At 67.6% G+C, this 56,919-nt stretch carries 52 protein-coding genes, 1 tRNA gene and 1 riboswitch (2 of these 54 running past the window's edge); of the genes, 12 read left to right on the plus strand and 41 right to left on the minus strand.

Features of this window, described 5'->3' with window-relative positions:
• On the plus strand, positions 1-179 hold the 3' portion of the coding sequence (locus G539_RS0119045) for a DUF3572 domain-containing protein (protein ID WP_029076607.1). 115 nt of this gene lie to the left of the window's left edge; only the last 179 of its 294 coding nucleotides appear in the window; its start codon lies beyond the left edge, outside the window; the stop codon is at positions 177-179.
• Complete coding sequence (locus G539_RS0119050) at positions 176-799, plus strand: GNAT family N-acetyltransferase (RefSeq protein ID WP_029076608.1); 624 nt, start codon at positions 176-178, stop codon at positions 797-799. Before G539_RS0119045 ends, G539_RS0119050 begins: the two co-directional genes overlap by 4 nt.
• Positions 800-834: 35 nt before the next feature.
• On the opposite strand, the gene G539_RS0119055 is transcribed toward G539_RS0119050, so the two are convergent.
• Positions 835-1,263 (minus strand): flagellar export protein FliJ, encoded by a 429-nt coding sequence (locus G539_RS0119055; RefSeq protein WP_029076609.1) that lies wholly within the window; start codon positions 1,261-1,263, stop codon positions 835-837.
• A 463-nt stretch (positions 1,264-1,726) separates the two neighbouring features.
• Here G539_RS0119055 and ctrA point away from each other — a divergent pair, with 463 nt between their 5' ends.
• Positions 1,727-2,428, plus strand: coding sequence for a response regulator transcription factor CtrA (ctrA, locus tag G539_RS0119060; protein WP_018181265.1), 702 nt, complete (start codon positions 1,727-1,729; stop codon positions 2,426-2,428).
• A gap of 158 nt (positions 2,429-2,586) precedes the next feature.
• Here ctrA and chpT read toward each other — a convergent pair whose 3' ends face one another.
• Positions 2,587-3,330 carry a histidine phosphotransferase ChpT gene (gene chpT / locus G539_RS25495; protein ID WP_051231677.1) on the minus strand — a complete coding sequence of 248 codons (744 nt, stop codon included), beginning with the start codon at positions 3,328-3,330 and terminating at the stop codon, positions 2,587-2,589.
• A gap of 251 nt (positions 3,331-3,581) precedes the next feature.
• On the opposite strand from chpT, the gene G539_RS0119070 reads away from it, so the two are divergent.
• Both G539_RS0119070 and G539_RS0119075 read left to right on the plus strand, forming a co-directional pair.
• Positions 3,582-4,157: a DUF1134 domain-containing protein gene (locus G539_RS0119070; protein WP_051231679.1), complete on the plus strand. Its 576-nt coding sequence runs from the start codon at positions 3,582-3,584 to the stop codon at positions 4,155-4,157.
• 228 nt (positions 4,158-4,385) lie between these two features.
• Positions 4,386-5,501 (plus strand): coiled-coil domain-containing protein, encoded by a 1,116-nt coding sequence (locus G539_RS0119075; protein ID WP_156912044.1) that lies wholly within the window; start codon positions 4,386-4,388, stop codon positions 5,499-5,501.
• On the opposite strand, the gene G539_RS0119080 is transcribed toward G539_RS0119075, so the two are convergent.
• Positions 5,502-6,512 (minus strand): NAD-dependent epimerase/dehydratase family protein, encoded by a 1,011-nt coding sequence (locus tag G539_RS0119080; RefSeq protein WP_029076612.1) that lies wholly within the window; start codon positions 6,510-6,512, stop codon positions 5,502-5,504.
• A 98-nt stretch (positions 6,513-6,610) separates the two neighbouring features.
• On the opposite strand from G539_RS0119080, the gene G539_RS0119085 reads away from it, so the two are divergent.
• Complete coding sequence (locus G539_RS0119085) at positions 6,611-7,516, plus strand: LysR family transcriptional regulator (RefSeq protein ID WP_035831599.1); 906 nt, start codon at positions 6,611-6,613, stop codon at positions 7,514-7,516.
• 68 nt (positions 7,517-7,584) lie between these two features.
• On the opposite strand, the gene G539_RS0119090 is transcribed toward G539_RS0119085, so the two are convergent.
• The 11 genes from G539_RS0119090 to G539_RS0119140 form a co-directional block, all read right to left on the minus strand.
• Positions 7,585-8,940: an esterase-like activity of phytase family protein gene (locus G539_RS0119090; RefSeq protein WP_029076614.1), complete on the minus strand. Its 1,356-nt coding sequence runs from the start codon at positions 8,938-8,940 to the stop codon at positions 7,585-7,587.
• 123 nt (positions 8,941-9,063) lie between these two features.
• A complete protein-coding gene (hydA, locus tag G539_RS0119095) occupies positions 9,064-10,488 on the minus strand; it encodes a dihydropyrimidinase (protein ID WP_029076615.1) in 1,425 nt (474 codons plus the stop codon).
• A 21-nt stretch (positions 10,489-10,509) separates the two neighbouring features.
• Entirely contained in the window at positions 10,510-11,244 is a 735-nt protein-coding gene (locus G539_RS0119100) for a maleate cis-trans isomerase family protein (protein ID WP_029076616.1), read from the minus strand.
• Between the two features lie 53 nt (positions 11,245-11,297).
• Positions 11,298-12,056 (minus strand): enoyl-CoA hydratase-related protein, encoded by a 759-nt coding sequence (locus G539_RS0119105; protein WP_029076617.1) that lies wholly within the window; start codon positions 12,054-12,056, stop codon positions 11,298-11,300.
• A 48-nt stretch (positions 12,057-12,104) separates the two neighbouring features.
• Positions 12,105-12,482: a DUF2237 family protein gene (locus tag G539_RS0119110; RefSeq protein WP_029076618.1), complete on the minus strand. Its 378-nt coding sequence runs from the start codon at positions 12,480-12,482 to the stop codon at positions 12,105-12,107.
• A 22-nt stretch (positions 12,483-12,504) separates the two neighbouring features.
• The gene (locus G539_RS25500; RefSeq protein ID WP_051231681.1) at positions 12,505-14,055 is read right to left on the minus strand and encodes an amidase family protein; all 1,551 of its coding nucleotides are present in this window, start codon (positions 14,053-14,055) and stop codon (positions 12,505-12,507) included.
• Positions 14,052-15,317: a YlbE family protein gene (locus G539_RS25505; protein WP_051231683.1), complete on the minus strand. Its 1,266-nt coding sequence runs from the start codon at positions 15,315-15,317 to the stop codon at positions 14,052-14,054. Before G539_RS25505 ends, G539_RS25500 begins: the two co-directional genes overlap by 4 nt.
• Positions 15,318-15,488: 171 nt before the next feature.
• Entirely contained in the window at positions 15,489-16,544 is a 1,056-nt protein-coding gene (locus G539_RS0119125) for a BMP family ABC transporter substrate-binding protein (RefSeq protein WP_245576906.1), read from the minus strand.
• A gap of 73 nt (positions 16,545-16,617) precedes the next feature.
• Positions 16,618-17,538: an ABC transporter permease gene (locus G539_RS0119130; RefSeq protein WP_029076620.1), complete on the minus strand. Its 921-nt coding sequence runs from the start codon at positions 17,536-17,538 to the stop codon at positions 16,618-16,620.
• Positions 17,538-18,635 (minus strand): ABC transporter permease, encoded by a 1,098-nt coding sequence (locus G539_RS0119135; protein WP_029076621.1) that lies wholly within the window; start codon positions 18,633-18,635, stop codon positions 17,538-17,540. Before G539_RS0119135 ends, G539_RS0119130 begins: the two co-directional genes overlap by 1 nt.
• The gene (locus G539_RS0119140; RefSeq protein WP_051231684.1) at positions 18,632-20,206 is read right to left on the minus strand and encodes an ABC transporter ATP-binding protein; all 1,575 of its coding nucleotides are present in this window, start codon (positions 20,204-20,206) and stop codon (positions 18,632-18,634) included. The genes G539_RS0119135 and G539_RS0119140 overlap by 4 nt, the downstream gene beginning before the upstream one ends.
• A 351-nt stretch (positions 20,207-20,557) precedes the next feature.
• On the opposite strand from G539_RS0119140, the gene G539_RS0119145 reads away from it, so the two are divergent.
• Positions 20,558-21,505 (plus strand): LysR family transcriptional regulator, encoded by a 948-nt coding sequence (locus G539_RS0119145; RefSeq protein ID WP_084640080.1) that lies wholly within the window; start codon positions 20,558-20,560, stop codon positions 21,503-21,505.
• 96 nt (positions 21,506-21,601) lie between these two features.
• Here the strand turns inward: G539_RS0119145 and G539_RS0119150 are convergent, their stop codons facing one another.
• From G539_RS0119150 to G539_RS25520, 6 genes are all read right to left on the minus strand, one after another.
• A complete protein-coding gene (locus G539_RS0119150; RefSeq protein WP_029076624.1) occupies positions 21,602-22,057 on the minus strand; it encodes a hypothetical protein in 456 nt (151 codons plus the stop codon).
• Between the two features lie 65 nt (positions 22,058-22,122).
• Complete coding sequence (locus G539_RS25510) at positions 22,123-23,343, minus strand: NAD(P)/FAD-dependent oxidoreductase (RefSeq protein ID WP_051231686.1); 1,221 nt, start codon at positions 23,341-23,343, stop codon at positions 22,123-22,125.
• Positions 23,344-23,468: 125 nt separating this feature from the next.
• A complete protein-coding gene (locus tag G539_RS0119160; protein WP_029076625.1) occupies positions 23,469-23,666 on the minus strand; it encodes a ferredoxin in 198 nt (65 codons plus the stop codon).
• A gap of 61 nt (positions 23,667-23,727) precedes the next feature.
• Positions 23,728-24,984, minus strand: coding sequence for an aromatic ring-hydroxylating oxygenase subunit alpha (locus G539_RS25515; protein WP_169516667.1), 1,257 nt, complete (start codon positions 24,982-24,984; stop codon positions 23,728-23,730).
• 638 nt (positions 24,985-25,622) lie between these two features.
• Positions 25,623-25,697: transfer RNA gene (locus G539_RS0119170), tRNA-Glu, on the minus strand.
• A 137-nt stretch (positions 25,698-25,834) separates the two neighbouring features.
• Positions 25,835-26,224, minus strand: a complete 390-nt coding sequence (locus G539_RS25520) for a hypothetical protein (protein ID WP_156912045.1) — start codon at positions 26,222-26,224, stop codon at positions 25,835-25,837.
• Here G539_RS25520 and G539_RS0119180 point away from each other — a divergent pair.
• The 3 genes from G539_RS0119180 (at position 26,223) to G539_RS25525 (ending at position 30,312) form a co-directional block, all read left to right on the plus strand.
• Positions 26,223-27,233 carry an RluA family pseudouridine synthase gene (locus G539_RS0119180; RefSeq protein WP_029076626.1) on the plus strand — a complete coding sequence of 337 codons (1,011 nt, stop codon included), beginning with the start codon at positions 26,223-26,225 and terminating at the stop codon, positions 27,231-27,233. The genes G539_RS25520 and G539_RS0119180 overlap by 2 nt on opposite strands.
• Positions 27,234-27,356: 123 nt before the next feature.
• On the plus strand, positions 27,357-28,274 hold the full coding sequence (gene rpoH / locus G539_RS0119185; protein WP_029076627.1) for an RNA polymerase sigma factor RpoH: 918 nt from the start codon (positions 27,357-27,359) through the stop codon (positions 28,272-28,274).
• A 181-nt stretch (positions 28,275-28,455) separates the two neighbouring features.
• Positions 28,456-30,312, plus strand: coding sequence for an adenylate/guanylate cyclase domain-containing protein (locus G539_RS25525; protein WP_156912046.1), 1,857 nt, complete (start codon positions 28,456-28,458; stop codon positions 30,310-30,312).
• Between the two features lie 43 nt (positions 30,313-30,355).
• On the opposite strand, the gene G539_RS0119195 is transcribed toward G539_RS25525, so the two are convergent.
• From G539_RS0119195 to G539_RS0119225, 7 genes are all read right to left on the minus strand, one after another.
• Entirely contained in the window at positions 30,356-31,300 is a 945-nt protein-coding gene (locus G539_RS0119195) for an ABC transporter substrate-binding protein (protein ID WP_029076628.1), read from the minus strand.
• A gap of 28 nt (positions 31,301-31,328) precedes the next feature.
• A complete protein-coding gene (locus tag G539_RS0119200) occupies positions 31,329-32,126 on the minus strand; it encodes an ABC transporter permease (RefSeq protein WP_245576907.1) in 798 nt (265 codons plus the stop codon).
• A 61-nt stretch (positions 32,127-32,187) separates the two neighbouring features.
• A riboswitch (TPP riboswitch) is annotated at positions 32,188-32,293 on the minus strand.
• A gap of 51 nt (positions 32,294-32,344) precedes the next feature.
• Complete coding sequence (yegS, locus tag G539_RS0119205) at positions 32,345-33,262, minus strand: lipid kinase YegS (RefSeq protein WP_029076630.1); 918 nt, start codon at positions 33,260-33,262, stop codon at positions 32,345-32,347.
• 28 nt (positions 33,263-33,290) lie between these two features.
• On the minus strand, positions 33,291-35,075 hold the full coding sequence (locus tag G539_RS0119210; RefSeq protein ID WP_029076631.1) for a hypothetical protein: 1,785 nt from the start codon (positions 35,073-35,075) through the stop codon (positions 33,291-33,293).
• Between the two features lie 52 nt (positions 35,076-35,127).
• Positions 35,128-36,420, minus strand: a complete 1,293-nt coding sequence (locus G539_RS0119215; RefSeq protein WP_029076632.1) for an adenylosuccinate synthase — start codon at positions 36,418-36,420, stop codon at positions 35,128-35,130.
• Between the two features lie 152 nt (positions 36,421-36,572).
• On the minus strand, positions 36,573-38,228 hold the full coding sequence (locus G539_RS0119220; protein WP_169516668.1) for a mucoidy inhibitor MuiA family protein: 1,656 nt from the start codon (positions 38,226-38,228) through the stop codon (positions 36,573-36,575).
• A 120-nt stretch (positions 38,229-38,348) separates the two neighbouring features.
• On the minus strand, positions 38,349-38,861 hold the full coding sequence (locus G539_RS0119225; RefSeq protein WP_029076634.1) for a ClbS/DfsB family four-helix bundle protein: 513 nt from the start codon (positions 38,859-38,861) through the stop codon (positions 38,349-38,351).
• A 240-nt stretch (positions 38,862-39,101) separates the two neighbouring features.
• Between G539_RS0119225 and G539_RS0119230 the strand changes: the two genes are divergently transcribed.
• Entirely contained in the window at positions 39,102-40,031 is a 930-nt protein-coding gene (locus G539_RS0119230) for a DMT family transporter (RefSeq protein ID WP_029076635.1), read from the plus strand.
• Positions 40,032-40,501: 470 nt separating this feature from the next.
• On the opposite strand, the gene serA is transcribed toward G539_RS0119230, so the two are convergent.
• The 4 genes from serA to glmM form a co-directional block, all read right to left on the minus strand.
• Positions 40,502-42,088, minus strand: coding sequence for a phosphoglycerate dehydrogenase (gene serA / locus G539_RS0119235; protein WP_029076636.1), 1,587 nt, complete (start codon positions 42,086-42,088; stop codon positions 40,502-40,504).
• Positions 42,089-42,285: 197 nt separating this feature from the next.
• Positions 42,286-43,458, minus strand: a complete 1,173-nt coding sequence (locus G539_RS0119240) for a phosphoserine transaminase (protein WP_029076637.1) — start codon at positions 43,456-43,458, stop codon at positions 42,286-42,288.
• A 154-nt stretch (positions 43,459-43,612) separates the two neighbouring features.
• Positions 43,613-44,404, minus strand: a complete 792-nt coding sequence (locus G539_RS0119245) for an outer membrane protein (protein WP_029076638.1) — start codon at positions 44,402-44,404, stop codon at positions 43,613-43,615.
• 266 nt (positions 44,405-44,670) lie between these two features.
• A complete protein-coding gene (glmM, locus tag G539_RS0119250) occupies positions 44,671-46,014 on the minus strand; it encodes a phosphoglucosamine mutase (RefSeq protein WP_029076639.1) in 1,344 nt (447 codons plus the stop codon).
• A 394-nt stretch (positions 46,015-46,408) separates the two neighbouring features.
• Between glmM and G539_RS0119255 the strand changes: the two genes are divergently transcribed.
• Positions 46,409-46,969 (plus strand): cysteine hydrolase family protein, encoded by a 561-nt coding sequence (locus G539_RS0119255; protein WP_029076640.1) that lies wholly within the window; start codon positions 46,409-46,411, stop codon positions 46,967-46,969.
• Between the two features lie 81 nt (positions 46,970-47,050).
• On the opposite strand, the gene ftsH is transcribed toward G539_RS0119255, so the two are convergent.
• From ftsH to ruvB, 10 genes are all read right to left on the minus strand, one after another.
• Positions 47,051-48,973, minus strand: a complete 1,923-nt coding sequence (ftsH, locus tag G539_RS0119260) for an ATP-dependent zinc metalloprotease FtsH (protein WP_029076641.1) — start codon at positions 48,971-48,973, stop codon at positions 47,051-47,053.
• A gap of 126 nt (positions 48,974-49,099) precedes the next feature.
• Positions 49,100-50,425, minus strand: coding sequence for a tRNA lysidine(34) synthetase TilS (tilS, locus tag G539_RS25530; RefSeq protein WP_156912047.1), 1,326 nt, complete (start codon positions 50,423-50,425; stop codon positions 49,100-49,102).
• Positions 50,412-51,380, minus strand: coding sequence for a tol-pal system protein YbgF (ybgF, locus tag G539_RS0119270; protein WP_169516669.1), 969 nt, complete (start codon positions 51,378-51,380; stop codon positions 50,412-50,414). Before ybgF ends, tilS begins: the two co-directional genes overlap by 14 nt.
• 252 nt (positions 51,381-51,632) lie before the next feature.
• Positions 51,633-52,142, minus strand: coding sequence for a peptidoglycan-associated lipoprotein Pal (gene pal / locus G539_RS0119275; RefSeq protein WP_029076643.1), 510 nt, complete (start codon positions 52,140-52,142; stop codon positions 51,633-51,635).
• Positions 52,143-52,398: 256 nt separating this feature from the next.
• Positions 52,399-53,778, minus strand: a complete 1,380-nt coding sequence (gene tolB / locus G539_RS0119280; protein ID WP_029076644.1) for a Tol-Pal system beta propeller repeat protein TolB — start codon at positions 53,776-53,778, stop codon at positions 52,399-52,401.
• A 76-nt stretch (positions 53,779-53,854) separates the two neighbouring features.
• Positions 53,855-54,838: a cell envelope integrity protein TolA gene (locus tag G539_RS0119285; RefSeq protein WP_029076645.1), complete on the minus strand. Its 984-nt coding sequence runs from the start codon at positions 54,836-54,838 to the stop codon at positions 53,855-53,857.
• Between the two features lie 3 nt (positions 54,839-54,841).
• Positions 54,842-55,294 (minus strand): protein TolR, encoded by a 453-nt coding sequence (gene tolR / locus G539_RS0119290; protein ID WP_029076646.1) that lies wholly within the window; start codon positions 55,292-55,294, stop codon positions 54,842-54,844.
• A 2-nt stretch (positions 55,295-55,296) separates the two neighbouring features.
• Positions 55,297-55,992, minus strand: a complete 696-nt coding sequence (gene tolQ / locus G539_RS0119295; protein ID WP_156912073.1) for a protein TolQ — start codon at positions 55,990-55,992, stop codon at positions 55,297-55,299.
• Positions 55,993-56,232: 240 nt separating this feature from the next.
• Positions 56,233-56,685, minus strand: coding sequence for a tol-pal system-associated acyl-CoA thioesterase (gene ybgC / locus G539_RS0119300; RefSeq protein WP_029076648.1), 453 nt, complete (start codon positions 56,683-56,685; stop codon positions 56,233-56,235).
• A gap of 17 nt (positions 56,686-56,702) precedes the next feature.
• Positions 56,703-56,919 carry the 3' portion of a Holliday junction branch migration DNA helicase RuvB gene (gene ruvB, locus G539_RS0119305; protein ID WP_029076649.1) on the minus strand. 821 nt of this gene lie beyond the right edge of the window, so only the last 217 of its 1,038 coding nucleotides appear in the window; its start codon lies beyond the right edge, outside the window — the gene reads right to left on this strand; it ends in the stop codon at positions 56,703-56,705.

Consider the following 56,919-nt stretch of genomic DNA (forward strand, 5'->3'; position numbering starts at 1 on the left):
TCGGCCTCGGGCCGGAAACGCTGCGGGACGCTGCCGCCGATCCCGGCTTCCTGGCCGGGGTGCTCGAATATTTCATGGAGAACGAGGCGCTGCTGCTGGTCTTCGCCGCGCGGGCGAACATCCGCCCGACGATGTTCGCCGCCGCCCGCTACCTGCTCGACCGGGAAATCACGGAATGACCGAGACCATCGCCCTCGACCTCGACGGCTACACCGACCTGCCGCCCGGCCGGATCGCCAATGTCGTCACCTATCTCGAAATGCCGGCGCGGCCGGAGACGGCCCCTGCCCCGGCCGCCTCGGGGCGCACCGTGCGCCATGTCGCGGAACCGGAGCTCGGCGCCTATCGCGGCCTCTATTCCCGCATCGGCATGGAGTGGCTCTGGTTCTCGCGCGCGGTGATGTCGGACGGGGAGCTGGCGGCGCTGCTGGCGAAGCCGACGACGGAGATCCACTTCCTGGAGCAGGACGGCGAGCCGATCGGCCTGGCCGAGCTGCATCGCGGCGAAGGCGGTCCGGACAATGTCGAGATCGCGATGTTCGGCGTGGTGCCGGAGGCGACCGGCACGGGCGCGGCGCGGCAGCTGATGGAGGCGGCGCTGGCGGCGGCCTGGAGCGGCGGCACGAAGCGCGTCTGGCTCCACACCTGCTCGTTCGATCATCCGGCGGCCCTGCGCTTCTACAAGCGCTCCGGCTTCACGCCGTTCAAGCTGGCGATCGAGGTCTCGACCGACCCGCGCCTCGACGGCCACCTGCCGCGCACGGCGGGGCCGCATGTGCCGCTGATCGACCCCGCCTGAGGCCGGCAGGGTTAACGAAAGGCTAACAGCCGACGCTACCAGGAACGACGATCGGCACCCGCCGAGCGGGCCGGCCGGCGGGCGGCGAGATCGGGCGCGTGGGCGCGCTGGCCGGTGCCCGCGGTGCCTCGGTCCTGGTCGCGCGTCGCCATCAGCTCCGCCTTCTTCAGTTCGTCGAGGGCGAGGTTGAGCCCTTCCTGGGCGGCAGCGAGCTGGCTCTCGAGGTCCTGCGCCGAGGCGCGGAGATTGTCGCGCCGCTGCATCGCCGCCTTGGCGAAGGTCGGATAGGCGAAATGGGAGGTATCGCGGATGCCGGCGCGTTCCTGCTCGACGTTGATCTGATCCTCGAGATCGCGCGCCATGCGCTCGAACTCGGCGACCATCGTCTGGATCTGATTGACCTGGCGACGCTTTTCGTCGGCCTGGAACCGCTTCAGCCGAATGATGCTCTCACGCGACTTCATACTCGTTACTCCCTGAACACAGAGACGCAAAGCTGCGGGATTGGCGGCGGCGACGGACCGTTTTCCACATTGTCGCTGCCAAAAGGCCATCAGGCTTGTCAAAACCTTAAGCCACCCACCTCGCGCTAACCTTTCATTTACGTCTCGCGTTAATCATGGCGCAGGAGGGCTTAAGGGCGGGTAAACCCCGTCCTGCGGTACCTTCATCCTAATTCCGTGAGTCCGACCAATTGGTTACCGGATTTCGTGCAATTGAATGATGCGGTGCTTTCCACACCAAATCGTTCGGAATCTCAAAGACGTCAGGCGATTCTCGAATAAATCGCATGAGGCCCTTGTGAGCACGAATCAGAATTTGTTAACCATTACGCGTTAGCCTTCGAATCGGGGTGAGCCGTTTTCCAAGCACCGGTCTGCAAGGCCCGGAGCGCCAAGCCCAGGATAGGCAATTGAGGGGATTGGTATGCGAGTTCTGCTGATCGAGGACGACAGCGCCACTGCGCAGAGCATCGAGCTGATGCTCAAGTCCGAGAATTTTAACGTCTACACGACGGATCTCGGCGAAGAGGGTGTCGATCTCGGCAAGCTCTACGACTACGATATCATTCTGCTCGACCTGAACCTGCCGGACATGTCCGGCTACGAGGTCCTGCGGTCGTTGCGCGTCGCCAAGGTCAAGACGCCGATCCTGATCCTCTCCGGCCTCGCCGGCATTGAGGACAAGGTGCGCGGCCTCGGCTTCGGCGCCGACGACTACATGACCAAGCCGTTCCACAAGGACGAGCTGGTCGCCCGCATCCACGCCATCGTCCGCCGCTCGAAGGGCCATGCCCAGTCGGTGATCATCACCGGCGAGCTGACCGTCAACCTCGACACCAAGACCGTCGAAGTTCATGGCAGCCGCGTGCACCTGACCGGCAAGGAATACCAGATGCTGGAGCTGCTCTCGCTCCGCAAGGGCACGACGCTGACCAAGGAAATGTTCCTGAACCACCTTTATGGCGGCATGGACGAGCCCGAACTGAAGATCATCGACGTCTTCATCTGCAAGCTGCGCAAGAAGCTGGCGACCGCCACCAACGGCCTCAACTACATCGAGACCGTCTGGGGTCGTGGCTACGTGCTGCGCGAGCCGGATGAAGCCGAGATGCGCGCGAGCGCATAGCCGGCCCTCCCCCGGCTCAGACTGAAAACCCCGCTGCGGCGGGGTTTTTTGTGCCCGCAATCCGACCTCCGAGCTCCGGACAAACAAAAACCGCGCCGATCGGACGATCGACGCGGTCAGAATTCGAAGTCCGGATCGGACGCGCGGCGAATGCCGCCTCAGGCCTCGGCTGAGGCGACCGGCGCGGCGGCCTGCTCCTCGGTCACCTCGGTCACCTCGGTCACGGGCTCGTCGGCGACGGGCTCCACGACCTCGGCAGCCGCCGGGCGTGCCGTGATGATGACATCGGCGCCGTCGAGCACCGCCGCCACGGTCATGCCGCTGACGCGGGCCAGCAGGCCGGCGTAATAGGGCTGCACGGCATGGGCATCGATGTTGACGTCGACGATCGCGCCGGGGATCAGCTTCTCGAAGGCGGCGGGAATGCGGGCGCTCGGGCCCGAGCAGTGGAAGGTCACTTCCGGCTTCGCCGGCTCGCCCGTGATCGTCACCTTGATCAGACCGCCGCGCGGCACGGCCGCCACCGCCATCAGCACCAGGTTGAGGATGAGCTTGACCTGATTCTTCGGCATCAGCGCGCGCGGCGCGGTCCATTCGAACGAGGCCTTCTCGCCCTCCATGTAGCCGCGCGCCACCTTCTCGGCGTCGCCGATGTCGATCTCGGCGCCGGCGGAACCGGCCGCGCCGAAGGCGAGACGGGCGAACTGCAGCTTGGCCGAAGCCTGGCGCGCGCTCTTGCGGATCAGGTCGAAGGCAAAGGCCTTCATCTCCTCGCCGTTCTCCTCGTCGAGAACCTCGAGTCCGTTGTTGATGGCGCCGACCGGGGAGATGATGTCGTGGCAGACGCGGCTGCAGAGCAGCGCCGCGAGATCGAGGGCTTCGAGTTCGATCTCATTGGTCATGACGCGTCATTCCCTCTTGTTTCAGCGCGAATCAGCCCATCAAAAGGGCGCTTCGGGGATACACCGATGGGCCGATGCTGCCAACCGCCGGCCGGTTGCCGCCCGGGACGGGCGATCGGCCCCGTGCCCAGATCCCGCCCAGATTTTTGAACTACACTTCGACGGTGATTCGCGCGCCTGCTGCCGGTCTCCACCCGTCGGGGATCGGGCCCGTGCCATGAAGCCGCCACGACACGAAGGAGCCGACCGACATGCATCGCAGCCTGCGACTGACCTTTCTCATTGCCCTGATCGCGCTGGCCGCCCCGTTCCTCGCGCTCGGTTCCGCGAAGGCCCAGAGTCCGGACCGCTATTCCTCCGACGAGCTCATCAATACCGGCCACAGCTTCTTCGGCGAAGTGTCGGGCAGCCTCGCCTCGGTGGTCGAGCACGCCGTCTCGAAATACGGCCTGCCCAATGGCTACATCCTCGGCGAGCAGGGCTCCGGCGCGCTGTTCGCGGGCCTGCGCTACGGCAACGGCACGCTCTACACCAAGAATGCCGGCCAGCATCAGGTCTTCTTCCAGGGCCCGTCGCTCGGCTGGGACATCGGCGGCGACGGCTCGCGCGTCATGATGCTGGTCTACAACCTGCCTTCGGTCAGCGCGCTCTACACCCGCTATGGCGGCGTCAACGGCTCGGCCTATCTGGTCGGCGGCGTCGGCATGACCGTACTGTCGCGCAACGACGTCTTCATCGTGCCGATCGTCTCCGGCGTCGGCGCCCGCCTCGGCCTCAATGTCGGCTATCTGAAGTTCACCGACCGCCAGACCTGGAACCCCTTCTGATCGGCCGCTGGCGGTCCCTTCGCCGCATCGGCCTGTGACGACCGTCACGGCGCCGCCGCAACACCGGCGCCAGAATGACGCGAGCGACCGGCGCGCGCACGGTTACGCTGGACTCTCGACTTCCGAGGATGTCATTAGGGAGAAGCGCGCCGGGCGCGCGACGCCGATGCCTGAAGGGCCGGCCGTTTCGGCTCCCCACAGGCATGACCGACATCGGGAGACGATGCGTTGATCGAAGCAGTGATGTATTTCGCACTCGGCTTCCTGTCGGCGGGGATCGTCGCGCTTCTGCTCGGGCCGCCGCTGTGGCGACGCGCGCTGCGGCTGACCCGACGCGACATGGAACGGACGCTGCCGATGACGCGCGCCGAGATCCAAGCCGAGAAGGACCAGATCCGCGCCGGCTTCGCGCTGTCGATCAGCTCGCTCAACCAGACGATCGAGCGTCTGAAGGCGCAGGTCACCGAGCAGTTCATCGACATCAACCGCAAGCGCGAGGTGATCACCCACCTCACCGCGCAGGGATCGCTCTCCGCCGATGACATCGTCGCGCTCGAGACGCGTCGCGCCGAGCTGGAAGCGCGCGTCGCCGAGAGCGACCTGGCGCTCGCCACCGGCATGGCGGAGCAGGCGACCACCGAGCGGGCGCTGGCGCTGACCCGCGAGAACCTCGCCGCCGCCGAGCTGGCCGCGCAGCAATCGGCGGCCGAGCGCGAGGCGCAGCGCCTGGAAATCATCGCCCGCGACACCGAGCTCGACAATCTGCGCGACGCGCTCGCCGCGATGAAGATGAGCTCGACGGTCAGCACGGTGGAGAGCGCCGGCTTCGAGAGCGAGATGGCCGCGCTCAAGGCCAACCTCGCCATCCAGCGCCGCATGAGCGAGGAACAGAGCGGACGCCAGAGCGAGAGCGAGGCGGCGATCAGCGCCGCCGTCGCCGAGCTGAAGAAGCGCGAGGCCGACCTCGAGGCGGCGCATGGCCGCATCGAGGATCTCTCCGTGCGTCTGGTCGAGGCCGAAGCGGCCGAAATGGGCGCGATCGCCGTCAAGGAAGAGCGCGGCGCGCTCGCCAGCCGGATCACCGCGCTCGAAGACCTGAACGCCCGCCTCGAGGCCGAGGTCGCGACGCTGAAGCAGCGCACCGGCACCGCCAGCGCCGAGGAGACCGAACTGCTCCGCGGCAAGCTGATCGAATTCGGCGCCGCCGTCGCGCGGCTGGCGTCCGAGCGCGGCGACGGGCCGAGCCTCGTCACCGAATTGCCGCCGCCACCGGAGGAGCCCGCGCCGGCCGGTGGCCTGGCCGAGCGCATCCGCGCGCTGCAGCACGCCAGCGGCAATTCCTGATCAGTTCGCCCGCGCCAGCCCGGTTCCGGGCGGCATCGGCGCGACCGCCGGCATGCAGCCCATGCCGACCAGCGTTTCCCGCAGCGCCGTGACGAGCGGCGTGTGCGGCTCGGCGCCGAGGAAGGCGACCAGCCTGCGATTGTCGAGCTCGAGCCGCTCGCGCCAGAGATAGCGCATCTCCAGCAACTCCCGGAACGTCTCGATGAACGGCGCACCGAGCCTGACGGCGAGCCATGGGAAGCGCCGGATCGGCATGTCGGGCCGGCCGAGAACCTCGCGCACCGCCTCCGCGATCTCGATGCCACGCTCGAAATAGTGGCCGCGGAAATGGAACGTCTCGAACGGGCCGAGATCGTCGGCGCGTTCGACGAGGCGTGCGAAGGTTTCCGCCAGATCCGGCAGATAGGCCCAGGCGTGGCCGACTTCGGGATCGCCGGGATAGCTGATCCGCTTTGCCGCCCCGCCCGCCTTGACGATGCCCGCCCCGAACCAGTTGTTGCCGGCCCGGGGGCCGAAGAAGTCGCCGGCCCGCACGATCAGCACCGGCGTGCCCTCCCCCGCCGCCTGGCGGAGCCGCGTTTCCATCGCCACGCGGATCCGCCCCTTGCGGGTGACCGGGTTCTGTGGCGATCGCTCGTCGACGAGAGGACCTGCGTCCGGTCCGAAATTATAGACCGTGCCGGGAAAGACGATGCGGGCGCCGGCAGCCTTCGCCGCCGTGATGGTGCTTTCCAGCATCGGCAGGGCGAGGCCCTTCCAGTTGCGATAGCCGGGCGGGTTGGCGCCATGGAAGGCGATCGACGCGCCCTTCGACGCCGCGACCACCTCGGCCGCGTTCATGGCGTCGCCCTTGATCCAGGTGATGCCCGCGCTCCCCGGCTTCGCGGCGGCTGCTTTCGGCGACCGCGCCAGTCCGCGCACCGTCCAGCCCCGGGCGAGAAGCGCCCGCGCCACCGCGCCGCCGACCCCGCCCGTTGCGCCAACCACCAAAGCGATCCTGTTCTCCATCATGATCCGGCTCCTTGTCCGAGTTGCTGCAGACAAGATCGGCCCGAACGCCATCATCCGGAATTGTTGAAGTTCGACTGGTGATCATGCATTTTTGCATAATGACGCCGTCGTGGGATCACCTCCGCTCCTTCCTCGCCGTGCTGCGCGAGGGCAGTCTCTCCGCCGCCGCGCGCGGCCTGCGCCTGACGCAGCCGACCGTCGGCCGCCACATCGACGAGCTGGAATCAGCCCTCGGCGTCGTGCTGTTCACGCGGTCGCAGTTGGGCCTCGCGCCGACCGAGGCCGCGCTGGAGCTGCGCCCGCATGCCGAAACCATGGCGGCGGCGGCCGAAGCGCTGGCGCGCACCGCCTCCGGGGAAGCGGCGGAGGCGCGGGGCGCGGTCCGGATCGCGGCGAGCGAGGTGGTCGGCGTCGAGATCCTGCCGCGCCTGCTGGAACCGTTTCAGCGTCTCTATCCGCAGATCGCGATCGAGCTGGTGGTGTCGAACCGCAACGAGGACCTTTTGCGGCGCGAGGCGGATATCGCGGTCCGCATGGTGGCGCCGACGCAGGCCGCTCTGCTGGCGCGGCGCATCGGTGCGATCGAGCTCGGCCTGCACGCGCATCGCCGCTATCTGGATCGGCGCGGAACGCCGGCGACGCTCGACGCCCTTGCCGGCCACGCGCTCATCGGCTTCGACCGCGAAACGACGGCGGTGCGCGCGCTGCAGAAGCTCGGCCTGCCGCTGACGCGCGAGATGTTCGCGATCCGCACCGACAGCGACACGACCCAGTTCTCCGCGATCCGCGCCGGCCTCGGCATCGGCGTCTGCCAGGCGCCGCTCGCGGCGCGCGATCCCGACCTCGTCCGCCTGCTGCCGGACGCGTTCGCCTATCCGCTCGAATGCTGGGTCGCCATGCACGAGGATCTGAAGACGGTGCGGCGCATGCGGCTTGCCTTCGATCATCTCGTCGCCGGGCTCGACGCCTATGTCCGCGCCCGGGAGACGACGCCTTCCAAATAGAAAGAGCGCGCCGGGCCGAAGCCGGACGCGCCCCTGATGCGTTTGAAGTACCGGCGGCGGCTGACGCCTTACTTCGCGGCGAGGAAATCCGCCACGTCGAGCAGGATGAACTCGTTGTCGGCGGCCTTGCCGATCTCGCGACCGCCCGAGAACGGCAGGTTGTTGTCGTTCGCCACCATGATGTGGGTGTCGTCGACGCGCATCACGTCCTCGATGGTGAAGAACGGGAAGGTGAAGACGCCCTTCAAGTCACGGTCGGCGGCGGTCTTGACGATCGCCTTGCCGTCGGGATCGGCGACGTTCATCAGGTCGATCTGCGCGACGCGGCGGATGAAGCCGTCCTTGTCGACGCTGGCGGTATCGACCAGCACGATGTTCTTGACCTTGGCCGGCAGCGGGTAGCAGGCCGACTTGTCCTCGCCCTTGCATTCGAGGCTCGGATCGCCCTCGCCATTGTCGCGCTCGATCACCAGCGCGCGGGTGTCGTCGATGAAGTTGAAGTCGCCGATCGCGGTCGCGCCGTCGGCGAGACGGAAGCGGAAGCTGTCGCCGGTCCAGGCGCCCTTGCCGGTATCGAAGGTCATGACCCGCAGGAAGCCGCCTTCCGGCTTGCCGTCGGCGCCCAGCAGCGGTTTCTCCAGCATCGCCCAGAGCAGGTCGGTCTTCGGCTGCAGGGCCATGCCCTCATAGCCGCCGGAGCGCTGCACGCGGAAATCCTTGCCCGGCGCGGCCGGCACGGTGACGCCGGGGGAGTCCGGCCCGCGCAGCACTTCGCCGTCGAGCTCGGTCGCGTAGACGGCGAGCACGCGGCCATCGAGCGTGGCGCGGATGATCGACGGGCCGAATTCCTCGCCGATCCAGACCTCGTCGCCGAGCACCTGGATGCTCTCGGGATCGAAGTCGGCGCCGGTCAGGTAGCGGCTCTCCGTGCCCTCATAGGCGATGCGGAAGGGCACCTTGTGGTCGGGATCCCTGAGGAACACCGACTCCATCCGCTCGACCTTGCCGGTCTGGAAGTCGGGCTTCATGCGGTGGAAGAACAGCAGCGCGTCGGGGCTGTTCGCCTTGCTGCCGAAGCCGTTGTCGGTCAGCGTGTAGAGGCTGCCGTCGGGGGCGCGGTTCATGGCGAAGCCGGACATGCCCTGCACGGGCTGGCCGAGGAAGGGCAGCGAGATGCCGGTCGGATGGCTGCCATAGGCGGCGCCGACGTCGCCCATCACGCTCATCGGCGCTTCATTGCGCGTCTTGCCCGTGAACTTGCCGGAGACGAAGGCATCGCGCGGCGCGTCGGCCGGCGGCGCGATCATCGTCATGGCCGGGAGATAGGCATGCCCCGCCAGCTTGGCGGGGAAGGTCTCGGCCGCCACGGCCGGGCCGGCCAGGGCCACCACGGCCACGGCGGCGAGAAGGGAGCGCAAACGCATCGGGACGTCCTTTCGGAGAGGAAAATGCCCGCTCCGCATAAGCGCCCGACGTGACGCTCGCGTCTCAGCCCCATGGCAGTTTGATGAACCGCCCGGTTGTGCCGGACCCGGACCGTCGCCGCCTCAGGGCCGCGCCGGTCTAGCCGGTCGAGGCCGTTCGCACCGCAGGAACTGCCCCGCCCCCGCCGAGCCGGAGAACGCCCCGTCATGCCAGACGACGGTGCCGCGCAGGATGGTCGTGATCGGCCGCCCGCGCAGCTCCATGCCCTCATAGGGCGTGTAGTCGACATTGTGGTGCAGCGCCTCGTTGGTGATCGTCCAGGAGACATCCGGATCCCAGATGGCGATGTCGGCGTCGGAGCCGACCGCGATCGTCCCCTTGCGCGGATAGAGCCCGTAGATCTTGGCCGGGTTGGTGGACGTCAGCGCCACGAAGCGGTTGATGTCGATCCGGCCGCCGAGCACGCCTTCCGAGAACAGGAGGGGCAGCCGCGTCTCCAGCCCCGGAATGCCGTTCGGGATGCACTGGAACGACGCGCATTCGCCGAACGCCTTCTTGCCGAGCGGGTCGTCATAGCGGAACGGCGCGTGGTCGGAGGAGAACACCTCGAACACGCCGGTCGCGAGCCCGTTCCAGATCGCCTCGTGATTGGCCTCGTCGCGCGGCGGCGGGCTGCAGACGAACTTGGCGCCCTCGAAGCCGTCGCGATGCAGGTGCTTCTCGGTCAGGAACAGATATTGCGGGCAGGTTTCGGCGAAGACGCGATGGCCGCGCGCCTGCGCCCAGCGGATCTGCTCCGTCGCCTCGATGCCGGAGACGTGCACGATCAGGATCGGCACGTCGACGAGCTCGGCCAGCGACAGCGCCCGATGCGTCGCCTCGCGCTCGACAAGGGACGGCCGCGCCGTGGCATGGAAGCGGGGCGCGGTATGGCCGGCCGCTTCCAGCGCCTCGGTCAGCCAGGCGATGCAATCGGCGTTCTCGGCGTGGATCATCGTCATCGCGCCCTCGCGCCGCGCGGCCGCCAGGCATTCCAGGATCTGGCGGTCGTCGAGCTTGAGGTCGTCATAGGTCATGTAGATCTTGAACGAGGTGTAGCCTTCGTCGACGAGGGCCGGCAGCTCCTCGGCGATCACCGGCCGCGACGGGTCGGTGACGATCATGTGGAAGGCGTAGTCGACGCAGGCGCGCCCCGCGGCGCGGCGGTGATAGTCGTCGACGGCGCCGCGCAGGCTTTCCCCCTTCACCTGCGCCGCGAAGGGGATCACCGTCGTGGTGCCGCCGCAGGCGGCCGAGCGGGTGCCGGTCTCGAAATCATCGGCCATGCGCAGTCCCGGCCCCATCGGCTGGTCGAGATGGCAATGGCCGTCGACACCGCCGGGCAGCACATATTGCCCTGTCGCGTCGATCTCCTTGTGCCCGTGCGGCAGAGCCTCGCCCAGCGCCACGATCCGCCCCTCGCGGATCGCGATGTCGCAGACCACCGAGTCGGCGGCGGTGACCACCGTGCCGTTGCGGATGACGAGATCGAAGGGAAACTCGTTCATGACTGCGCCCCCTCCCGCGCCTCAGCGCAGGTCCCCGAAAAGACGGCCCCAGCCCTGGATGCGCGCCGTGTCGATGCCGGTCATCTGCAGGGCCTTCCAGACTGTCGCGCTGACGGAATCGTAGATCGGAATGCCGGTCTCGCGTTCGAGCTGCTCGACCAGCGGCGCGCCGCGGAAATTGGTGCAGAGCACGATGATCGCTTCCGGCTTGTCGGCGGCGACCTCGCGGATCAGGCGCGTGATCGTCGCCTCGTCGAATTCGGCGAAGGAGAAATTGTCCTTCTCGCCCATGTGGCGCTCGGTCGTGACCGTGTGGCCGGCGGCGTCGTAGTTGGCGATGATCTGCTGCTGCACGTCGCCGATATACGGTGTCACCAGCCCCAGGCTGCGGACCTCGGTGCGATCGAGGATCTCGTTCAGGGCGAGCACGCTGGTCGTCGCCGGCGCGCCGGTTGCCTCGGTGATCTCGGCGCAGAGTCGCTGGTCGATCTCGAAGCCGCGCCATCCCGCCGCCGTGCCGGCCCAGGCGATCACGTCCATATGTGCGTCGTTGAGGATGCAGGCCGCCTCGACGAGCGACGAGTTGGTGAACTGCGCCATCGCCTTCTCGCCGAGCGTGATCTCCTTGACGGTGAAGCGCTGGAAATGCGCCGTCACCTCCGGCAGCAGATCGTGCAGGATCGCGCCCATATAGGGCTCGAGGACGGTGTTGGACGACGGCGTCAGCATGCCGATCAGCGTGCGATTGAGTGCCATGGATGGCTCCAGCCTGAAAGGTCAAACAAGGAAAGGTCGGGGTTCCGGCCGGGCTACTCGCCGCGATAGTTCGCCGGCTTTCCTTCCAGGAAGGAGCCGATGCCCTCGTGCAGGTCGCGCGTGCCGAACATCAGCTGCCAGCGGCTCCGCTCCATGGCGATGCCGGCTTCCGAGGTGGTGTCGAGGCCGAGCCGGACGACTTCCTTGATCTGCTGCACGGTGATCGGCGGCTTCGTCGCGATCAACGCCGCGAGCTCGATCGCACGCGATGTCGCGTCGCCCTCGACGATCTCGCTGACCAGCCCCATGCGCCGCGCTTCGACGGCCGGGATCGGCGTCGCCGTCAGCAATGCATACATCGCGTTCTGACGCCCGATGGCGCGCGGCAGGCGCTGCGTCGCGCCGCCGCCCGGCACGAAGCCGAGATTGACCTCCGGCTGGCAGAAGCGGGCATTCGCCGAGGCGATGACGAAGTCGCATTGCAGCACCAGCTCGCAGCCGCCGCCAAAGGCGTCGCCATTGACGGCCGCGATCACCGGCTTCGGCGACTTCCAGAGCGCATGGGTCGTGAAGGTCTGGATCGCGCCGGGGACGGTGCGGCCAAGCTGCTCCTTCAAGTCGGCGCCGACGGCGAAGACCGTGTCGTTGCCGGCGAGCACGATGGCGCGGATGCCCGGATCGGCGTTCAGCTCATCGACATATTGCTCGATCAACAGGCGGACCTCGGTGGTCAGCGCGTTGCGGACTTCGGGCCGGTTGAGCCGGATGACGGCGACGCCCGCGACGGGCTTTTCCAGGAGAACGACCGACATGACGGTTCCTTCCAACAGGTTATGAACGAATGGGCGGGACGGTCGGCGTCAGGCCGCCGGCCGGTCGACCGCATGTTCGAGGAGGGCGGAAAGCGGGACGATCTCGAGCGTCGCCTCATTGGTCGCCGACAGGACCACGGGACAGGCATTCCCGGCCTGGTAGGCCTCGAACCACTTGGCCGCGATCACGCACCAGCGGTCGCCGGGGACGAGGCCGGGAAAGCGCAGATCCGGCCGGATCGTCGTCAGATCGTTGCCGACGCTCGCCTGAAACTCGATGAAGGCCGAGGTCATGATCGCGCAGATGGTGTGGCGAAGCGGATTTTCGGGGCCGGTAGTGCAGCAGCCATCGCGGAGATAGCCGGTCAGGGGATCCGTCGAGCAGAGGTCGAGCGGACCCCCGAGGACGTTGCGCTGTTCAGTCATGCGAAATCTCCATGAGCCGGCCTCACGACCGGGCGCGCCCGGACGGCGGCGTCGGGCAGGCGAAAAGATGGGTCTGGATCTGATGCGCCACGTTGAGGAGCAGCGCGTCCTGCATCGGCCGGGCGACCAGCAGCATGCCGACCGGCAGACCGTCGATCAGGCCGCAGGGAAGGCTGAGCGCCGGATGGCCGGTCAGGTTGGTCGCGCAATTGTTGTCATGCATCTGGAAGGCGAGCCGCTGGTGCTCGGCCGGCGGCAACGGTCCGGTCGGCAGACGATGCGGCAACATCGGGCAGGTCGGCATGACGAGGACGTCATGCTCCGCCAGCGCCGCGTCATACTGGGCGCGCAGCACGCGCCGCAGCCGCTGCGCCAGCGCCAGGACGCGGCCCTTGCTCTCGGCGCGGAGGATGGTGCCGGCGATCAGCGACGCCTTCGCATTGAGCGGCAGGCGGGCGGCGCCGGTCTCGAGCGCCTCTCCGAACGCGCGGGCGAGTTCGCCGTCATAGACGCCGAGGTGATTGGCGCCCTGCGTGCCCTGCTCGAACACCGTCGCGAGGCCGCCCTCGCAGGAGATCGGCGCGTGGATATCCGTCGCCTGCTTGTGCAGCGGCACCGAGGCCGCGCCGACCTTCGCGCCGAGACCAGCAAGCGACAGGGCCGCCGCGCGGACCATCGCGTCGAGACGCGGGTCGGAACCCGCCCAGCCGAAGCCGTCGTCGACGATGCCGATCCGGAGCCCACCCAAGCCTTCGTCGAGCGTCTCGACGGCGGGCCCTTCCAGCGCCGGAACGCCGGCCTGGCGCGGATCGCTGTCGCTGTAGCCCGCGACCGCGTCGAGCAAACGGGCGACATCGCGCGCCGTCCGGGCCATCAGGCCGAGATGATCCATGCTGAACTCGGTCGCCACCGCGCCGGTATAGGGCACGAGGCCGAAGGTCGGCTTCAGCGCGGTGATGCCCGACCAAGCGGCCGGGTTGCGCACGGAACCGCCGAGATCGGTGCCGAGCGCCAGGTCCGCCTCGCCGGTGGCGAGCAGCACGCCGCAGCCGGACGAGGAACCGCCGGCCGAGCGCGTCTGGTCATAGGGGTTGAGCACCGCCCCGGTAACGGAGGTGAAGCTCGAACCGGAATAGCAGAGGTCCTCGCAGACGGCGGTGCCGACCAGCTCCGCGCCGGCGTCGAGCGCCCGCTCGACGGCAAGCGCGCTCCTCGCCGGCACGAAATCACGCAGGAAGTCGCCGCCGAGCGTCATCGGCACGCCGGCGACGGCGATCGAATCCTTGACCACCAGGCGCGCCCCGGCGAGCGGCCCGGCCAAGGTTCGCCGGTCCTCGGTGCGATACATCCAGGCATGGTGCTCGTCGGCGCCGCCGATGCGCTCGACGGTCCAGTCGACGGCCGGGACCGTCTCGGTCCCGAACACCACCTCGGCCAGGGCCTCGATGCGACCATAGGTGCGGCGGGAATTGCCGACCGCCATCTCGATGCCGGCGACGTCGTCGGCGCCGAGATGGAAGCGCTCGGCGACGCGCGCGATCTCGTCGGCGTCGTTGTGCTTGGCTGCGGTCATCGGGCCGCCGCCATAGCTTCGAGCGCGCGGCTCGCCTCGACGAACGGCTCGACCGGAATGCGGGTGATGCCCGCGCCGATGCGGCCATGGCCCGGCAGACGGTGCGACAGACCGTTGTTGATCATCGGCGCGATGCCGGTCTCGCGGACCCGGTGGACGTTGATGCCGATGGGACTGCCGCGATGTTCCTCGGCCGGGATGAGGAAGCGCGAGCTGGTGCCCGAGCAGATCCGGCGCATCTCCTCGACCATGTGGACGCCCTGCTCCACCGTGCCGCCGACGAAGGACATGATGGCGGGGGCGGCCGACATGGCGAAGGCGCCGAAGCCGGCCGTCTCGGAGATCATCGAGTCGCCCATGGTCGGGTTGACGTCCTCCATCTTGCCGCCGGGGATGAGCTTGGGCTCGCCGATCGGCGACGGGCACAGGAACCAGCGATCGCCGGTGCCGCTGACGCGGATGCCGAATTCGCGGCCGTTGCCGGACATGGTGGTGACAACAGGGCTGTCGGAAATGTCGGCGGCGGCCAGCGTCATCGCCTTGGCGGCCGAAATCGCGAAGGGCAGCGCGAAATGGCCATTGCCAGCCATGATGGCGACGGTCTTCGCCACGGCGTCGCGGTCCCGGCCGCTTGAGATCAGCGCCGGAGCCAGCCGAACGATCAGGCTGGCGGTGGTGGCGATCAAGCGGTTGTGGCAATCGTCGCCGCGGCGCAGGCCCTCCGCGACCATGCCGCCCAGCTCGATCGGATCGGTCGCCCGGATGGCGTCGTCGAGGACGCCGGCCATGTCGGTCGCCATCCAGCGCAGCCGCGCCAGCGTCTCGTCGTCATAGGAGCCGTAGCGGACGGCGCCGCCGGTGCCCTCGTTCAGCGGCGAGAACGTCGTGTGGCCGGCCGATTTCGCGACCACTACCGGCATGCTCGGCGTGATCACGCCCGCCATCGCGCCGAGCGCGCCGGCGTCGTGGCAGGGCAAAAGCTCCAGTTCGCCGGCGTCGAGGATCGCCTCGGCCTCGGCCACGTCCCTCGCCTCGCCCTCGAAGATCAGGCCACCGATCAGCGCGCCGCGCATCGGTCCCGGCACGTCCTCGAGGCGGATCGGCGGTCCGGCATGCAGGAAGCGGCGCGGGCCGACCTGGCGGGTGACGTCGCCGGCGGCGCAGACGCCGACGAGATGCACCTGCGTCGTGTCGAGCGCGGCGACGGATTTGGCCGCGGCGGCCTCGACGGCCGGGAGCGAAGCTTGGATCGTGTCGGACATCGTCTTGGTTCCTGCTGATCGATCGAGGCGGCGCACGAAGGGGCGCGCGCGGCCGGTCTTGAGCTTTGGACCGGGACGTTCAGCCCCGGCCGGGCCTGTCGCGGCGCGCACCTCCCCGCTCCGGTCCTGCGCGGCAGGACCGGTCATGCGAGACGCACGTCGTGGATCCGGCTATTTCGGGATCGTCGTATCGATGCCCTTGACCAGGAAGTTCATGCCCTTGATGGCGCCGTCGTCGAGCGACGTGCCGGCGGGCACGGCTTCCTTGTCCTCGTTCGAGGTGATCGGGCCGGTGAAGGGCTTGAAGGTGCCGGCGCCCATCTCGTCCTGACGCGCCAGGATCTGCGCCCGCTGCTCGTCCGACAGGTCCTTGCTCAGGCCGGCGACCGAGACGGCATTGTCGGCGATGCCGGCGAAGACGTCGTCGCCCTTGAAGTTGCCGGCCATCGCCTCCTCGACCTTCTGGATCATCACCGGGCCGAAGTTGAGCTGGCCGGCGCAGAGGTGCTTGGTCGGAGCGAACTTCGAATTGTCGCTATGGGTGACGGTGCCGTAGATGCCGAGCTGCTCGGCGGCGGCCATCGGGCCGGGCGTCCCCGGGAAGAGCGAGAAGACGACGTCGGTCCCCTGCGAGGCGAGCGATTCCGTTGACGCCTTCTCCATCGCCGGATCGAACCAGGAATTGAGCCAGATCACCTTGACCGGCTTCAGGTTGGCATTGGTGCTCTGCGCGCCCAGCACATAGGCGTTCATGACGTTGAGCACTTCGGGCAGCGGGAACGCGGCGATGACGCCGAGCGTCTCCGACTTGGTCACCATGCCGGCGGCCATGCCGCAGAGATAGGCCGCCTCGTAGTGGCGCGGCGTCAGCGTCGAGAAATTCGGCGCGTTCATGTAGCCGCCGATATGGACGACCGAAAGCTTCGGATAGCGCTTGGCCAGCTTCATGCCGTCCTGCTGGTAGCCGAAGGAGCCGAGCACCAGCATGTCGACGCCGTCGGCGGCCATCTTGTTCATGACGCGCGTCGCGTCCGGCCCCTCGCCGAGGCTGTTGACGAACTGGATCTCGACCTGGTCGCCGAACTTCTCGGCGATGGCGCGGCCGCCGCGATCAAGCTCGTAGGACCAGCCGAGCTCGCCGACCGGGTTGGGCAGCAGATAGCCGATCTTGAACGGATCGGCCTTGGCCGAGACGGTGAGCGCGACGCCCAGCGCAGCGGTGGTCAACGCTGTCCTAATCCAGTGACGCATGTTGATTCCTCCCCAAATATGCGTTTCTCGCCAACAGTCCGGCGGCCCCTCAGCTCGCCGGTCGATAGCTTTCCCCAAGTGCTGCCGGCGCATTCAGTCGAACCCGGACCTTGTCGGCCGAGATCGCCACCAGCACGACGATGGTCAGGACGTAAGGCAGGCAAGTCATGATCTGGGCCGGAATGCCGATGCCCATCGCCTGCAGCGCCAACCCGAGCAGCGACACCGCGCCGAAGAGATAGGCGCCGACCGCCACCCGGCCCGGCCGCCAGGTGCCGAACACCACCAGCGCCACCGCGATCCAGCCGCGGCCGGCGATCATGTCCTGCGACCAGAGCGGGGTCAGGACCGTCGAGGCATAGGCGCCGGCAAAGCCCGCCATGACGCCGCCGAACAGGATCGCCAGGAAGCGGACGCCGACCGGCCGCATGCCGAGCGCATGGGCGGTGTTCGGATTCTCGCCGATCACCCGCAGCGTCAGGCCCGCCTTGGTCCGGTACAGGAACCACGCGACCAGCGCCGTCGCGGCGATGGCGGCGTAGACGACGACGTCCTGCGTGAACAGGATCCGCCCGAGGACCGGGATGTCCGAAAGGCCCGGCAGCGCGATCTTGCCGAGACCGGGAAGCGTCATGCCCTCGAAGCTGCGCCCGAGCAGGCCCGACAGGCCGAGGCCCAGAATGCCGACGGCGAGGCCGGCCGCGACCTGGTTGGCCATGAAGCCGAGCACCAGCACGGCGAACACGGTCGCAAGCAGCGCCCCGCTCAGCCCGCCGGCGACGAAGCCGACGAGATGCGACCCTGTCTGCAGCGTCACCATGAAGGCGATGGCGGCGGAAAGCGCCATCATGCCTTCGACGCTCAGGTTGAGGACGCCGGATTTCTCGACCACGAGCTCGCCGAGCGCCGCCAGCAACAACGGCGTCGCGGTCGCGAACGCGCCGGCCAGAACGAAGATGAGCGCGTCCATCATGCCGCCCCCCGCAGGCGTGTGTCTTGCGGAACGCGGCGAACCTCGTGCCGGACAAAGAAGTAGGAGGCGAGGTAGAAGACCAGCAGCAGCCCCTGGAACACCACCGGTGCCGATGCCGGGATGCCAGCGCTGACCAGCGCGATGTCGCCGCCGACATAGACCAGCGCCATGAACAGGCCGGCGAAGAAGATGCCGACCGGATGCAGGCCGCCCAGGAAGGCGACGATGATCGCCGCATAGCCATAGCCCGGCGACAGGATCGGCTGCAGCTTGCCGATCGGCCCGGCGATCTCGCCGACGCCGGCAAGGCCGGCGGCGGCGCCGCCGATCAGGAGCGACATCCAGATGGCGCGGCGCTGCGAGAAGCCGGCATAGCGCGCGGCATCCGACGCCACGCCGCCGACCATCAGGCGAAACGCCGCGAAGCTCCGGGTGACGAAGATCCAGCAGCCGATCGTCACCACCAGCGTGATGATGACGGAGAGATTGGCGCGCACGCCGTCGCCGCCGAATGTCGGGTAGAGGCCAGCATCCGGGAACATGACGGATTGCGGGAAATTATAGCCGGACGGATCGCGCAGCGGCCCCGTCAGCAGGTAGTAGAGCACCTGCTTGGCGATCTCGGTCAGCATCAGCGTCACGATGATCTCGCTGGCGTTGAAGCTGGCCTTCAGGTAGGCGGCGATCCCTGCCCAGGCCATGCCGGCCAGCGCGCCGACCACGATCATGCCGGGCAGCATCCAGGCGGATTCGCTGTCGGACCAGAAGATCGGCAGCAGGCTGGCGCAGATCGCGCCGATGATCAGCTGCCCCTCGGCGCCGATGTTCCAGACGCGGGCCCGGAAACCTATCGCCAGCCCCTGCGCGATCAGGATCAGCGGGCTCGCCTTGATCAGCACCTCGCCGAGATTGTAGCTCGACGAAAGCGGCTCGATGAAGAAGCTGTAGAGCACGACGCCGGGATCGGCCCCGAGAGCCGAGAACATGACGACCATGGTGATGATCGACAGGACGACCGTCACCAGCGGCACGGCGAGCAGCGCCAGGGGCGACGTCTCGGTGCGCGACAGGACGGTGAAGCCGAGGAAGCTCATTGCGCCGCCTCCGCCGCCATTTCGTCGGATGCCTCGAACAGGCCGACCATCATCTGGCCGATCCGCTCCGGCGTCGTCGCCCGGGTCCGCACGGGCTGCGACATGCGCCCCTCGAACATGACGGCCATGCGATCAGAAATCTCGAACAGCTCTTCCAGCTCCTCGGAGATCAGCAGGATCGAGACGCCCTCGTCGCGGAGCGCGATCAGCTTCTGGCGCACCATCGCGGCGGCGCCGATGTCGATGCCCCAGGTCGGCTGCGCGACCACCATCACCTTCGGCCGCAGCATCATCTCGCGGCCGACGATGAACTTCTGCAGATTGCCGCCGGAGAGGCTCGACGCGTTGGCGCCGGAGCCGCCGCAGCGCACATCCATCTCGCGAATGCAGCGCTCGGCATGGTCGTCTCGCACCCGCTTGCGGATGAACCCGCGCGAAACCATGCCAAGGCGATGGGCGGTCAAGAGCATGTTGTCGGTGAGCGACAGTCCCGGCGCCGCGCCGCGTCCGAGCCGCTCCTCCGGAATGAAGGAGAGCCCCTGCCGGCGGCGCTCGGCCGGGCCGAGGTGGCCGACGGCGTCGCCGAGGATCTCGATTTCCCCCCTGCGCGCGACGGGCAAGGTTTCCTCGCCGGAGAGATAGCGCGACAGCGCCTGCTGGCCGTTGCCCGAAACGCCGGCGATACCCAGGATCTCGCCATGCCGGACTTCCAGATTGACGGCCTGGAGGTTGACGGCATGGGGATCGCGCTCGCGCGTCGACAGCCCGCTCACCCGCAGCGCGACTTTCCCGTCCGGCCTGGCCTCGGCATGGGCCGAGCGCGGAATGTCCCGGCCAACCATCATCTTGGCGAGGCTGTGCGAGGTTTCCTCGCGCGGATCGACCTGCCCCGTCACCTGGCCATGGCGGAGGATCGTCGCCGAATGGCAGAGCGCGCGGATCTCCTCCAGCTTGTGGCTGATATAGAGGATGGCGATGCCCCTGTCGGACAGCATCCGCAGCGTCACGAACAGCTTCTCGACCGCCTGCGGCGTCAGCACCGAGGTCGGCTCGTCGAGGATGAGCAGCGAGGGCTCCTGCAGCAGGCAGCGGACGAGTTCCACGCGCTGCCGCTCGCCGACCGACAATTTGTAGACCAGCGCATCCGGCTCGACCGCCAGCCCGAAGGCCTCGGACGCCGCGCGGATCCGCTGCGACAACTCGCGAATGTCGCCCGGCACCGTGAAGGAGATGTTCTCGGCGACCGTGATCGTCTCGAACAGCGAAAAATGCTGGAACACCATGCCGATGCCGAGCGCGCGGGCGCGTGCCGGGCTGGTGATCTCGGTCGGTTGGCCCTTCCAGTAGATCGTGCCGGCATTGGGCTGGGTCACCCCGAAGATCATCTTCATCAGGGTCGACTTGCCGGCGCCGTTCTCGCCGAGGACGGCGTGGATCTCACCGGGACGGATGTCGATGTTGACCTTGTCGTTGGCGACCAGGGATCCGTAGTTCTTGCTGATATTCTCAAGCCTGAGCAGGCTCGCCGATGGCACACCGGGTACGGGGGTGCTCCCGCTGGCCATCAGCATGAGGCCGGCCCCGCCTGGCGACGGTAAGACCGAACTCCTGTCAACAACACCGCGTCAAAGCGGTCGCGAACCGCCGCGCCGGCGCGACGCCACAGACTTGCGACAGTTTCCGTAGCGGAATTATCCGCGCCGCCGGTATTCGTAATACGATAGTATTGGTGCGATACTGCATGCCCATGCGGGCACGCCTTCCCGATCGCACAATTGCTTGTGCCCAGCCGTGTATCCACGGACTCTCCTCCGCAGGTGCCTTAAGGGTGCCTTCTTTTCTTATTGAGAAGGATTATAAGCAGGGTTAGGCTCCAAGATAGATTATTTTGATGGACCAATCGTTCGGGATCTTGGACGCCCATGTCGTACCCCTATGAACTGAAGGACATCAGCTGCTTCCTCTGGATTGCACGCGCAGGTAGCATTTCCCGCGCCGCGACGACGTACAGCGTCCCCAAGGCGACGCTCAGCCACCACCTGCGCCGGCTCGAGGATGCGCTGCAGGTCGAGCTGTTCGTCCGCAAGGCGAAGGGGCTGGAGCTGACCGACGCCGGCAAGGAATATCTCGACAATTGCTCGGCGATCTTCGACTCGTGCGAGAACGCCGCGAGCGCCGCCCAGCGCGCCCATTCGACCATCAGCGGCCGCATCCGGATCGTCGCCAGCACGGCCTTCGGCACGTCGATCATCGGCGCCGCGGCGAGCTATTTCGCGACCGCCAACCCGCATATCGACTTCGACCTGCAGATGTATCCGGATGACAAGATCATCGCCGGCCAGTTCGATTTCGACTGCATGATCTTCGTCGGCGAGCCGCCGGCATCCAGCCTGCTACGGCGGAAAATGGGCGACGTTTCCTTCGGTCTCTACGCCAGCCCGCGCTTTGTCGAGGCGCATGGCATGCCGGCCTCGCTGGACGACATCAACCGCTCGAGCGGCGTCGTCTACATGCGCAACGGCATGCCCGAGCGCTGGGCGCTGCGCAACCAGCGCAACCTCGTCCACCTGGAGCCGCTGGCGAAATTCAACGTCAACGAATACTGGCTGGCGAAATACTTTACGGTCGAGGGCCTGGTGATCGGCTACCTGCCGGACTTCTTCGTGAAATACGAGGTCGAGCAGGGCGCGCTCGTCCCCCTGATGCCGCAATGGCGCTCCGACGACACGCCGGTCTACGTCATCTATCCGGCGCAGCGGCATCGGAATCCGCGCGTCATGAAACTGGTCGACGCAATGTGCAACCGGTTCGAGGATTTCGTCCGGTCGCCGATCTATTCGGTCACGCGGATCGACTACGGCCAGGGCTGACAGGATCCGGAAAAGCAACAAGGCGCCCGGCCAGCGTTCGGAAATCCCGAACGCCGGCGAGACGCCTCGCGCACGAAGGGGCCTCGCTGGCCCCGATCAGTGATGGTGCGCGTGCTCGCCCGGCAACCGCTCGAACACGTCCGTGCCCTTGTTGATCCAGCGAACCCCGTCATCGGTCGCGACGCTGCCCTCGAGGCCGACGGCGCCGATATAGGTGACCATGTACCAGACCAGTTCGGCGGCAAACATCGAGGGATGCTGGCGCGGATTGCGGATGCCGACGCGCTTGCCCCAGGCCGTCAGCGCCGTCGCCATGTCGATCCGGTAGCCATAGAGTTCGTCGGGCTCATCGACCGGGGTGAAGGTGATCGTCAATCCCGGCGCCTCCTGCCATATCTCGACGCCATGGAAGCGCATGTCCGGCCAGAACTGCCGCTCGCGCAGATGTTCTTCCTTGTCGTGCCCGCCATGACGAACCGTCCGGTATTTGCGGGTCAGGATGGTGGCGATGTCCGTCCGGACGGCTTCGTCAAAGGCATCGACGGTCTGCATGGCTCGGCTCTCGTGACTGAACTTTCGAATGACGGAACACCGCCCGCGGCGGCGCGGCGACGGCTTCAGCAGGGTTCGGCGACGCGGTCGCGCGCCTTCACCTCATCCTCGATCTGCTTGCGGTAGCGCATCACGGCGCGCGAGGCGTTGACGCCGGCGGCCGCGACCAGCTGGCCCCCGCGATGGAAGGTCAGGAGCGGATGGGCGCGGTCCGCCGTCTCCTGCATCTCGATATGGTCATGGCCATCATGGCGGCCGACCATCTGCAGCTTGAGTCCGTACTGGTCCGACCAGAAATAGGGAACGTCGGCGAAGGCGACCGGCGCCTCGCTCGAGCCGACGCCGCTCCGCGCCAGGTTGCGCGCCGCCGCCCTGCCCTGCGCCGATGCACTGGTCCAGTGCTCGACGCGCATCTCCGCGCCGTAATAGGGATTGTGCCAGCGCGCGATGTCGCCGGCGGCGTAGATGCCGGGATGCGAGCTCGCCAGCGTGGCGTCGCAGACGACGCCATCCGACAGCGCCAGGCCGGAGCCTTCCAGCCACCCTGTCGCCGGCGCCGATCCCGCCCCGACCAGCACCAGGTCGGTCTCGATCACCTGCCCGTCCGAAAGCCGCGCCGCCGCCACGCGGCCGTCGCGCGCCTCCAGCGCCTCGATCGTGGCGCCGGTCAGAACCGCGACGCCGTTGCGCTCATGCAGCTCGCGGACATAGTCGCCGAGCACGGCGCCAAAGGTGCGACCGAGCAGCATCGGCGCCCCCTCGATCAGCGTGATCTCGAAGCCGAAGCTGCGCATCGAGGCCGCCAGCTCGCAGCCGATCAGACCGCCGCCCAGGATGGCGATCCTCGGCCTGCGCGCCAGCTCCGCCTTGATCGCCAGCGCGTCCTCCAGCGTCCGCAGGCCGAGGACGCCCTCCATGCCGCGCGTGATGGCCGGCATGCGGGCGGTCGCGCCGGTGCACAGGATGAGCCCGTCGAATTCGATCGACGCGCCATCGTCCAGATGCACGATCCGCCGCTCCGCCTCGAGCGAACGGCACTTCACGTTACGGAGAATACGGAGATTGCCACGAGGATCCGCGATCTCGGGCAGGAACAGCTCGGAATGCTCCGATTTGCCCTGGAGGAACTCCTTCGAGAGGGCGGGCTTGCTGTAGGCGCCCTCCTTCTCCCCCGTCACCCAGACGATCTCGCCGGAAAAATCGGCGGCCAGCAGCTCCGAAACGGCGGAATAGCCAGCGAGCGAGCCGCCCGCGACCACGATGCGTCGAATTCCCTCGAATGCCATTGCGCCCACGCCAGTTGGAGGTGGATCGGGTTCGAAAGGCCGCGACCGGATGTCGACCGGGCCGGCGGGTGGCGAGGCTCCGACGAACGGAGCCGCGCCCCTCCGGCCCGGCGTCGATGCCGGCGTCAGCCCTCCACCAGCTTCAGCGCCAGGATCGGGCAGGACGTCACCGCCTGCCGCACCCGCGCGCGGATCTCGCCGTCCTCCGGGATCGGCTCGGCGACGTGCAGGTAGAGATCGTCGTCGACGTCGAACACCTCGGGCGCAATGCCCATGCAGACGCCGTTTCCATCGCAAGTCTGTCGGTTGACGATGATCTTCATGAGTTCCTCCGCGATTTTTTTCTGATTGGTTCGGGCCGGCCGTCCGGCCGGACCCGCTTGCCTACTCGGCGGCGACCGGGTGCTCGGCGGCCGCTTCGGCCTGCACCTCGTTGGCGTAGTCGCGGTAGCGCTTGGCGAGCCACTGGTAGAACTGCAGCAGCGACTCCTCCTGGAACGAGTAGCGGCCGGGCTTGCGGAAGCGCGAGCGGTTGCCGCGCTGCACCGATTCCGTCGAGCTCGCATCCTGGTTGTGGAACAGCACCAGGCCGTCCTGGGCGATCTTGTAGAGATGCTCGAACAGCGGATGCTTGGTGCTCGCCTCCGGATAGAGGTGGCCGATGCGCAGGTTGAGCTTGCCGGGGCCGGCCGGCAGAACGAGGTAGTAGAACAGGCCTTCCGGAACCGCCCCAAAGCCGAGATTGGGCGGGATCGACGCGAAGATGACCTCGTTCCTCTCCTTCTCGCCCAGCGTCTCGATGATCGGCAGCAGCGCCTTGCCGGTCGGGTTGAAGCCGGCGTCCGGATAGTAGAAGCCGGTCGGGTGGTAGACGGCGCCGTCATCCTCCTCGAACTCGACGAAGCTGGTCAGGCGGACATGCGCGAAGTCGTGCAGCATGCCGTGCAGGTAGGCGCTGTGGTACGGCTCGATGCCGTTCTCGAGCTGCGGCTTCCAGTTCCACTCGCAGCCCTTGATCTCGGCGACCGGCATCGAGACCATCTCGCCGATATGATAGGGGGCGAGCGCCTTCTCCAGCTTGTGCAGGGTTGGGGCGAGCGGCTTGGCGTTCGGATCAAGGTTCGCAAACACGAAGCCGTTCCAGATCTCGACCTTGTGCGACGGCAGATGCGCCTCGGTCTTGAGCTCCTTCAGGCCGATCGTGTCGTTCATCGACGGCGCCGCGATCAGATGGCCGTCCAGGCCATAGGCCCAGGCATGGAACGGGCAGCGGAACAGGCGGCCGGCATTGCCCGATCCCTCGCACAGGATATGGCCGCGATGGGCGCAGATCGGCGAGAAGACGCGGATCTCCATGTTCTGGTCGCGCACCATGACCAGCGGCTCGTCGCCCATGTCGACCCGCACGAAGTCGCCCGGCTTGGCGATCTCGTCGGTGCGGCCGAGGCAGAGCCAGCTGCGCATGAAGACCGCTTCCTGCTCGAACTCGTAGAATTCGGGGTCGACATAGCATTCGCGCGGCAGATTGAAGCCGGTCTCCATGTTCCGGCAGCCCTCCTCGATCGTCTTCACGACCTCGAGGATGCGGTCCGAAACGACCTTCCGGTCCTTCTTGTTCGAGCTATGCGGGCACTGAGTCACGTGTTCCTCCGGTATCATTCTGGAAATCTCGTCGAATTCCGCGCCGCTTCCTCCGCTGCATGTTCCCTGCAGTTCGGATCGGACGAGCGGGTGCGGTCCCGGCTGCGGATGCCTGGATCAGTCGGTGGCCCGACGCGGGACCGGCGAGGTCCGGCGCGAGGCGAATGGAGGCGCGAATGGCGACGTCGCGGCGCGCCCTCTCCACGAGGGACATCCGGCGGCCACCGGGATCGATGCGATTGCGACGGCTTCAACCGATACAGGGCTTCGTCCAAGGCATCCGGCGAACAACAGCGTCATCGTCATCATCGCTCCTGGGCGTCGCCGAGAGGTGTGGTGGCTCGGCGACCGCGTGGGTGATGAGGACGATAGGAAGCTCGGGTCGTTCGGAATAGACCTATGATTTGGACGTAGCGTTCAGGTTGCTGGACGGAAAACGCGTCGGGTCGTGGCCGGACGCATGGCAGTCGATACAGGCGGGAAAGTCGCGCGAAACCGCGAACGGCCAGCTGACAGCGTCCGGAATCCTGGATCGTTCGTCCAGGAACACGCATGCTCGGAGCCGATCGCGTCCGGCGGACCGATCCGGTCACGTGGCGATTCAGCAGGGGATTTTGTCGGGAGAAGCGAGCAAACGTTGGTACGCCCTAGGGGAATCGAACCCCTGCTTTCGCCGTGAGAGGGCGATGTCCTAACCGCTAGACGAAGGGCGCACAATCCGTTTGCATCGGATGAACGGGGGTATACCGATCGCTTCGGAGCTTGGCAAGGCCGGGATGAAAACTTCTTGCACGAGCCTGTGAAGAACTTTTTCCGCCCGGCCCCATGCCGTCGCGTCGCGCTCGGATCCTCAGGGCGCGAGCTCGATCCGGCGCACGACGGCGCCCGTGCCGACGTCGACGACGACGATGCGCGTCGCGCCGGATACCTCGATGGTCAGCGCCAGAAGGCTGCCGTCGAGCGCCGTCGAGACGATGCGCGCGCCCTCCGGCAGCACGTTGGCGATGGCAACGTCCTCGGCGCCCGTCGGCAGAGCGGACTTGCTTCGGTCGGGAGCGATCTTGTACATGACGGCGAACAGCACGGCGAGAAAGCCGACCAGGACCGTCGTGCCCGAAACCAGGATCAACCGCCGCAGTTTCAGCCGGACGCGCTCCATCGCGGGATCGAGCGGCGCGTCGTCCTGATGTGGCGACGGATCGGGCGCGTTCTGGGTCGAAGAGGAAGAAGTATTAGCCATGGACCAGTTTCCGGATGACGGCGAGGAAATCGTCGACCTCGTGGTCGAACCGGACGCGGCAGGCCGACGCCTCGATGCCTATCTGGCCGCCGCGATCGCCGATCTGTCCCGCAGCCGCCTCAAATCCCTGATCGAGGCCGGTCACGTCTCGATCGGCGGCGCGACCATAATGGAGGCCAAAAAGGCGGTCAACGCGGGCGACGTCATCCGCGTCGCCGTGCCGCCGGCCGTGCCGGCCGAGCCCGAGGGCGAGCCGATTCCGCTCGACGTCGTCTATGAGGACGACGACTTGCTGGTGATCGACAAGCAGGCCGGCCTGGTGGTGCATCCCGCCGCCGGCAACTGGAGCGGCACGCTGGTCAACGCGCTGATCGCCCATTGCGGCGACAGCCTGTCCGGCATTGGCGGCGTGCGCCGCCCGGGCATCGTGCACCGGCTCGACAAGGATACCACCGGCCTGATGGTCGTCGCCAAGAACGACCGCGCCCACAAGGGACTGGCCAAGCAGTTCGCCGACCATGGCCGTACCGGGCCGCTGGAGCGCGGCTATCGCGCCATCGTCTGGGGCGTGCCGGCCCTGCCCTATGGCATGGTCGATGCGCCGATCGGTCGCTCGCCGACCAGCCGACTGAAGATGGCCATCCTGAAGACCGGCGGCAAGGAAGCGATCACCCACTACACGCTCGAACAGCGCTTCGGCGACCCTTCGGCGCCGATCGCCAGCCTGCTCGACCTGCGGCTCGAGACGGGCCGCACGCACCAGATCCGCGTCCACATGGCCGCCATGGGCCTGCCGCTGATCGGCGACCAGGAGTATGGCAAGGGCTTCCTGACCAAGGCGGCGCGCCTGCCGGAGCCGGCCCGCAGCGTGGTGTCGCGCTTCCATCGCCAGGCGCTGCATGCCTGGCTGCTCGGCTTCGAGCATCCGGTCACGGGCGAGACGCTGCGCTTCGAATCGGAGCCGCCGGCGGATCTGGCGGAACTGATCGAGACATTCAACGCTCTGTGAACCGAAACCGCACGCCGCGGTCCTGTTAAACCTGTATTTCGTGCCTATATATCCTCATGCGGGCCAGAGTGGCCGCGATCGGCGCTGGCTTTCGGGGAGCGCCGACAAGAACGGAGGGGGCACATGGCTGCCAGAGCAAGTCTTCCTGTCATCGCGTCCGGCGAAGCCGGACTCTCTCGCTATCTCGACGATATCCGGCGCTTTCCCATGCTCGCGCCGGATGAAGAGTACATGCTTGCCAAAGCATATAAGGAGCATGACGACCGCAGCGCCGCGCACAAGCTGGTGACGAGCCATCTGCGCCTCGTGGCGAAGATCGCCATGGGCTATCGCGGCTATGGCCTGCCGATCGGCGAGGTGATCTCCGAGGGCAATGTCGGCCTGATGCAGGCGGTGAAGCGGTTCGAGCCCGAAAAGGGCTTCCGCCTCGCGACCTATGCGATGTGGTGGATCAAGGCCTCGATCCAGGAGTACATCCTGCGCTCGTGGAGCCTGGTCAAGATGGGCACGACCGCCAACCAGAAGCGTCTGTTCTTCAATCTGCGCAAGATGAAGAGCCAGATCCAGGCGCTCGAGGAAGGCGATCTGAAGCCGCACCAGGTCGAGCAGATCGCCACCAAGCTCGGCGTCACCACCGAGGACGTCATCTCGATGAACCGCCGTCTCGGCGGCGACGCCTCGCTGAACGCGCCGCTGCGCGCCGACGCCGAGGGCGGCGAGTGGCAGGACTGGCTGGTCGACGACAGCGACAACCAGGAAACCATCCTCGCCGACCAGGAAGAGGCCGACAACCGCCGCAAGCTGCTGCGCGACGCGATGGACGTGCTGAACGAGCGCGAACGCCGCATCTTCGAGGCGCGCCGTCTCGCCGACGACCCGATGACGCTGGAGGAGCTCTCCGCCGAATTCGGCGTCAGCCGCGAGCGCGTCCGCCAGATCGAGGTGCGCGCGTTCGAGAAGGTGCAGAAGGCCGTGCGCCGCGGGGCGCGCGACCTCGAGCGCGGCCATGGCGACGATGAATTGCTGACCAGCGACGCCTGAGCGCGGGCCAGGATAGCGGTCCGTTTCGACCGCCGAGCCCGCTCGCGCCAGAATATTTCACATCTCTTTCGCAGCGAACCTATTGCGAAGGTCGCCCCTATGTTGTATCCGGCGATAGGGCATTCCGTCGCGTAAATCACGAATGCCGTCATAGCTCATCATCATGGGTTAGAGGTTCGGCATGGCGCGCCCGCGTCGTCGTCTGACAGTGATCGCCGCTCTGGACGTGGTCGGTTATTCCGAGCTCATCCAGCGTGACGAGCTGGGCGCGATCCGGGAGATGCGCGCGATCTACCGCACGCTGGTCCGTCCCAACCTTTCCCGCTACGGCGCCCACATCATCAAGACGATGGGTGACGGCGGCCTGATCGAGTTTCCGAGCGTGCTCGACGCGGTCGAGTGGACCATGGCCTTCCAGAACGCCATGGCCGCCCGCAACGCGGCGCGCAACCGGGCCCCGGTCGAGGTCCGCGCCGCCATCGTGCTGGCCGACATCATCCTGACGGACGATGACCGCTTCGGCGCCGCGATCGGCTTCGCGATGCGCATGCAGACGGCGGCCCCTCCCGGCGGCATCGCCATCACCCATTCCGTCCGCTGGCAGCTGCTCGGCGAACCGGCGGCGGCCTTCCGCCCGGCCGGCTTCCTGCACCTGCGCAGCATCCCCTACCCGGTCGAGGCCTGGTTCTGGATGCCGGCCGGCAAGACCATGCCGAATCTGGCGCCGACGCCAGGACAGATGCTGACGCCCGAGACGCTGGGCGGGTCGCGGCAGCGGGCACAGACGCCCGACCTCCGCCCCCTTGCCGTGGTGCTGCCGTTCGACGACCTCTCGCCGGGGCGCGACCAGGAGAGCTTTGCCGATGGCGTCGTCGAGGAGATGACGGCGACGCTGTCGCGCGTGCGCGACATCCGCGTCATCGCCCGCAACTCCGCCTTCACCTACAAGAACAAGCCGACCGACGTGCGCGCCCTCGCGCGCGATCTCGGCGTGCGCTACGTCATCGAGGGCAGCGTCCGCAAGGCCGGCGACACGCTGCGCGTCACCGCGCAGCTGGTCGAGGCCGAGACGGGGGCGCATCTGTGGTCCGGCCGCAAGGACGGCACGGTCCACGACCCGCTCACCCTGCAGGACGATGTCGCGACGTTGGTCGCCGGCGCGCTTCGGCCGGCCGTCCGTGACGCCGAAATCGACCGCGCCCGGCGCAAGGCCGCCGATTCGCTCCGCACGCACGACCTCGTCCTCAAGGCCATGCCGCATTTCTGGGCGCACCGGCGCGAGGACAACGCCGCGGCGCTGACGCTGCTCGAGCAGGCGCTCGCCTCGGACCCGCATTCCGGCGTGGCGCTTAGCCTCAAGGCCTGGTGCCTGAGCCAGCAGATCACCTATCTCTGGTCGGACGATCCGGTGCGCGACCGCACCCTCGCGCTCGCGCTCGCCGAACAGGCCGCCGAGACGGGCGAGGCCGACCCGCTGGTGATGACGGCGATCGGCGCGACCTTCTCGATCCTGATGACCGACCAGACGCGCGCCCTCGTCTATATCGACCGCGCCATCGCGCTCGACTCGACCTTTGCCTGGGCCTGGACCCGGCTCGGCTATGCCAGGGCCTATTCCGGCCAGCCCGAGGAAGGCATCGCGAGCTTCGAGAAGGCGATTGTCCTCAGCCCCGAGGATCCGATCCAGTTCAATGCCTATGCCGGGATCGCGACCTGCCATTTCCTGCTCGGCCAATATGCCGAGGCGGCGCATTTCGCCGGGCGCGCGCTGCATGGCCGGCCCGGCATGGTCTGGGCCTACCGACTTCTGGCGACGTCTGCGGCGCTCGCCGGCCAGACCACGCAGGCCCGCGGCGCCGTGCGGCGGCTCCTGGCCGAGAACCCGGACCTCACCATCGGCGGCATCGCCGCGGGCATCAAGAACCTCGCCGGTCCGCAGCTGGAGCTTTATCTCGAGGGCCTGCGCCTCGCCGGGCTTCCCGACGATCTGGACACCACGCCGCCGATGCAGACCGAGATCGCCGACACGCCGGCCTGAGACCCCGGCCACCCGCGTGCGGATGGCCGGGTGTCCCGTTTCGTCAGCGCGGCGCGATCGCGTAGCTGTCGACCGGCGGAATCGTGTCGATCAGCCCCTTCTCCTTCATGAACGCCGCGAAGCGCTCGTAGCGGCCGACGTCGAGCGCGGCGGGCCGCTTGGCGAAGCGCGGCAGCGTGGCGCGGAAGGAATCGCGGTTCAGCTGGTCGTCGAGCTCGCGGTGCGACTTGACGAACACCTCCTGCGCCTCGTCCGGATGGTTGGTCAGGTAGATCGTCGCCTCCTCGACCGCGGCGAGGAAGCGCGGCAGGCGCGGATCGTCGCGCAGGGCGTTCCGCGTCACATAGATCAGCTCGTCATAGGCCGGGACGCCATGCTCCTCGAGGAAGAAGGCCTTGCCGGGCTTGCCCTCGAGGCGGAGGCTGATCAGCTCGACATTGCGGTAGCCGTCGATGATCGCGTCGACCTGGCCCGACATCAGCGAGGTCGACAGGTTGAAGTTGACGTTGACCATCTCGACGTCCTTCTCGCTCAGGCCGACCGAGGCGAGGACCGTGCCGATATAAGCGTTCTGCAGGCTGGCGACCGAATAGCCGATCTTCTTGCCCTTGAGGTCGGCGAGTTCCTTCACCGGCCCGTCCTGGAGGACGATCAGCGCGTTGAGCGGCGTCTCGATCAGCGTGCCGATCCGGGTCAGCGGCAAGCCTTGCTTCACCTGCAGCATCAGGTCGGGCTGGTAGGTGATGGCGATGTCGGCCTGGCCGGCGGCGACCAGCCGCGGCGGCGCGCTGGCATCGGCCGGCGCGATCATCTCGACATCGAGGCCATGCTTCGCGAAGATCCCCTTCTCCTGGGCGATCACCAGCGGCGCATGGTCGGGGTTGTAGAACCAGTCGAGCAGCAGGGTGAGCTTGTCGGCCGCCTGGGCCGGAGCGATCGAGAGGGCGGCTGCCAGGCCGAGGGCCGCCAGTCGCGTACCGAGTTTCATGGCTGCGTTTCCTTTGCAGTTTCTGGTTTCAGGAAAGGGTTTCCGGCGCCCAGGGGGCGATCCGGCGTGTGGCGAAATCGACGGCGGCGCGGACCAGCACGGCCATGGCGGCGAGCAGCACCAGCGCGGCGAACATGACGTCGGTCTGGGCGCGGCCATTCGCCATCAGCATGGCGTAGCCGAGGCCGGACGAGGCGCCGACCCACTCGCCGATCAGCGCGCCGACCGGCGCATAGACGGCGGCGACGCGGAGACCCGAGGCCAGCGCCGGCAGCGCATAGGGCACGCGGAGATAGAGGATTTCCTGCCAGCGCCGCGCCCGGTAGAGGCGGCCGAGATCGACGAGGCCGGCATCGGTTCGCGTCAGGCCATCGTGGAAGGCGGAGGCGACGGGAAAGAAGATGGCGATCGTCGCCATGACGATCTTCGAGCCGATGCCGAAGCCGAACCAGAGCACCAGGAGCGGTGCGATGGCAAAGACGGGAAAGGCCTGGGTGACGATCAGGAGCGGCATCAGGATGCGGCGGATCGCCGGGACGAACACCATCACCAGCGCCAGCGCGATGCCGGCGAGCGCGCCGGTGAACAGCCCGGCCACGGTCTCGATCAGGGTGGTGACGGCATCGCGCCGCCAGAGGTCCGGCCGCTCGACCAGCGCCCGCCAGACGCGCGAAGGCGGCGGCAGCATGAAGGGCGGCGGCGCGAAGATCAGGATCACCGCCTGCCAGACGGCGAGAACCGCCACGGCGACGACGAACGCCCGCACCAGGCCGTCCAGCCAAACTCTCCGTCGATCGGGCGTATCGAACTCTGCCCTTGCCACCATGGCGCAGCCGCTCCTCCGGACTACGGACGAGACATGCCTATGGCGTAGAACGAGGTGACGACTTGAACCAGCTTCCCGTCCCTTCGCCGGCATGACCCGGATCAGGTTCGAAGGGTTCGGCCCCTGGCCATCTCAGCTCGCGTCAGCGAACACCCCTCGGAATGGCGCGAGGATGGCCGAGGACGACCGCCGGGGCAAGAGCCCTGCGGACAGAGCAGCTATGCAGTGTGGAGAAGTGGCGTCGGCCCGAGATGGACGCGCAAGGCAGCCGGCCGACACGCGATGCGGAAAGCCCGCGCCTTCACCGGCTCGCCGTCGAGATTGACGGAAAGCTCCTCGTCCGACTCGAACTCGAACCAGGGCGAGCGCGCCGTCACCTGCAGGTTGGGAACCGCCGCCGCGCCCTGACGGAACAGCTGCGACACCGCGTCGAGGCGAGCCTCCCCGACGAGCTCCGGCAGGATCATCAGGTCGAGCGCGCCATCGTCGAGCCGCGCCTCGGGGCAGAGCACGATGCCGCCGCCCGCCTGGCGTCCATTGCCGATGGCGAGCGCCACGAAGCTGCCTTCCCAGTGGAAGCCCTCGCCGCGGATCCGGCCGTGGCTGGTGCCGAGCTCGCGGAAGCGCGCCACGCCCGTCACGACATAGGCGAGGCCGCCCAGCCGCCGCTTCAGTTCCGGATCGGTCTCGACGGTGACGCGCGATCCGAAGCCGCCCGACACCAGATTGACGAAGACGCGGCCGTTCAGCGTACCGATGTCGATCGCGCGGGCCGGCGTGGTGGTGACGAGGCGGAGGCAGGCGGCGAGATCGTCGACGGGCAGGCCGTTCGAGCGGGCGAAGTCATTGGCCGTACCGAGCGGCAGGATGCCGAAGCTGCAGGTATCCGGCGGACCGGCCGCCAGCGCCAGCGCGAACACCTCGTTGACGGTGCCATCGCCGCCACCGGCCACGATCGCATCGACCAGGCCCCGCCTGGCCTCGGCGACCGCCTCGGCGGCGAAGCGACCGGCATCGCCCGCCTCCCACGTCACCCGAACCGAGATCTCGTGGCCATCGGCGCGGACGGCGCGAACCGCGGCGCGGACGCGGGGCTCGCGCGCCGCCTTGCCATGCAGGATGAGCCTCAGCTTCATGGTCACCCTGCCTCGGCTTGAAACCGCGCTAGTTGTCGCCCCAGGCGGCCAATGCCTTCTCGAACACGCGCTGTCCGGGCGTTCCCTTCTCGAAGGTCAGGATGGCGCGCTGATCGTTGTTGTAGACGATCGGCAGGTCGATCCAGTTGCGCTCGCGCAGCAGCGCGACATTCTGGGCCATCGGCCGGGCGTCGTTGGTGAAGGCGATCCAGAAGAAGCCGTCGGCCACCTTCGCGGCCGCGCCGTCGAGCGGCTGGCCGCGCGATTCCTCGGTCGGCTTCATGACCAGCGCCGGCACCGACTTGACGCCGCCGCCGGCGAAGTCGGACGGCGTGTCGACGACGATCTCGACGAGATGGCTGGCCGGCAGCGCGCTGTCGTTGTTCTTGCGGATGTTCAGCGTCACCTTCATGCCCTTCTCGGGCACCTCCAGATTGGCCTGGATCTCCGGGCCGTTGGAGGAGTTCGGATTGAACTTCCAGGTGGCGGTCGCCGGCACGATCTTGACGCTCTGGCTGCCATCGGTCGGCTGCTCGTAGAGAATCGCCTTCTGCGCGACGAGCGAATCTTCCGCACCGGCGGTGGCCTGCGGCGGGGCGGTCTGTGGCGCCTCGGCGGGCGCCTCCGGAGCGCTGGCGGGACGCGTGCCCTCGGGCGCCACCACGCCGGCGAGCGGGTCCAGCTCCTGATCGCCAGGCGCGGGCTCGGCATCGACGGTACGCACGGCCTTTGGCGGCGTGTCGTCCGGCGCGCCGCCCAGGCGATCGGCATTCTTGGTGCTGGCCGGGGCCGGCTCGGGGTTCTCGCTGAGCGTCGGCTTCGGCCCGCTTTGCTCGGCGGAATCGATGAGGTCGCCGATCACGTCCTTGACGACGCTGCGCTGCGACCAGGCCAGCGCGGCAATGCCGCCGAGCAGCAGGCCGATCAGGATCAGCAGGATCAGCGTCGGCCAGCGCGACGACTTCTTGCGCTCGGAATAGGCGGGGCGTTCCGCGCCGCGGCCGCGATCCCGGCCGGCCTTGCGGGCCTTGCGGCCACGCGGCTCGTCGAGGTCGGCATCTCCAAGCGGATCGTCATGGAAAGGTTCCGCCGCCCAATCGGAATCGGACGACAGCCGGCGTCCCGCCTCGATATCGTCATCGAGATCGAAATGCGGCTCGTCGTGATCGCGCGACAGGCGCGGCTCGCGCCGGCCTCCCCCCTGCGGGGCGGAACGGTCATGGGCGAAATCGGACTTCGGCGTCGCCTGCGGCCATTGCGGCTGGATCGGCGGCGCCTGGCGCAGCGTTCTCGGCTCGGGCTCGACTTCCGGCCAGTCATGCTCCGGCTCGACCGGGTCGACGGGGCCCTCGTCGATCTCCTCGACAAGGGGCAGCTCCGGCTCGGCGCGAGGCGGCGCCGGCGGCGGCACGGGGCGAGCCGGCTCCGCCGCGCGCGGCGCGGGGCGCGGCGGCACGGGTTCAGCACGAGGTGGTTCGACCGCCTCGACGGGCTCTTCCGGCTCCGGCTCGGCGACGACCGGCGCGGGCTCCGGCTCGGGAGCGGCGGCCAGCGCCTCGGCCACGGCGGCCGCGGCGCTGACCCGGACCGGCGTCGCGCGGGCGGCACTCGCCTCGCGCTCCACCTTGCGGATCGCCTCTTCCAGTTCCAGGCGCTGGCGGGAGATCTCGGAGGTCGTCAGCGGGGGATCGATCGACTTCAACTGGGCGATCAGCGCGGTGCGCGCCTTGTCGTAAACCGAACGACGCGCGTCTCCGGAATCGGTCTCGAAGCCGGAAACCGCCTTTTTCAATACCGCGTAATAGTCGGTCATCGTCCCATTCTACTAACTGACACGTCCGAACCGGCGCCTGAGATCGGCAGCCTTAGTCCTGGAACGGATCCTGAACCAGAATTGTATCGTCGCGTTCCGGGCTGGTCGACAGGAGCGCGACCGGCGCGCCGATCAGCTCCTCGACGTGGCGAACATACTTCACGGCCTGTGCCGGCAGGTCGTTCCAGCTGCGAGCCCCGGCGGTGGAATCCTTCCATCCCTCCAGCGTCTCGTAGATCGGCTCGACCCGGGCCTGCGCCGCCTGCGAGGCCGGGAGATAATCGATCTCGCGGCCATCGAGCTTATATCCAACGCAAATCTTGATTTCTTCAAGGCCGTCGAGAACATCGAGCTTGGTCAGCGCGATGCCGGTGATGCCGGAGGTGCGAACCGTCTGGCGAACCAGCACGGCATCGAACCAGCCGCAACGACGCTTGCGGCCCGTTACCGTACCGAATTCGTGGCCGCGCGTACCGAGGAAATCGCCGACTTCGCCGGTCTGCTCGGTCGGGAACGGACCCTCGCCGACGCGGGTCGTGTAGGCCTTGGTGATGCCGAGCACGTAGCCGACGGCGCCCGGGCCCATGCCCGAACCGGTCGCGGCCTGGCCGGCGACGGTGTTGGACGAGGTGACGAACGGATAGGTGCCGTGGTCGATGTCGAGCAGGGCGCCCTGCGCGCCTTCGAACAGGATGCGCTTGCCGGCGCGGCGCTCGCGGTCGAGCAGCTGCCAGACCGAATCCATGAACGGCAGCACCTTGTCGGCGACCGAGGCGAGCTCCTCATAGAGCGAGTCGACAGAAATTTCGTCCTGACCGAGGCCGCGGCGCAGCGCGTTGTGGTGCGCCAGTAGGCGCTCGATCTTCTCGCGCAGCGCCGGCAGGTCGGCGAGGTCCATGACGCGGATGGCGCGACGGCCGACCTTGTCCTCATAGGCCGGGCCGATGCCGCGCTTGGTGGTGCCGATGCGGGTGCCGGAGGTGCTGTTCTCGCGGAACGCGTCGAGGTCGCGATGCAGCGACAGGATCAGCGCGGCGTTCTCGGCGATGCGGAGATTGTCGGGCCCGACCTTGACGCCCTGCGCCTCGAGCCGGCCGATCTCGGCGACGAGCGCATGCGGATCGACGACGACGCCGTTGCCGATGACGCCGAGCTTGCCCGGACGCACCACGCCCGACGGAAGCAGGCTGAGCTTGTAGGACACGCCGTCGATGACGAGCGTATGGCCGGCATTGTGACCGCCCTGGAAGCGCACGACGATGTCGGCGCGCTCGGAGAGCCAGTCGACGATCTTGCCCTTGCCTTCGTCGCCCCATTGCGATCCGACGACGACTACATTCGCCATTGAAACTACCCTTTTCGACGTGCTGCCACAGCTTATGCCGCGCGACCGGGCGCGCGATAGACCCCGTTGCCGGCGAACGACCGGCACAAGGCGCGCGGACTATATAGACTCCGTATCACCGGCGCGACCCCCCGCCGCCCCATCTTGCGGCGTCAATTCGCCCAGAAAACCTCCTGATCAGCGGGCCAGCTGATCGAGAAGGCGTTTTGGATCTCCTTCGTCTCGCCCGGCGCGTAGTCATAGCGCCAGGCGACGACGCCGCGGCGGCCGTCGACGGCGGTCTCGGTCGGCGGCGTCGCCACCGGCAGCGCCTCGATCGCGATCGCCTTCGCCTCGGCGACGGGCAGCTGGTCCAGCACGACGATCGCCATCGGACGCTTGTGCCGATTCTCGACCTTGATCAGATAGCGCCGCTCATCCGTCCGCTGCGACGAGATCAGGCCGCGCTCGCCGGTCTGCTGCTGCACGGTGGTGCGCGAAACCGCGACCTTGTCGTCGACGCCGAAGCCGAGCGTCACCTCGTCGTTCGGCGCGGTGAAGGGCAAAGCCACCGTCCCGGCGAAGGCGCCGTCGCGATAGAGCACGGCCTCGCCGCCGAGATAGGGCGCGCCGGAGGCGTTCTTGAACCGCGCCGTCAGGTAGGCGGTCTCGCTGATCGCCGGCGCGGCGCGCACCTCGAGCCGCGGCGTCACGCTCTCGCCGCCGATGCGAATCGAGCGCTGCCCCTCCCCCGAGGCGACGGTGACCGGATCCGTGATCCGGTACTCGGCGCGGAAATCGCCGAAATCGGCGACCGCCTCGGCCTGGCCGATGGCGTCATAGCCGCCGCCCTGGGCCTCGGCGTGAATTGGCGGCGCGGCCGCCGGCATCGGACGGACGACCGCCAGCGATTCGCGATCCTTCGCCTCGTAGCGCGGCACGAAGCGGACGATGCTCTCGAAGAGTTCCGGCGCCTGCGTGCCCTCGGCCGGGCGTGCGGTCGAGAGCACCAGCGCGACCTTGTTCCAGTCCTCGCCCGTCTCCTGATGCAGTTCCGCGCGACGAACCAGGTCGAGCTTCGGCGCGCCGCCCGCCTCGTCGAGCGAAAGCGACATATCATAGGCCGGCGTCCAGCCGGCGGCCTGGGTGCGGTAGCGCAAGGTCAGCCGCCCGCTGGTGGGCTGTTCGGCCGCGATCTCGACACGGGCGACCCGCTTCGGCAGCGGCGGCGGCAGCATGTCGAGCGCGCGCTGGCGACCGGCGATCGTCTTTTCGAGCGCCCGCTTCTCGATCATCACTCCGGCGCGCAGGCCGGCGATCTTCTCGCGCTCGGAACCAAGCCCCTCGGCGGTGCCGGCCCAATCGCCGACCGGCTTGCCGTCGGCAAAGCCCTTGGCGAGGCCCTGCGGCAGGCTCTCGGCCAACCCGTCGACGAACTTCACCCGAAGGTCGAGCGCGGCGAGCCGGTCGTCGAGGCCGCGCATCTGGTCGTTCAGCCCGTCGATCTCGGCCTCGATGCCATTGCGCACGGGATCGCTGTCGGGATCGGCGTCGCGCGGCTTCGTCTCGACCGAGCGAATGACGACGCCGCCCGCCGCCAGTCCCTCGACCCGGAGGCTGTCCTGCGCCATGTCGGCCGGCAGATCGTCCACCACCAGCACGCTGAGACCGGCCGGCACGGAGAAGCCCGCCTCGCGCTGGATCGCGGCGCTCTGCGGATGCACGGTCACGGCGGTGATCCGGCTCTCGATGGCGACGTCGCCGGCAAGGACCGGCGCCGTGGAAGCGGCGAGCACCGCAAGCGACAAAGCGAGGATCTTCATGGGCATGCTGACTTTCCACAAAGGATGGTACACGGCAGGCTGGCAGGCCAATGCCCGCATAGCGCGCGATTGTGGTATCCCCGCGCCACAATTGCGCTCGTCATGTGGAAAATGCGGCGAACCCGGTCACGCGACGCCGCTCGTCTTCTTCCACTTGCGTAGCCGGCCGCGCGCATTGGCATAGGGCGACGACGTGTTGAACTGGATCATCCGGCCCATCGTGTAGGTCTCGTACCAGGGCGCGCCATAGAGCGCCGCGTCGTCCTGCCGCTCGATCAGCGCCACGAGGCGATCCTTCGCCGTCGCGAAGCGCCGCAGGAGTTCCTCGAAGGGAAGATCCGCATAGTCGGCGTAGAATTTCCGCGCGAGGGCGCCGAGCTCGTTCCACTTGTAGCCGGTCTCGGGGAAATCGACCGGCTCGCCCGCATCCCGCCGGACATGCCATTTCAGCACCAGTTCGCCCCATCCGGTCAGATAGGCGACAAGGTCATGCACGCTCATGTGGCTGCCCTTGGCGTGGCCTTCGAGCGTCTTCTCACCCGTCCGCCCGGGCGGAACCGTGGCGAGCTCCTTCATCAGCTTGTCGAAGTTGGAGCCGATCGCATCGAGAAGCTCGCCCTTGCTAGCCGGTACGGCCATCTGATTCCCCCTGAGGCGCACAATAGATCCCCTCCCCCTTGCGGGGAGGGTTAGGGAGGGGGTACCGGCGCAGACCGTCCGGCGGCCCCCGGCACCGCATCAGATCCATGGTCGCAGACCGAGGCAGTACCCTCACCCCGCCCCTCCCCACAAGGGGGAGGGAGAATAGAGGCCCGCCCACCCCTTGGCAGCAGCGGTCCGACAGGGCTATCCAGACCTCTTGCTGTCCGAGGCCAGTCCATGTCGTTTCTCTCCGGGGCCTTCGCCTGGTTGTTCAACCGGCCCTATCTCCTGCTCGCGCTGACCTTCCTGTTCTGGGCGATCAACATCGTGCTCGGCCGCTATGTCGTCGGCTCGATCCCGCCGGTGGCACTGGCGCAGATCCGCTGGCTCGGCGCATCGCTGATCATCCTGCCCTTCGCCTGGCCGCACCTGAAGCGCGACTGGCCGGCGATTCGCGGCAGCCTCGGCATCATGCTGCTGCTCGCCGCCTCCGGCATCGGCGCCTATAACACCCTCGCCTATTACGGCCTGCAATATACCGAGGCGCTGAACGGGCTTCTGATGCAGTCGATCGCGCCGCTGGTCATCGGCGTCTGGTCGCTGATCCTGTTCAGGGACCGCATGTCGGCCGCGCAGATCACCGGCGTCTGCCTGTCGCTCTGCGGCGTCATCCTGATCGTCTGCCGCGGCGATCCGGCCGTGCTGCTGCACCTGACGCTCAATATCGGCGACATCATCATGCTGGTCGCGATCAGCTGCTACGGCTTCTATTCGGCGCTTCTGAAGAAGGGGCCGCGCATCCACTATCTGTCGATGCTCGGCTTCACCATTCCCGCCGGCGCGGCGATGATCCTGCCCTTCTTCGCGTGGGAGATCGCTTCCGGCCAGGTGATGCACGCGACGCCGCTCACCTTCGCCGTGCTCGCCTATGTCGTCGTGATCCCCTCGGTCGTCGCCTACATGTTCTTCAATCGCGGCGTCGCGCTGATCGGGCCGAACCGCGCCGGACCGTTCTTCCACCTGCTGCCGGTGTTCGGTTCAGCGATCGCCATCGTCTTCCTCGGCGAACAGCCACGCTGGTTCCACGGCGCCGGCTATGCGCTGATCCTCGGCGGCATCGCCATCGCGCAACTGAGCCTGGCCCGCATTCGCGCCTTCGGGCGGTAGCCCGTACGGGCCTGCCAGACACCGAATTCCATCATCCTGAGTGTCTGGCCCGAAATGCAGGGGACACTCTACTTTCACCTCTCCCTGAGGGAGAGGTCGACGGCCGAAGGCCGGCGGGTGAGGGTTTACGGCCTCACCGGATGGTTTCCTAAACCCTCACCCGGAGCTTCGCTCCGACCTCTCCCTCAGGGAGAGGTGAAGGGAAGGCGGCGTGGCGGGCCTTGTCCAATTACGGGCCAGACACTGAGGAGGCTTTCGCAGAAAGCCGTCTCGAAGGACGCAGGACGGTACTGCAGCGAGAATGCGCGGTTCTGCCTTGTGCGTGCTTCGAGACGGCCCTGCGGGCCTCCTCAGCATGTTGAGGGTGGTGTCCATCCATGCGCACCAACCATCAGCCACAACAGGACCAAAACAAAAAAGAGGCGACGGTTGCCCGTCGCCCCTCTTCGATCCGGTGCTGAGACCTTGTCTCAGAAGGTCAGGCGCTTGGCCTGGACGACACCCTCGAGCGCGCTGACGCGGTCGAGCACGCTGTCCGAGATCGCCTCGTCGACACCGATCAGCGCGATCGCGTCCTCGCCCGGCGCCTTGCGGCCCAGGTTGAAGGTGGCGATGTTGATGCCCTCGCCGCCGAGCAGGCTGGCGAAGCGGCCGATGAAGCCCGGCTTGTCCTTGTTGGTGACGTAGAGCATGTGGGGGCCGAGCTCGGCCTCCATGTTGATGCCCTTGATCTGGATGATCCGCGGGTTGACGTCGCCGAACACGGTGCCGGCGACCGAACGCTCCTGCCGCTCGGTCGTGACCGTCAGGCGGATGTAGTTCTCGTAGGCGCCCTGCTGCTCGCGGCGGACTTCCTCGACGGCGATGCCGCGCTCCTTGGCGATCGCCGGCGCCGAGACCATGTTGACGGTCTGCAGCTGCGGGCGCAGCACGGCGGCCAGCGCCGCGGCGGTCAGCGCGCGGACGTTCATCTCCGCGACCTCGCCCTCATATTCGAGCTTGATCGCCTTGATGCCGGTCTCGGTGAGCTGGCCGGCGAAGGAGCCGAGCTGCTCGGCGAGCTTGACGAACGGCGTCAGGCGCGGCGCTTCCTCGGCGGTGATCGACGGCATGTTCAAGGCGTTGGAGACAGCGCCCTTGACCAGATAGTCGGCCATCTGCTCGGCGACCTGCAGCGCGACGTTCTCCTGCGCTTCCGTGGTCGAGGCGCCGAGATGCGGCGTCGCGACGACGTTCGGCAGGCCAAACAGCACGTTCTCGGTCGCCGGCTCTTCCTCGAACACGTCGAAGCCTGCACCGGCGACCTTGCCGGACTTCAGCGCCTCGGCGAGGTCCTTCTCGACGACCAGGCCGCCGCGCGCGCAATTGATGATGCGGACGCCGTCCTTCATCTTCTCGATCGCCTTGGCGTCGATGATGCCGCGGGTCTTGTCGATCAGCGGCGTGTGCAGGGTGATGAAGTCGGCGCGGCGGAACAGCTCGTCGAGGTCGACCTTCTCGACGCCGAGATCGATCGCCCGCTCCGGCGACAGGAACGGATCGAAGGCGATGACGCGCATCCGGAGGCCGACGCCGCGCTCGGCGACGATCGAACCGATATTGCCGCAGCCGATGATGCCGAGCGTCTTGCCCGTCACCTCGACGCCCATGAAGCGGTTCTTCTCCCACTTGCCGGCCTGGGTCGAGGCATTCGCCTCGGGGATCTGGCGGGCGGTCGCGAAGATCATCGCGATCGCATGCTCGGCGGTGGTGATCGAGTTGCCGAAGGGTGTGTTCATCACGATGATGCCCTTCGCCGTCGCGGCCGGAATGTCGACATTGTCGACGCCGATGCCGGCGCGGCCGATGACGCGGAGATTTTTCGCCGCGGCGATGACCTTCTCGGTCACCTTGGTGTTGGAGCGGATGGCGAGACCATCATAATTGCCGATGATCTCGAGCAGCTTCTCCTTGTCCTTGCCGAGATCCGGCAGGTAGTCGACCTCGACGCCACGATCCTTGAAGATCTGGACGGCGGTCTTGGAGAGCTTGTCGGAAATGAGAACGCGCGGTGCCATGTGCTTTGTGTCCCTGGTTACCTAGCGCCGTCGTCATCCCGGACGAAGCGAAGCGTAGATCCGGGATCCATGCAGCCGAAGCCTGGGGCCGTATGGATCCCCGCTTTCGCGGGGATGACGCCTGAGGGCGTGCGGACGCTGGTATGAAACTGGAATATCGAGCGAACGGGCGGGGCCGAGGCCCCGCCGGCTGAAACTCAGGCGGCCTGGAGGGCGGCCTTCTGCGACGCGAAGGCCCAGTCGAGCCATTCGGTCAGGATCGCGAGGTCGGACGCCTCGATGGTCGCGCCGGTCCAGATGCGAAGGCCCGCCGGGGCGTCGCGATAGGAGCCGATGTCATAGGCGACGCCGGCCTTGTCGAGGGCCGAGACGATCGCCTTGGCGAAGGCCGCCTGGGCCGCGTCGTCGAGCGCCTTGATCGCCGGGTCGGTGATGACGAGACAGACCGAGGTGTTGGAGCGGGTGTTCTCGACCACCGGCAGGAAATCGATCCAGTCGGTCTTGGCGACCCAGTCGGCCAGCACCTTCAGATTGGCGTCGGCGCGGGCCGTCAGGCCCTTCCAGCCGCCGAGCGACTGCGCCCAGCCGAGCGCGTCGAGATAGTCCTCGACCGCCATCATCGACGGGGTGTTGATCGTCTCGCCGACGAAGATGCCGTCGATCAGCTTGCCGCCCTTGGTCATGCGGAAGATCTTGGGCAGCGGCCATGAAGGCTTGTAGGTCTCGAGACGCTCGACGGCGCGGGGCGACAGGATCAGCATGCCGTGGGCGCCCTCGCCGCCGAGCACCTTCTGCCAGGAGAAGGTGACGACATCGAGCTTGTCCCAGGCGAGATCCTGAGCGAAGGCGGCCGAGGTGGCGTCGCAGATCGTCAGGCCGGCGCGGTCGGCGGCGATCCAGTCGCCGTTCGGAACGCGGACGCCGGAGGTGGTGCCGTTCCAGGTGAAGACGACGTCGCGGTCGAAATCGACCTTGGCGAGGTCCGGCAGCTGGCCGTAATCGGCCTTGAAGGTGCGGACGTCTTCGAGCTTCAGCTGCTTGACGACGTCGGTGACCCAGCCCTCGCCGAACGACTCCCAGGCCAGCATGTCGACGCCGCGGGCGCCGAGCATCGACCACAGAACCATCTCGACCGCACCGGTATCCGAGGCCGGAACGATGCCGATGCGGTAATCCGCCGGCACGCCGAGAACCTCGCGCGTCAGGTCGATGGCCTTCTGGAGCTTCTGCTTGCCGATCTTGGCCCGGTGGGATCGGCCGAGAGCCGCATCCTTGAGCGCTTCGAAGGTCCAACCAGGACGCTTGGCGCAGGGGCCGGAAGAATAGTTAGCGTTCACCGGCCGGCGGCCGGGCGTGGCGAGATCTGCCATAGTCTATCCTCTCAGATAGTAGCCCCTCGTTGGGGAGGGGTGTCCCGCCGACGCGTTTACGCCTCGGCCGGAGCGAATGCAAGAGAGGTCGACACGGAAATGGAAAGGCGCGCCGCGTTGCCGCGGCGCGCCCCGGAATTCGGACCAGGCCCGATCAGTTGAACAGGTAGCGGATGCCGAAGTTCACGTCGTGCGAGGTGATGTCCTTGAACTTGAAGCCGTCGTTCGGACGCGAATGGGACGGATCGACGTTGTAGGCCGTGTCGGTGGTCGCGTTGCCGAGGTCGACATAGGAGTAGCCGAGATCGAAGATCAGGTTCTCGGTGACGCGGAAACCGAGGCCGGCATGCAGCGCCCAGGCGAAATTCCACTGCGAATCGGACCCGGCATAGCCGCCCGCGTTCAACTCGGTGTTCACGTCGCGGAAGCCCGAGATGGTGTTGCGCGACGTGCCAATGCCGGCGCCGACATAGGGGGTGATGCCCTTGTAGGTGCCGAGGTCGACATAGCCGTTGGCGAGGAACAGCCACTCCGACTTGCGGGCGGTGTAGTCGTCGCTGAAGAATTCCGGCAGGTCGGGATTGTTCAGGTTGTGCACGCGCTGCGAAGCGTAGAAATCGGCCTTGCCGCGATACTGGCCGGTCAGGTCGGCGCGGAACCAGTCGTTGAACTGGTAGCCGGCGCCGAGGCTGAAGGTCGGGGCGGAGGAGAAATCGCCCTCGTTCATCCAGTCGGTGACGTAATTCGACTCGTTGAAATACTTGTATTCGAGATCGCCGAGGCGCTGGTTGCTCATGCCGATGGCGCCGCGCAGATACCAGCCGCCGGTGGCCAGCGGAACCGGCTCGACATAGGGCTCTAGATCCGCCGCGACGGCCGTGCCGGTCAGCCCGCCGGCGCTCAGCCCGGCCGCGATCGCGATTGCCAAGATCCGCGAAGTGCTCATTCAGAACCCTCTCAAAGGTCGGACCGCGACAAGGCGCAATCCCGAAAACGCTCATGGGGCGTTTCTCAACCGGGACCCTTTAACATCGGATTAACTACAACCTTTAACCACGATGTTTCCTCCGTAAGGGAGCCTTAGGCATAGATCGCGTGGCGCAATCGCCACACAGGTCCCACGCACAGATACGAAAAAGGCGCCGCGCAGGAGCTGCGCGACGCCTGGTTCGGAACGGGGAACGGGACCCGGACGGGTCGACGCGCGGGACGTCAGGCGACCTCTTTCAGCGCGCCGATGATGTCGTCGACCACCGCCTCGACCAAGGCATGATCGTCGCCCTCCGCCATGACGCGGATCAGCGGCTCGGTGCCGGAGGGACGGATCACCACGCGGCCGGTGCGGCCGAGCCGCGCCTCACCCTCGGCGATCGCCGCCTGCACGCTCGCGACCTCGAGCGGCTTGCCGCCGCCGAAGCGGATGTTCTTCAGGATCTGCGGCACCGGCTCGAAGCGGCGGCACACCTCGCTGACCGGCTTGCCGGTCTTGCGCACCACGGCCAGGATCTGCAGCGCCGAGACGAGGCCGTCGCCCGTGGTCGAGAAGTCCGACAGGATCAGGTGGCCCGACTGCTCGCCGCCGACATTGAAGCCGTGGTTGCGCATGTGCTCGACGACGTAGCGGTCGCCGACCTTGGTGCGCGCCAGCGACAGGCCGAGCGAGCCGAGATAGCGCTCGAGGCCGAGATTGGACATGATCGTCGCGACGATGCCGGGCTGCGACAGCAGGCCGTCCTCGGCCCAGGACTGCGCCACAACGGCCATCAGCTGGTCGCCATCGACGACCTCGCCATTCTCGTCGACGATGATGACGCGGTCGGCGTCGCCGTCGAGGGCGATGCCGATATCGGCGCGGACCTCGTGCACCTTCTTGCGCAGCGCGTCGGTCGCCGTCGAGCCGACATCGAGGTTGATGTTGAAGCCGTTCGGCTTGTCGCCGATCGTGATCACTTCGGCGCCGAGTTCCCAGAGAACCTCGGGCGCGACCTTGTAGGCGGCGCCATTGGCGCTGTCGATGACGATGCGCAGGCCCGCGAGATCGAGCGTCTTCGGCAGCGTGCGCTTGGCGAACTCGACATAGCGCTCCTGCGCGCCGTCGATACGCTTGGCGCGGCCGAGATCGGCCGAGGCGGCGAGCCGGCCCGACAGGTCCTCCTCGATCAGCGCCTCGATGCTGGCCTCGGTCTCGTCGGAGAGTTTGTAGCCGTCGGGGCCGAACAGCTTGATGCCGTTGTCCTCATACGGGTTGTGCGAGGCGGAGATCATGACGCCGAGATCGGCGCGCAGCGAACGCGTCAGCATGGCGACGGCGGGCGTCGGCATCGGGCCGAGCAGGAACACGTCCATGCCGGCCGCGGTGAAGCCGGCGGTCAGCGCCGGCTCGATCATGTAGCCGGAAAGGCGCGTGTCCTTGCCGATCACCACGCGGTGCCGATGGCCGCCGTTCCGGAAAGCCAGCCCCGCGGCGATCCCGACCTGCAACGCGAGTTGCGGCGTGATCGGAAAGGCGTTGGCCTTGCCGCGGATGCCATCCGTGCCGAAGAATTTGCGTACCATGCGTCGTCGTTTCCCAAGGCGCGACCCGAAAGCTGGAGATTTTCCGGAACGGGGCCGTGCGTCAAATCAAGAACCCGAACCAGCGGCTCATCCGATCGGAGAGGCTCCGCTGCGGGCATTCGCGGCAGTCATAGACTAGCATGGCGCCGAAAGGGTTCAAAAATCATGAGCGGCTGTTACACGCTCCCCTCGCCACGACCGAGACGTCGCAACCGGCATCGATCGGCACCTTAAGTAATTTTACCATAAGGTCCAGATTTTACTGAGATTTCCGGAATTCTGCGATTACCGGCAGGCCGGCGCGGCGAATGTTTCAGGACGATATGGAATGTGCATTCCGCAGCGGGAGACGGGATGGCAAGGGAGGCTTCCTTCCCCCGAGCAGGAGCTGCCCATGAAGGCCCTCATCATCATCGATATGCTGAACGACTTCTACACCGGCGTGCTGCAGAACCAGGCGCATGCCGCCAGGATCGTGCCCGTCATCCGCGATCTCATCGACCACGCCCGCGGCCGCTCCGACTGGCTGGTCGTCTATTCCAACGACGCGCATCGCGCCGACGACGCCGAGATCGCCGTCTGGGGCCCGCATGCCATGGCCGGCACGCGCGGCGCCGACGTCATCGACGAGTTGACGCCGATCGGCGCGCCGCGCGAAATCGTCTCGCCGAAGCGCTTCTACGGCGCCTTCGACGAGACCGGGCTCGACGCGATCTTCAAGGAGTTCGGCGTCACCGACGTGGTGGTGGTCGGCCAGCACACCCATTGCTGCGTCCGCCACACCAGCTACGGCGCCTTCATCCGCGGCTACGGCATCGAGATCCCGGCCGACGGCGTCTGCGTCTTCGACGGCGTCGACAACGAAGCGGCGATCGACTACCTGCGCACGATCTACGGCGCGACGATCACGGACTCGGCCACAATCATCGCGGCCGACATCGCCAAGGCGGCCTGATCCGCGCCGCGCCGAAAAGCGCGCACGAAAAAGGGCGGGACCGCGAGGCCCCGCCCTTTTTTCATGTCTTCCGCCGCGCCATCAGGACTGCGGCTGCGGCTCCAGGCCGGGGTCGCCCTTCGGGCGCGGGCCGCGCGTGGTCGGAACCACGGACGGGCGCGAGGGCGGCACGTCGTCGCCGGTGTCGCGGATCGGCGGCTTGCCGTCGAGCAGGTTCTTGATCTCCTCGCCGGACAGCGTCTCGTATTCGAGCAGCCCTTCGGCGATGGCGATGAACTTGTCGCGGTTCTCGGTGATGAGACGCCGCGCCTCGCTCTCGCCCTCCTCGATCAGCTTGCGCACTTCCTCGTCGATGATCTTGGCGGTCTCGTCCGAGATGTTGGTCGACTGCGCCACCGAATGGCCGAGGAAGACCTCCTGCTCGTTCGAGCGGTAGCGGACGCGGCCGAGGCGCTCCGACATGCCCCACTCCATCACCATGGAACGGGCCAGGCTGGTCGCCATCTGGATGTCACCGCTGGCGCCGGTCGTCACCTTCTCCGGACCAAAGGTCAGGATCTCGGCCTCGCGGCCGCCGAACAGCATGATCAGGCGCGACTTGGCCTTCTCGTAGGTCCAGTTGTAGCGGTCCGACTCCGGCAGCGTCATCACCATGCCGAGCGCACGACCGCGCGGAATGATGGTGGCCTTGTGGATCGGGTCGATGGTGGACGACAGCAGCATCGCGATGATGGCGTGGCCGGCCTCGTGATAGGCGGTGTTGCGCTTCTCGTCGGCCGTCATGGCCAGCGACTTGCGCTCGGCGCCCATCATCACCTTGTCCTTGGCGTCCTCGAACTCGGCCATGGTGACGATGCGCTTGTTGCGCCGCGCCGCCAGCAGGGCCGCCTCGTTGACGAGGTTCATCAGGTCGGCGCCGGAGAAGCCGGGGGTGCCGCGGGCGAGCGTCTTCAGCTCGACGTCGGGCGCCATCGGCACCTTGCGGGCATGCACCTTCAGGATCTTCTCGCGGCCGACGACATCCGGGTTTGGGATCACGACCTGGCGGTCGAAACGGCCGGGGCGCAGCAGCGCCGGGTCCAGCACGTCCGGACGGTTGGTCGCGGCGATGATGATGACGCCTTCGTTCTGCTCGAAGCCATCCATCTCGACGAGCAGCTGGTTCAGCGTCTGCTCGCGCTCGTCATTGCCGCCGCCGAGGCCGGCGCCGCGATGACGGCCGACCGCGTCGATTTCGTCGATGAAGATGATGCAGGGCGAATTCTTCTTCGCCTGCTCGAACATGTCGCGGACGCGGGACGCGCCGACACCGACGAACATCTCGACGAAGTCGGAGCCCGAGATGGTGAAGAACGGCACGTTGGCCTCGCCGGCGACGGCGCGCGCCGTCAGCGTCTTACCGGTTCCCGGAGGGCCGACCAGCAGCACGCCGCGCGGAATCCGGCCGCCGAGGCGCTGGAACTTCTGTGGGTCGCGCAGGAACTCGACGATCTCCTGCAGGTCTTCCTTGGCCTCGTCGACACCGGCGACGTCGTCGAAGGTGACGCGGCCATGCGCCTCGGTCAGCAGCTTGGCCTTGGACTTGCCGAAGCCCATCGCCTTGCCGCCGGCGCCGCCCTGCATCTGGCGCATGAAGAAGATCCACACGGCCAGGATCAGGAACATCGGGAACCACGAGATCAGGACGCCGATCAGCGAGGTGCCGCCTTCGGTCGGCGGCTTCGCGGTGATCGAGATGTTCTTGTCCTCGAGCCGCTTCACCAGATCCGCGTCATTCGGCGCGAAGGTCTGGAAGCTCGCATTGTCGGTGTAGCTGCCGGTGATCTGCTGGCCGGCGATGACGACGCTGCGCACGCGGCCGCTGTCGACGTCGCTCAGGAACTGCGAATAGGCAATGTCCTGACCGGCGGCGCGCGGGCCCGGGTTCTGGAACAGGTTGAACAAGGCGATCAGCAGCAGGCCGATGATGACCCACACTGCGAAGTTGCGAAAATTCGCGTTCATCAGAATCCCTTCAAGGGCAGGATGCGGCCGGGTGCCGCTCATTTCAGGCTAAGATAGGTGGCCCGACCGCTGAAGCCAATATGAGCATGGCCATTGAAAGCGCGGAAAATGCGGCAATGGTTTAGATCAGGCGCCCGGATCGTCATGGCGGGCGGGATCGCGCATCCGCGCCGCAACCAGCGATGTCGCCGAAAAGGCGATGTCGAGCGCCGGATCCGGCGCAAGGCCGAGGGCTGGACAGGCCAGGATCGCCCCGCCGCGCCACAGCGCGGGCAGCGCCGCGATGGCGCGCGGCATGCCGCGCGGCGCATGGTCGATCAACTGCCGCCGGCCCGTCTCGCCGAGCGGCCCGAGGACGAGGCCCGAGACCCCTCCCCCCGCCACGACCACCCGGAAGCGGCCATCCCATATCCCTTCGAACCCGGCTTCGACGACGAGCGCGGGCAAACCGTCGCGCCCCCCTTCGCGCTGGAACCGGAACCCGTCGCCGTGGCGATCGACGACGACGCCGGCGAGCGTCCGCGCCGCGAAGGCATCCTCGGAGCCCATTGCCGCCGCCAGCGCCTCGACGCCCTCGAGACGCGGCACATAGGCGGCGCCACCGACGGCGCGCAGGATGCGGGCCAGCGCGCGGAGGCGAATCTCCTCCGGCTCGCCGCGCCAATCGTCTCGCCGCAACCGGACCATGCCGAACGCGTCGGCCTCGGCCGCCCGCTCGAACAGCCGCCCGACATAGGTGTCGAGCGCGCTCGCGGCGCGGGCCAGCCGTTCCGCCGTGGCGGAAAGCGTCGCGGCATCGAGCCCTTCCGCCGCCAGCACGGGCATCAGCCGGCGCATGCGGACGCGATCGAAGGAGGTATCGGAATTGTGCGGATCCTCGACCGCAACGAGCCCGGCCGCGCGCACTTCCGCGACGAGTTCGGCATGCGAGAGGCCCAGCAGGGGCCGGACGAGGCGAAGGCCGGCCCTGTCCGTCTCGGCCGCCATCGCCGCCAGCCCGTAGACGCCGGAGCCGCGCGCGAGGCGCATCAGGAAGGTCTCGGCCTGGTCGTCGCGGTGATGCGCGGTGGCGAGGTGGGTGAGGCCCTCGGCGCGGGCGGCTTCCGCGAGAAGCCGGTAGCGCGCGGCCCGGGCGGCCGCCTCGATGCCGGAAGACGGCGCCGGACCCGCCCAGCGCAGCACCCGGCACGCAACGCCGTATTGCGCGCAGACATCCGCGACGAAGCGCGCCTCGGCGGCGGATTCCGGCCGCAGGCCGTGATCGACGGTCAGGACGACGAGGTCGGGACGCCCCGGCGCGGCGGCGCGCCAGCGTTCGGCCAGCATCAGGAGGGCGAGGGAATCGGCGCCGCCCGAGACGGCGAGCCCGACACGCCGCAGGCCGGCGAAGGGCGCGAAGATCGCTTCGAGCGTCTCCGGCGCGAGCAAACCTTGTTGGTCAGCAGCTGGCACTGGCCTGTTCTTGCTTGACCCGCTGCAAGAGCGCGTTCGAGCTCTTCGGGTACTGCTTCAGCACCTCGGTATAGGTGGCGCAGGCGGCCTCGCGCTGGTTCATGCCGGCGAGCGACATGCCGAGCTTCAGAAGCATGTCGGGGGCCTTGGCGCTCTTCGGATACTGCTTGTAGCCGGACAGGAAGGCATCGGCGGCGCCGCGGAAATCCTGCCGCGCGAACTGGCTCTCGCCGACCCAGTACTGCGCGTCGGCGGCGAGCGGATCCTTCGGATGCGCCTGCAGGAACTGGCGGAACGCCGCCTCGGCGACGTCGTAGTCGCCCTTCATGACGAGGCCGTAGGCCGCCTCGTAGTCGCCCCGCGCCGTACCGGTCGGCTGCGGCGCGCCCCCCGGCGACGGACCACCGCCCTGCGAAAGGTCGATCGGCGCGTTCGGGTCGAGCGTCAATTGTCCGAGCGCGCGTGGTGGCGCGCCAGGGCCACCCGCGGCCGGATCCATCTCGCCGTCGGTGGAGCCGATGGTATCGCCGATCGCGTCCGATGGCGGCGGGGCGCTGCGCTGCGCCGGCGCCGCGGCGCGCGGGCGCGCCGCCGGAGCGGCGTCGGAACGCTTGCCGCCGCCCTCGACGCCCTTCAGGCGGAAATCCGTGTCCTGCTGCGCGCGCTGCAGCTGCTCCTGCAGCTGCCGCAGCTGGTAGGTCAGCTGCTCGATCTGGCCGGTCATGTCGCGCATCTGCTGCTCGATGCGGTCCATCCGCATCGCCGCCTGCGCCTCGCTCTGCGTCGATTGCGCCTGGACGACGCCACCGATCTGGCCGGGCGGCTGCAGGCCCTGCTCGGATCCGCCGCCGCCGCGAAGCTTGTCGAACAGGCCGGCGCCGGCCGGTCCCGTCGCCGTGAAGGTCAGCCCCGCCGCGAGCAGCATCGCGGCCAGGGTCGGGAGTCTCTGTCTCATCAGCCCATCCGTTGAACAATCATTGCGACACGGCACCGCCGCACCGCTTCGTCGATGCATTTCAGGGGCTTGAGTTCGGCCAAAGTTGGGCCGCCCGGTCGTTTCCGCATTCCACGCAAACGCGGACGGAACCTCGCTCCATGTCCGATCGCCTCTTCGTCACGTGAACCGATATCCGCTTCGCACGAGGCGCTCAAACAGAAACGGCGGCCCGAGGGCCGCCGTTCCGGTCAATCGTATGGTGGAACGCGCTCAGGAACCGGCGTTGTTCAGCACGGTGACGGCGCGACGGTTCTGCGACCAGCACGAGATGTCGTTGCAGACCGCGACCGGGCGCTCCTTGCCGTAGGAGATGGTGCGGATGCGGTTCGGCGCGATGCCGCGCGAAACCAGGTAGTTCTTGGTGTTGGTGGCGCGACGGGCGCCGAGCGCGATGTTGTACTCACGCGTGCCGCGCTCGTCGGCGTGGCCCTCGATCGTCACCTGGTAGCGCGGATACTGCTGCAGCCACTGCGCCTGCTTGTCGAGCGTGCCACGGTTGTTCGACGAGATGTCGGTCTGGTCGGTCTCGAAGAAGATGCGATCGCCGACATTGACGACGAAGTCCTGGGCGCTGCCCGGGGTCGCCGAACCAATGCCGCCCGCACCGAGGCCACCTGCACCGCCGGCGCCCGGCTTGTTGGCGCATGCGGCCAGCGCGAGAGCTGCGCCAATGAACACGACGAACTTGGCGCCGCGCAGAATGGGTAGAGAATTCGCCATGAAGATAACTCCTTGTCCACCATACTCGGACATGAGGCGGTCTTAGCAGCCCGTTGGTTAAGCACGGGTTCAAGAACGTGGTTGAGAGGAGGTTAACGCCGTCCGCTCGACCAAGGTCCGGTGGTGGAGAATGCAAGGCCCCGTCTGGGTTTCCCTATGCCTAACGCGGCGGGGAAACATCGTTACCGAAACGTGTTCGACATAAAAAATGCCGCCGGCGCGGTGCGTCGGCGGCATGGAAATTAACCAAGCGGGCCTAGTTGATCAAGGGCGACCAGGCCGGGTCCGATCCGAATGCCGGGGTCGGCACCTTGAACTCGTTGTAGCCGGTCAGGTCGATCGACCAGAGCTGCGGTCCGCCATTCGCGCCAGGCGTGTCGCGGAAGAACATCAGCACGCGGCCGTTGGGCGACCAGGTCGGGCCCTCGTTGTGGAAGCCCTCCGTCAGGATGCGTTCGCCGGAACCGTCCGGCTTCATCACGCCGATGGCGAAGCCGCCCGGCGCCTGCCGGGTGAAGGCGATCAGGTCGCCGCGCGGCGACCAGACCGGCGTCGAATAGCTGCCCTTGCCGAAGGAGATGCGCTGCGGATTGGAGCCGTCGGCGCCCATCACGTAGATCTGCTGGCTGCCGCCGCGATCCGAGGTGAAGACGATGCGCGAGCCGTCCGGCGAGAAGGACGGGCTGGTGTCGATCGAGGCCGAGTTGGTCAGCCGGGTCGTGCGGCGCGAGCGCAGGTCCATGGCGTAGATGTTCGCGTTGCCCTGGTCCTCGAAGCTCATGACGATGCGCTGGCCATCGGGCGAGAAGCGCGGCGCGAAGGTCATGCCGGGGAAATTGCCGACGAGTTCGCGCTGGCCGGTCTCGATGTTGAGCAGATAGACCCGCGGCTGGTCGGCGCCGTAGGACATGTAGACGACTTCCTGCGCCGCCGGGCTGAAGCGCGGCGTCAGGACGAGGTCGTTGCCGCGCGTCAGGTAGCGCGAATTGGCGCCGTCCTGGTCCATGATGGCGAGGCGCTTGACGCGCTTGTCCTTCGGGCCGCTCTCGTCGACATAGACGACGCGGCTGTCGAAATAGCCCTGCTCGCCGGTCAGGCGCTCATAGATCGCGTCGGCGATGATGTGGGCGACGCGGCGCCAGTTCTCCGGCGTCGTGTAGAACTGCTGGCCGGCCATCTGCTGGCCCGCATAGATGTCCCACAGGCGGAATTCGGCACGCAGGCGGCCATCGGACTGGCGCGTGACGCCGCCGGTGACGAGCGCCTGGGCGTTGATCACCGTCCAGCTCTGGAAGTTCGGCGTCTGGTTCGGGTTCGAGATCTTCTCGATGAACGAGGCCTGGTCGAGCGGCAGGAACAGGCCCGAGCGCTTCAGGTCGGCCGCGATCACGCCGGAGACGTCGGCGGCGAGCTGCGCGTCGGCCTGCGTTCCGCCGATGAAGGTCGGGATCGCGATCGGCAGCGGCTGGACGTTGCCCTGGGTGACGTCGAGCTCGATCAGCGCCTCGGCGCGCTGCGTGAAGGGCACCGTCGCCGCCACGAACGCCGCGGCGAAGAGCAGCGCCGCGCCGAAGCTCATGCGTGTGAAGCGGCTCGAACCGGCCGCTGCGCCTTTGTCGGGGGCGTGAACCGTCATGGTGGTGTTCCTGTAATCCAAATCGTCTGGGTTCGGTTGTGGCCGAAGATAACGGCAGGGCGGTGACGGCGGGCGATCATCCTTGCGGCGAGAACCGCATCTGGACCTCGCTCCAGAGATTGTATTTCTCGACGGGCAGCTGGTAGGGGCCGCACTGGAGCACGGCGCGCACGGCGCTTTCCGCCGCCACGGTGCCGTACTGGCTGGCCGGATATTGCTGGATCGACGGCACGCCGTTGACCGTGCCGTCCTGGTTCAGGCTGAACCGGATCGTCACCGTCACCTCGCTCGGATCGGTCCAGCCGACGGGGATGTTCCAGCAGCGCTGCACCTGCGAGCGCAGCGCGTCGATCTCGCTCTGCGTCATGCGCGCGCTCGGGTTGCGGGCCTCCTCGGCGCCGAAGGATTCCGGCTCCTGGCTGGCGGTCTCGCCGCCGGTCGGCTTCTGGCGATCGAGCAGCGCCGCGATCCGGTCGGCGTCGAATTTCGACTCCGCCGTGCTCTGGCTCTGCTGCTGGCTGGTCTTCTCGGCCGGCTTCTTCGGCGCCTCGGCCGTCTGCACGGGCTTCGGCGGCGTCGGCTTGACGCGCGGCTTCGGCGCCGGCTGCGGCGGCGCGGCCTCGGCCTGCTGCTGCGGAGCGGGCTCGGGCGTCGGCTCCGGCGGCGCGGGTTCGGGCTTGGCGGGCTCGGGCGGCGCCGGTTCCGGCGGCGCGGGCTCTGGCGGCGCGGGCGTCGGCTCGGGCGGCTTCGGCGCCGGCGGCGTCGGTTCAGCCTTTGGCGGCGGCGGCGGTGGCGGCGTCGCGGGCGGGGTCGGCTTCGGCGGCGCGGGGCTCGGCTTCGGCGTTTCCTTCTCGGCCGGCTTGTTCGGCGACGGCTTGTCCTTGACCTCGGCCGTCTTCTTGCCCTTCTGCAGGCTGGTCACCTCGGCGATCGGCACGAGGTCGACCGGCATCGCCTCGACCATGGTGACGTCGAACGGCTTGCTGCTGGGCAGCCCGATCAGTCCCCAGGCCAGCAGCGAGAGGTGGGCAGCGACGGAGGTGACGAGCCCGGCGCGCATCGATCAGCTGTCCGTGGCCTCGGTGACGAGACCGATGTTGCGATAGCCGGCGCTGGAAATGGCGCCCATGACCTTCATCACGGCGCCGTAATTGCTGGTGCGGTCGCCGCGCACGAAGATACGCTCCTCATAGCCGGCGGCGGCGATCGCCTTCAGCTTGGGAACGAGTTCGTCGAGCGGAATCTCGGTTTCCTGCAGGAAGATCTTGCCCTCGGCGTTGATGCTCACCGAGATCGGGTCCTTGTCGGCGGTCAGCGCCTTGGCCTGGCTCTGCGGCAGGTCGAGCGGCACGCCGGCGGTCAGGAGCGGCGCCGACACCATGAAGATGATCAGCAGCACGAGAATGACGTCAACGAAGGGCGTGACGTTAATCTCGCTCATCACGCCCGTCGAGCGGCGACGCCGGCGTCCACCGCGTCCGCCGCCTCCCGAACGACCTCCGACCGACATGCCCATGCTCAGGACCTCTCGTCGATCTGACGCGACAGGATGGCCGAGAACTCATCCGCGAAGCCTTCGAGGCGCAGCGAGATCTTGCCGGCGGCGCTCGAGAGCTTGTTGTAGGCGATAACGGCCGGGATGGCCGCGAACAGGCCGATGGCGGTGGCGAGCAGCGCCTCGGCGATGCCCGGCGCCACGACGGCGAGCGACGTGTTCTTGGAGGCGGCGATCGCCTGGAACGAGGTCATGATGCCCCAGACCGTGCCGAACAGGCCGATGAACGGGCCGGCCGAGCCGACGGTGGCGAGGAACAGCAGGCGGCTCTCCATGCGCTCCGCCTCGCGGGCGAGCGTCACGTCGAGCACCTTGTCGATGCGCATCTGCAGGCCGATCGGCGACTTGGCGCCGCTCTCGAAGGAGCGCTTCCATTCGCGCATCGCCGCGACGAACAGCGCGGCCATGCTGGTGGCCGGGCGGCTGGCGAGCGAGCGGTAAAGCTCCTCGAGCGACTGGCCCGACCAGAACACCTTCTCGAACCGGTCGATCTGGCGACGGATGCGGCCAAAGAGCAGCACCTTGTCGATGATGATGGCCCAGCTCCAGATCGACGACACGATCAGGCCGAGCATCACCAGCTTGACGACGATATGAGCCTGCAGGAACAGGGAGATAAGCGACAGGTTCGCCGGCGCGTCGAGCGCTACCTGGCCCACGTCGGCCGGATTCATTCGCGTACACCCTCTCGGAGTTGATCACTCGCAGCGACCGGCGCGAGGATAGGAGTCGTATCCACCATCGATCCCTGCCACGGAACATGTCCTGCAAGCATCAGGCCGGACACGACAATCCGGCGTGGTGTCTCGCCTTCAAATTTGTTCATTTGAGGGCGTTTCCGCCAGTTCGGCCCTGCCGCCGCGACGCTTCTCTATAAGGGCGTCATGGTTAAGCAATGGTTATTCCGGCGCCACTGCAAATCGGGCGGCGAGGCTCTCGGGAATGCGCTGCGCGCGCCCCGCGCGGTTGACCAGCACGACGGTCACCACCGCCTCGATCAGCACCTCGGAGCCCCTGCGGATGGTCTGGTTGAGCAGGATGCGGGCGCCGCGCACCTCCTTCGGCCGCGTCACCACCTCGACCACGTCATCGATCCGCGCCGGGCGCTTGAAGTCGATCTCCATGCGATGCACGGCGAAGGCGATCGGCTCGCCCGTCTCACCCGCGTCGAGCGCGCTGTGGTGCACCCCGAGCAGGCGGACATAGTCCGACCGCCCGCGCTCCAGGAAGCGCACATAGGAGCCGTGATAGACGACGCCGGAAAAATCCGTGTCCTCGAAATAGATCCGGACCGGCAGGACATGGCCTTCCGGCGTATGCCGCCCGGCGAGATGCGGATGGTCGTCGGTCATCTGGGGCCTCTGCGCGGCTATTTGCCGGGATCGAACATCTGGATCTGCGCCGCGACGTCTGTGGTCGGCACGGCCAGGCCGAGATGGCGGAAGGCGTGCGGCGTCAGCAGGCGGCCGCGCGGCGTGCGCTGCACGAAGCCCTGCTGGATCAGATAGGGCTCAACGATCTCCTCGATCGCGTCGCGCGGCTCGGACAGCGCCGCGGCGATCGTCTCGATGCCGACGGGACCGCCG

It is taken from the genome of Kaistia adipata DSM 17808, from assembly GCF_000423225.1.
GTDB lineage: Bacteria > Pseudomonadota > Alphaproteobacteria > Rhizobiales > Kaistiaceae > Kaistia > Kaistia adipata.

Excerpts from the sequence above, each read along its gene's own strand:
- G539_RS0119050 (WP_029076608.1), top strand. The coding sequence starts at position 176 with ATGACCGAGACCATCGCCCTCGACCTCGACGGCTACACCGACCTGCCG.
- G539_RS0119055 (WP_029076609.1), bottom strand. The coding sequence starts at position 1,263 with ATGAAGTCGCGTGAGAGCATCATTCGGCTGAAGCGGTTCCAGGCCGAC.
- ctrA (WP_018181265.1), top strand. The coding sequence starts at position 1,727 with ATGCGAGTTCTGCTGATCGAGGACGACAGCGCCACTGCGCAGAGCATC.
- chpT (WP_051231677.1), bottom strand. The coding sequence starts at position 3,330 with ATGACCAATGAGATCGAACTCGAAGCCCTCGATCTCGCGGCGCTGCTC.
- G539_RS0119070 (WP_051231679.1), top strand. The coding sequence starts at position 3,582 with ATGCATCGCAGCCTGCGACTGACCTTTCTCATTGCCCTGATCGCGCTG.
- G539_RS0119080 (WP_029076612.1), bottom strand. The coding sequence starts at position 6,512 with ATGATGGAGAACAGGATCGCTTTGGTGGTTGGCGCAACGGGCGGGGTC.
- G539_RS0119085 (WP_035831599.1), top strand. The coding sequence starts at position 6,611 with ATGACGCCGTCGTGGGATCACCTCCGCTCCTTCCTCGCCGTGCTGCGC.
- G539_RS0119090 (WP_029076614.1), bottom strand. The coding sequence starts at position 8,940 with ATGCGTTTGCGCTCCCTTCTCGCCGCCGTGGCCGTGGTGGCCCTGGCC.
- hydA (WP_029076615.1), bottom strand. The coding sequence starts at position 10,488 with ATGAACGAGTTTCCCTTCGATCTCGTCATCCGCAACGGCACGGTGGTC.
- G539_RS0119100 (WP_029076616.1), bottom strand. The coding sequence starts at position 11,244 with ATGGCACTCAATCGCACGCTGATCGGCATGCTGACGCCGTCGTCCAAC.
- G539_RS0119105 (WP_029076617.1), bottom strand. The coding sequence starts at position 12,056 with ATGTCGGTCGTTCTCCTGGAAAAGCCCGTCGCGGGCGTCGCCGTCATC.
- G539_RS0119110 (WP_029076618.1), bottom strand. The coding sequence starts at position 12,482 with ATGACTGAACAGCGCAACGTCCTCGGGGGTCCGCTCGACCTCTGCTCG.
- G539_RS25500 (WP_051231681.1), bottom strand. The coding sequence starts at position 14,055 with ATGACCGCAGCCAAGCACAACGACGCCGACGAGATCGCGCGCGTCGCC.
- G539_RS25505 (WP_051231683.1), bottom strand. The coding sequence starts at position 15,317 with ATGTCCGACACGATCCAAGCTTCGCTCCCGGCCGTCGAGGCCGCCGCG.
- G539_RS0119130 (WP_029076620.1), bottom strand. The coding sequence starts at position 17,538 with ATGGACGCGCTCATCTTCGTTCTGGCCGGCGCGTTCGCGACCGCGACG.
- G539_RS0119135 (WP_029076621.1), bottom strand. The coding sequence starts at position 18,635 with ATGAGCTTCCTCGGCTTCACCGTCCTGTCGCGCACCGAGACGTCGCCC.
- G539_RS0119140 (WP_051231684.1), bottom strand. The coding sequence starts at position 20,206 with ATGCTGATGGCCAGCGGGAGCACCCCCGTACCCGGTGTGCCATCGGCG.
- G539_RS0119145 (WP_084640080.1), top strand. The coding sequence starts at position 20,558 with ATGTCGTACCCCTATGAACTGAAGGACATCAGCTGCTTCCTCTGGATT.
- G539_RS0119150 (WP_029076624.1), bottom strand. The coding sequence starts at position 22,057 with ATGCAGACCGTCGATGCCTTTGACGAAGCCGTCCGGACGGACATCGCC.
- G539_RS25510 (WP_051231686.1), bottom strand. The coding sequence starts at position 23,343 with ATGGCATTCGAGGGAATTCGACGCATCGTGGTCGCGGGCGGCTCGCTC.
- G539_RS0119160 (WP_029076625.1), bottom strand. The coding sequence starts at position 23,666 with ATGAAGATCATCGTCAACCGACAGACTTGCGATGGAAACGGCGTCTGC.
- G539_RS0119180 (WP_029076626.1), top strand. The coding sequence starts at position 26,223 with ATGGACCAGTTTCCGGATGACGGCGAGGAAATCGTCGACCTCGTGGTC.
- G539_RS25520 (WP_156912045.1), bottom strand. The coding sequence starts at position 26,224 with ATGGCTAATACTTCTTCCTCTTCGACCCAGAACGCGCCCGATCCGTCG.
- rpoH (WP_029076627.1), top strand. The coding sequence starts at position 27,357 with ATGGCTGCCAGAGCAAGTCTTCCTGTCATCGCGTCCGGCGAAGCCGGA.
- G539_RS25525 (WP_156912046.1), top strand. The coding sequence starts at position 28,456 with ATGGCGCGCCCGCGTCGTCGTCTGACAGTGATCGCCGCTCTGGACGTG.
- G539_RS0119195 (WP_029076628.1), bottom strand. The coding sequence starts at position 31,300 with ATGAAACTCGGTACGCGACTGGCGGCCCTCGGCCTGGCAGCCGCCCTC.
- G539_RS0119200 (WP_245576907.1), bottom strand. The coding sequence starts at position 32,126 with ATGGTGGCAAGGGCAGAGTTCGATACGCCCGATCGACGGAGAGTTTGG.
- yegS (WP_029076630.1), bottom strand. The coding sequence starts at position 33,262 with ATGAAGCTGAGGCTCATCCTGCATGGCAAGGCGGCGCGCGAGCCCCGC.
- G539_RS0119210 (WP_029076631.1), bottom strand. The coding sequence starts at position 35,075 with ATGACCGACTATTACGCGGTATTGAAAAAGGCGGTTTCCGGCTTCGAG.
- G539_RS0119215 (WP_029076632.1), bottom strand. The coding sequence starts at position 36,420 with ATGGCGAATGTAGTCGTCGTCGGATCGCAATGGGGCGACGAAGGCAAG.
- G539_RS0119220 (WP_169516668.1), bottom strand. The coding sequence starts at position 38,228 with ATGCCCATGAAGATCCTCGCTTTGTCGCTTGCGGTGCTCGCCGCTTCC.
- G539_RS0119225 (WP_029076634.1), bottom strand. The coding sequence starts at position 38,861 with ATGGCCGTACCGGCTAGCAAGGGCGAGCTTCTCGATGCGATCGGCTCC.
- G539_RS0119230 (WP_029076635.1), top strand. The coding sequence starts at position 39,102 with ATGTCGTTTCTCTCCGGGGCCTTCGCCTGGTTGTTCAACCGGCCCTAT.
- serA (WP_029076636.1), bottom strand. The coding sequence starts at position 42,088 with ATGGCACCGCGCGTTCTCATTTCCGACAAGCTCTCCAAGACCGCCGTC.
- G539_RS0119240 (WP_029076637.1), bottom strand. The coding sequence starts at position 43,458 with ATGGCAGATCTCGCCACGCCCGGCCGCCGGCCGGTGAACGCTAACTAT.
- G539_RS0119245 (WP_029076638.1), bottom strand. The coding sequence starts at position 44,404 with ATGAGCACTTCGCGGATCTTGGCAATCGCGATCGCGGCCGGGCTGAGC.
- glmM (WP_029076639.1), bottom strand. The coding sequence starts at position 46,014 with ATGGTACGCAAATTCTTCGGCACGGATGGCATCCGCGGCAAGGCCAAC.
- G539_RS0119255 (WP_029076640.1), top strand. The coding sequence starts at position 46,409 with ATGAAGGCCCTCATCATCATCGATATGCTGAACGACTTCTACACCGGC.
- ftsH (WP_029076641.1), bottom strand. The coding sequence starts at position 48,973 with ATGAACGCGAATTTTCGCAACTTCGCAGTGTGGGTCATCATCGGCCTG.
- ybgF (WP_169516669.1), bottom strand. The coding sequence starts at position 51,380 with ATGAGACAGAGACTCCCGACCCTGGCCGCGATGCTGCTCGCGGCGGGG.
- pal (WP_029076643.1), bottom strand. The coding sequence starts at position 52,142 with ATGGCGAATTCTCTACCCATTCTGCGCGGCGCCAAGTTCGTCGTGTTC.
- tolB (WP_029076644.1), bottom strand. The coding sequence starts at position 53,778 with ATGACGGTTCACGCCCCCGACAAAGGCGCAGCGGCCGGTTCGAGCCGC.
- G539_RS0119285 (WP_029076645.1), bottom strand. The coding sequence starts at position 54,838 with ATGCGCGCCGGGCTCGTCACCTCCGTCGCTGCCCACCTCTCGCTGCTG.
- tolR (WP_029076646.1), bottom strand. The coding sequence starts at position 55,294 with ATGGGCATGTCGGTCGGAGGTCGTTCGGGAGGCGGCGGACGCGGTGGA.
- ybgC (WP_029076648.1), bottom strand. The coding sequence starts at position 56,685 with ATGACCGACGACCATCCGCATCTCGCCGGGCGGCATACGCCGGAAGGC.